The sequence below is a fragment of the Streptomyces sp. NPDC002773 genome, from assembly GCF_040295605.1.
Lineage (GTDB): Bacteria > Actinomycetota > Actinomycetes > Streptomycetales > Streptomycetaceae > Streptomyces.
The window spans coordinates 1-56779 of the sequence record NZ_JBEOVO010000038.1 but is presented as its reverse complement, the minus strand read 5'-3'; the positions used below and the strand labels follow the sequence as shown (position 1 = coordinate 56779).

Sequence of the window (56779 nt, the reverse complement as noted above, 5' to 3'; positions counted from 1 at the left end):
GAGCAACGCCTCACCGGCGCCCGGGTACTGCACCTTCACGGCGACCTCGCGCCCGTCGTGCCACACGGCCCGGTGCACCTGTCCGATCGAGGCCGCCGCCGCGGGCTTGTCCTCGAACTCGAGGAACAGCTCCCGCCATTCCTCGCCCAGCCGTTCGGCGAGGACGGCGTGCACCGTCCGCGTCGGCATCGGCGGCGCCGCGTCCTGGAGTTTCGTGAGCGCCGCCCGGTACGGGCCGGCCACGTCCTCCGGGAGCGCGGACTCGAAGACGGACAGGGCCTGCCCGAGCTTCATGGCCCCGCCCTTGAGCTCGCCGAGCACCTTGAACAACTGCTCGGCCGTGCGCTGCTGGAGCTCGCGGGCGACGATCTCCGCCGATCTGCCGCCGATCCGTTTGCCCAGGCCCCAGGTGGCCCGGCCCGCGAAGCCCAGTGGCAACGCGGCCAACTTGGCGGTCCGGGTGACCGCCTTCCGGGGAAGATCAGACATGCGCCCCTCCAAATCCCAGACTGCCGTGCCGCGCAGGGCGGTTACCCCGCCATTGTGTCCTGTGCTCCTCCGGCCGCGGAGGCGCGTACCCCCACTCGTCCGCGCGCTGCCCCGCAGGGACAGTCCGGGTGCGGTTCCAGACGCTCCGCCCGCCACTCGAGCAACGGCAGCGTCGCCTCCCATCGGGTGCCCGTGCTCGCCGGGAGACCGCCGTCCAGAAAGGCCAGCGCGTGGGCGGCGGCGAGGCCCGCCACCGCCGTCGCGAGGCCCAGGTCGCAGGCGGGCAGCGGATGCGGGGCGCCGGAGCGCCACTGGGCGAGCAGCCGGGGCCAGACCGGTTCCCGGTCGGTGCGCGCCTCCTGGAGACACCGCGTGCAGGCGGTGCCGCCCGGGAGCACGAGCGGCCCGACCGTTCCCGTCGCCTCCAGGACCCCGGCGTACAGGTGGGGGGTGCCGGTGGCGACCCACCGCTCGGCGGGGACGGGATCGGGGACGTACGCGCCGAGCCCGTCCCGAGGCGTCACCACGACGAGTGACACCCCGACCCCTCCGCTCGACGAGCCCGGTCCGCCGCGGCCGGGCCGCCAGCGGCCGACCAGGCGGCGGGCCGCCGTCGCCCGGCGCTCGCCGACGGACTCGGCCGGAAGTCCGCCCGGGGCGGTCTCCCAGGGCTCGACCCGGCCCGAGTCCACCACCTCGACCACGCCGACCCCCGCCGCCGAGAGGAGCGCCGCCACCGTCGCCCCCACCCGCCCGGCCCCCCGGACCTGGACGCGCAGGGCCCGCCGGGCCGCCAGGGTCCGTACCGCCCGCTCCGGCTCGGGGTGGACCACGGAGAGGGAGGCCAGATCGGCGCGGAGCGGATCGAGGGCCGGGTCGACCGGGCCGGCCGCCGGACCGGTCCTTCCGGGCCGTCCGGCCGCGGCGTCGGCGAGCAGCCCGGCCGACGCGAGGCGGCGGACGAGCGCGTCCAGGCGTCCGTCCGGCAGGCCGCGCGCCCGCGCCTCGGCCCGCAGCAGTTCGGTCCCGCGGGTGCCGTCGAGCAGTCCGAGCAGCGCTTCCGTGTCCTGGTCGACGGGGTCGAGCACCACCGCGTGCGCGGGGGTGACCCCGAACTGGACGCGGCGCAGACTCCGCCAGGCGCGCCGCAGCGCCGGTTTCACCATCGGATGCATTTCCCCGCCCCCGCCCTCGTCGTGATCCGCATTCCTGACCGACGACGTCGTGATCGACAACTCCAAGATCGACAACGGCTCTTTCGCCGTCCGAGGTGAGAATGCCCCGCCGTCGACACGGCCGCCGAAAGTTGTCCACAGGCGAGCGGATTAGTCATTCGAATGGTGCGGAGCAGGGCCGGATCGTTCCCGAAACCACTCCGTGGACGGGACTTCCCCCGCCGCCAGCGGGTAACGTCGGGGCCGTGCCCGCCGATCCACAGCGCAGCGTGACCGACTCCCCGCACCGCGGTGCGGGGACGAGTGCGGTCGAGGTCCGCAGAAGCCCACGGCGGAGGAGAACCGTCTCGGCCTACCGCGAGGGCGACCGGACGATCGTGCTCATCCCGGCCCGGATGTCCGAGGCGGAGGAGCGCCGCTGGGTCGGCGTCATGCTGGACAAGCTCGCCGCGCAGGAGAGCCGCAGCGTCCTCGGGGACCGTGAGCTGACCGAGCGGGCGACGCGCCTGTCCGAGCAGTACTTCGGCGGCCGGGCCCGCCCCCGCTCCGTGCGCTGGGTCACCAACCAGAACACCCGCTGGGGCTCCTGCACCCCCTCCGAGGGCAGCATCCGGCTCTCCCACCGGCTCCAGGGCATGCCCGAGTACGTCGTGGACTACGTCCTCCTGCACGAGCTGGCCCATCTGCTCGTCCCCGGCCACGGCCCCCGGTTCTGGCGGCTCCTGGAGGCGTACCCCCGCACCGAGCGGGCGCGCGGCTATCTCGAGGGCGTGGTCGCCGCCGAGCGGCTGCCGCACCTCCCCGGCGCCCGCGAGGAGTGACAGCGCCGGTACGCGCGCGGGAGCGGGTTTCCCGATTCCGTACCGAAAACGACCTGCCCTGTCTCAATGTCGTACTCAGCGGCTAGCCTGGCGCGAGCAATCGCCATTCGGGATGGGGGACGGTCGTTACGCATGGCCAGGGAATTCCAACGCGGCCACAAGGCCAAGATCAGTGATCTCACCGCGGGAACCGATCTGTACGTGGGCGTGCAGATCGCGGCACCCGGGTTGACCTTCGACATCAGCTGTTTCGGGCTCGACGCGGAGGAGCGGCTCTCCGACGACCGCTACTTCGTCTTCTTCAACCAGCCGAAGACTCCCGAGGAGTCCGTCCAGCTGCTCGGCACGCAGTCCGGCGACACCGAGTCGTTCCGCGTCACCCTCGACCGCATCCCCGCCTCCATCCACAAGTTGTCGTTCACCGCGACGATCGACGGCGCCGGCCAGATGTCGCAGATCGGCCCCGGGCACCTGCGGATCGTGGCGGGCGGCGAGGAGGTCGCCCGGTACTCCTTCACGGGCGCGGAGTTCAGCACCGAACGCGCGGTGATGCTCGGCGACTTCTACCTGAAGGACGTGTGGCGGTTCGCCGCCGTCGGCCAGGGCTTCGACGGCGGCCTCGACGCGCTCCTGCGGAACTTCGGCGGCGAGGTCGCCGAGGAGGAGCCGACCGCGCAGCAGCAGGCCGCGGCGCCCGGCTTCGCCCCGCCGCCGCAGGCGGCGACGCCCCCGGCGTTCGGCGCACCCCCGGCCCCGGCCCCCGCGCCGGCGGCTCCGGCTGCCGCCCCGGCCGCCGCTCCGGCCCCGGCCGCCCAGGCCCCGGCGCCCGCCCCGGCTCCGGTCACCCCGGCTCCGGCCGAGGACGGCGCCTACGTCACCCCGCTCGTCCGCAAGCTCGCCACCGAGAACGGTGTCGACCTGGCGGCCGTCAAGGGTTCGGGCGTCGGCGGCCGTATCCGCAAGCAGGACGTCCTCGCGGCCGCCGAGGCCAAGAAGGCCGCCCCGGCCGCCGCCGCCGCTCCGGCAGCCGCGAAGGCCCCGGCCCTCGAGGCGTCGCCGCTGCGCGGTCAGACCGTCAAGATGACCCGCATGCGCAAGGTCATCGGCGACAACATGATGAAGGCGCTGCACGGCCAGGCCCAGCTGACCTCGGTCGTCGAGGTCGACATCACCAAGCTGATGAAGCTGCGCACCCGCGCCAAGGACGCCTTCGCCGCCCGTGAGGGCGTCAAGCTGTCCCCGATGCCGTTCTTCGTGAAGGCCGCGGCCCAGGCGCTGAAGGCCCACCCGGTCATCAACGCCCGGATCAACGAGGACGAGGGCACGATCACCTACTTCGACTCCGAGAACATCGGTATCGCGGTGGACTCCGAGAAGGGTCTGATGACCCCGGTCATCAAGGGTGCGGGCGACCTCAACATCGCCGGCATCTCGAAGAAGACCGCGGAGCTGGCCGGCGCCGTGCGCGCCAGCAAGATCACGCCGGACGACCTGGCCGGCGCGACCTTCACCATCTCCAACACCGGTTCGCGCGGCGCGCTGTTCGACACGATCATCGTGCCCCCGAACCAGGTCGCCATCCTGGGCATCGGCGCCACCGTGCGCCGTCCGGTCGTCATCAACCACCCGGACCTGGGTGAGACGATCGCGATCCGCGACATGACGTACGTCGCGCTGTCCTACGACCACCGTCTGGTGGACGGCGCCGACGCCGCCCGCTACCTGACGTCGGTCAAGGCGATCCTGGAGGCCGGCGAGTTCGAGGTCGACCTCGGCCTGTAGGACGTACGCCGAAAGGCAACGTAACGAGCCTCACCTGCGGCGCCCCCGTCCGGAAGTGTTTCCGGGCGGGGGCGCCGCCGTATTGTCTAAGGGTCAACACTCCCCGAGGAGCCTTCATGACCGTCCCCGTCGTCCACTCGCTGCGCGAACAGATCCGCGAGCACATCGTGGAGGGGATCGTCAGCGGCCGCTGGAAGCCGGGCGAGCGGATCGTGGAGCGCCGGATCGCGACCGAGCTGGAGGTCTCCCAGACCCCCGTCCGCGAGGCGCTGCGCGAGCTGGAGTCGCTGCGCCTGATCGAGTCGGCGCCGAACAAGGGCGTCCGGGTCCGCAACCTGACCGCGGCCGACCTGGAGGAGAGCTACCCCGTGCGCGCGGGTCTGGAGCAGATCGCGGCCGAACTGGCGGCCCGCCGCCTGGCGGCGGACTGCTCGACCCTCGAGCCGCACGTGGCGGCGCTGTACGAGGCGGACGCGACCTCCGACGGGACGGCGCAGGTACGGCACACGGTGGCGTTCCACCGGGAGTTGGTGAAGGCCGCGGGGAACGGCGTACTCCTGCACACCTGGGAGACGCTGGGCATCGAGGTCTTCACGGCCCTGTCGATCCGCTGGCTCGGCACGGTCCAGAAGTCGTACGCGGAGGAGCACCAGGAGCTGGTGGAGGCCTTCCGCCGGGGTGATCCGAACATCGGGGCGCTGGTGAAGGCGCACGTGCTGGGCTGCGCGCCGAGAGCCTGACCCGGATCTCCACACACAGATCCCTCAGCCCAGATCTTTAAGCACAGATGTACGCACAGTGAGCGGGTCCGCCGTCCGGCGGGCCCGCTCATTCGTGCGGGCACCTACTCAGAAAACGGCTCCCACCTGCGAAAACAAGCCCAAAAGTAGGCACCGGGTGCCCTGTTTCGCGGCACCCTGTGCCGACTTTCTCGATCTGAAGAGGTTTTCTCCTTCAACCCTTTGATCGATCATCGATCGGCGGCTTACAGTCTTCGGCGGGCCGCTACCCGGCCCTTCGCCCTGTCCTGCCAGACAAGGCACCCCTTCTTCACCCCCACCTGTCCGGAAGGCGGCGATCATGACCGATCCCGTAGGCAAGATTCCGAGCGAGCTCGACCAGCTCCCGGACCGTGACACCGAGGAGACCGCCGAGTGGGCGGCCTCCCTGGACGCCGTCACCAAGGCCGCCGGCCCCCACCGGGCCGCCTACCTGATGCGCCGCACGCTCCAGCACGCCGAGGGCGCGGGCCTCGCCCTGCCCAAGCTCCTGGAGACGGACTACGTCAACACGATCCCGACCTCCGCCGAGCCGACGGGCGCCGCGTTCGACGGCGACGAGGACATGGAGCGCCGGATCACCGCCTGGAACCGCTGGAACGCGGCGGCGATGGTCTCCCGCGGCTCCAAGTACGGCGTCGGCGGCCACATCGCCACCTTCGCGTCGGCCGCCTGGCTGTACGAGACCGGCTTCAACCACTTCTTCAAGGGCAAGGACTCCGGAGACGCGGCCGGTTCCGGCGACCAGCTCTACATCCAGGGTCACGCCGCCCCCGGCATCTACGCCCGCGCGTTCCTGGACGGCCGTCTGAACGAGGCCCACCTCGACAACTTCCGGCAGGAGTCCGGCGGCAACGGCCTGCCCTCCTACCCGCACCCGCGCCGCCTCCCCTGGCTGTGGGAGTTCCCCACCGTCTCCATGGGTCTCGGCCCGCTCTCCGCGATCTACCAGGCGCGCTTCAACCGCTACCTGACGAACCGCGCCATCAAGGACGTCTCCGCCTCGCACGTGTGGGCGTTCCTCGGTGACGGCGAGATGGACGAGCCCGAGTCGACCGCGGCCCTCGCGCTGGCCGCCCGCGAGGGTCTGGACAACCTGACCTTCGTCATCAACTGCAACCTGCAGCGCCTCGACGGCCCGGTCCGCGCCAACTTCAAGATCGTGCAGGAGCTGGAGGCCCAGTTCCGCGGCGCCGGCTGGAACGTCGTGAAGTCGCTGTGGGGCAACGCCTGGGACGAGCTGTTCGCGCTCGACACCACCGGCGCCCTCGTCCGCCGCCTCCGCGAGGTGCCGGACGCGCAGGTCCAGACGTACCAGACCCGCGACGCCGCCTACATCCGCCAGGACTTCTTCGGCAAGGACCCGGCGCTCGTCGCGATGGCGCAGCTGCTGAGCGACGACAAGATCCTGGAGTGCTTCCACCTCTCGCGCGGTGGCCACGAGCCGCGCAAGGTGTACGCCGCGTACAAGGCCGCCGTGGAGTTCAAGGGCGCGCCGACGGTCATCCTCGCGCAGACCGTCAAGGGCTTCACCCTCGGTGAGGGCTTCGCGTCGAAGAACGCGAACCACCAGATGAAGAAGCTCTCGAACGACGAGTTCAAGAACATGCGGGACCTGCTCGACCTGCCCATCTCGGACGCGCAGTTCGCCGACGGCCAGGTGCCCTACGGCCACCCCGGCGCCGACTCCCCCGAGGTCCGCTACCTCCAGGAGCGCCGCGCGGCCCTCGGCGGCCCGGCCCCGGCCCGCCGCACCCAGCCGCTGGCCCCGCTGCCGGCCCCGGCCGAGAAGGCCTTCACCGCCTTCGACAAGGGCTCCGGCACGCAGTCGATGGCCACGACGATGGCGTTCGTGCGCCTCGTCAAGGACCTGATCCGCGACAAGGAGACCGGCAAGCGCTGGGTCCCGATCGTCCCGGACGAGGCCCGCACCTTCGGTATGGAGAGCCTCTTCCCCTCCCTCGGCATCTACTCGCCGAAGGGGCAGACGTACGAGCCGGTCGACCGCGACCAGCTGATGTACTACAAGGAGGCCGTCAACGGCCAGATCCTCAACGAGGGGATCACCGAGGCCGGTTCGATGGCCGACTTCATCGCCGCTTCCACCGCGTACTCCACGCACGGCGAGGCGATGATCCCGTTCTACATCTTCTACTCGATGTTCGGCTGGCAGCGGACCGCCGACCAGATGTGGCAGCTCGGCGACCAGCTCGGCCGCGGCTTCCTCGTCGGCGCCACCGCGGGCCGTACGACCCTGACCGGTGAGGGCCTCCAGCACGCCGACGGCCACTCGCCGGTGATCGCGGCGACGAACCCGGCGGCGCTCACGTACGACCCGGCGTTCGCCTACGAGGTCGCGGCGATCGTCAAGGAGGGTCTGCGCCGGATGTACGGCGAGGCCGCCGAGGGCGAGGACCAGAACGTCTTCTACTACCTCACCGTCTACAACGAGCCGATGCCGCAGCCGGCCAAGCCGGCCGGGATCGACGAGGGCATCGTCAAGGGCCTCTACCGCTTCAACACGGCGGAGTCGGCCGGTCTCGACCTCCCGGCGAACGCCGCGCGCATCCAGCTCCTCTCCTCCGGTACGGCCATCCACTGGGCCCTGGAGGCGCAGAAGCTGCTCGCCGCCGAGTGGGGCGTGGGCGCCGACGTGTGGTCCGCGACCTCCTGGACGGAGCTGCGGCGCGACGCCCTGGAGGCCGACGCGGCGCTGCTGCGCGGCGAGGAGCAGGTGCCGTACATCCGCAAGGCCCTTGAGGGCGTGGACTCCCCGGTCCTCGCCGTCTCCGACTACATGCGCCAGGTCCCCGACCAGATCGCGCAGTGGGTCGAGCAGGACTGGTCCTCGCTGGGCGCCGACGGCTTCGGCCTCTCGGACACCCGTGACGCGGCCCGCCGCCACTTCGGCGTCGACGCCCAGTCGATCGTCGTCGCGGCGCTCGCGCAGCTGGCGCGGCGCGGCGAGGTCCAGGCGACGGCCGTGAAGGAGGCGCGCGAGCGCTACGGGCTGTAGGGAGGGCCAGGGCTTTCCTGAGCCGAGGGGCCGTGTCCGTACCCGGTGGGTACGGAGGCGGCCCCTCGGTCGTTCCGGGGCCGGCCCGTCAGGCGGGGCCGTCAGGCGGGGCCGTCAGGCGGGGCCGGAAGCCGGTTCCCGCATGCCCGACAACGTGCGGTGGATTGCTTCGAGCTCGCGGAGGGCGGCTGCCCGTTGTTCGGCGAGGGTGCCGAGCGGCTGGTACTTGCTGTCCGCCAGGATCACGCCGATCGCGGTACGAAGGTCCGCCAGTCCGGCCAGCCGCCCCTCCACGTCGACCCGGGCCGCCGCGACGAGGGCGTCCGCCTCGGCCCGAGTCGTCGCGAGGAGGTCGTCCGCCTCGGCCCGCGTCGCCTCAAGCAGGGCGTCCGTCTCGGCGCGCGCGTCTGCCAGCACGGCTCGGGCCCGGCCCTCCGCGTCCGTACGCAGCTTCACCGCCTCCAGACGGAGCTGCTCCGCGCGGTGCTCGATCTCCCCGAGCCGCTCCTCGGCCTTGGCCTGGCGGGCGGCCAGGTCCTGCTCCGACTGCCGGCGGCGCTGCGCCAGGTGCGTCTCGAAATCCGCGGCCGCCTGCGCCGCCTTGGCCCGCCTCTCCTCGAACAGGGCGTCCGCCGCCCGGCGTTGGGCCTGCGCGTGCCGTCGGGCCTCGTCGAGGATCCGGTCCCGCTCGGTGGCCACGTCGCCCGTACCGGAGGGGGCCGGAGCGACGGCGACGGGCCCGGACAGTGCGCGGAGCCGGGCCAGGACCGCCGCCGCGGAGGTCGGCCGGTCGGCGGGTTCGCGGGCGAGCAGGGCCATGACGAGCGCGCTCAGCTCGGCCGGGATGAGGGGGTCGTGGTGGTGCGGCGGGACCTCCGTGCCGTGCAGCTTCTGGTTGATCAGGCCGAGCATGTTGTCGGCGGCGAAGGGCGCGCGGCCGGTGAGGGTGAAGTAGAGCACGCAGCCCAGGGAGTACAGGTCGGTGCGGTGGTCGACGGTCCGCTCTCCGAGTGCCTGCTCGGGCGACATGTAGAGCAGTGTGCCGATGGCGACGCCGGTGCCGGTGAGGCCGCCGGTCCTGAGGGTGTCCCCGAGGAACTTGGCGACGCCGAAGTCGAGGATCCTGAGGTCGCCGTCCTCGGCGAACATCACGTTGTCCGGCTTGATGTCCCGGTGGACGATCCGACGTGAGTGGGCCGCTTCGAGGGCGCTGGCGAGCTGCCGCGCCCAGGCGACGGCGACGTGCCAGTGCGGACGCTGCTCCTGGACGGCCCGGGTGAGGGTCTGGCCGGTCAGCCGCTCCATGACCAGGTACAGCGCGCGTTCGCCGTCGATCTCGGTCGAGCCGCAGTCGTGTGCCGTGACCGTGTACCGGCCGGGCAGGCTCGCCGCCGAGCGGATCTCGCGGCGGAAGCGCAGGAAGGTCTCCTCCTCGCCCATGTCCGGCAGCGCGGTGACGAGTTTGACCGCCACGTCCCGCTGCATGCGCCGGTCGAGGGCGCTCCACACCTGCCCCATCCCGCCGCGCCCGAGCCGGGTCTCCAACTCGTACCGCCCGTCAAGCACCGTCCCCCGCATCGTGCCCCTCCCCGATGGTCCCTCAGGCTCCATGCCCCCTGGCGCCCAGTATGGGTGGCAGGGTGGGGGGTATGCGTGCCGCCCGGCTGATCAAGATGGTCCTTCTGCTCCAGTCCCGTCCGTCGATGACGGCGGCCGAACTGGCCGAGGAGTTGGAGGTGTCCGAACGGACCGTCACCCGTGACGCCCTCGCCCTCTCGGAGGCGGGGGTTCCGGTGTACGCGGACCGGGGCAGGGCCGGCGGGTACCGGCTCGTCGGCGGGTACCGTACGCGCCTCACGGGCCTGGCGCGCGGGGAGGCCGAGGCGCTGTTCCTGTCCGGACTGCCGGGTGCGCTGCGGGACATGGGCCTGGAGGACGCGGCGTCGGCGGCCCGGCTGAAGGTGTCGGCGGCGCTGCTGCCCTCGCTGCGCGACGCCCCGGACTCGGTGGCGCAGCGCTTTCTGCTTGACGCGCCGGGCTGGTACCAGGAGCCGGAGACACCGGAGCTGCTGGCCCCGGTCGCGGAGGCGGTCTGGGACGACCGGACGATCGCCGCCCGCTACCGGCGGGGCGACCGTGAGGTGGAGCGGGAACTGGCCCCGTACGGCCTCGTCCTGAAGGCGGGCGTCTGGTACCTGTGCGCGCGGTCCGGTACGGCGTTCCGCACCTACCGGGTGGACCGCTTCGCGGCGGTGGCCGTGGGCGAGGAGCGGTTCGTACGGGACGAGGGTTTCGACCTGGCGGCCTTCTGGGCCGAGCGGTCGGCGGAGTTCGCCCGTTCGCTGCTGCGGGCGGAGGTGGTGGTGCGCCTGTCCGAGGCGGGGGCGCGGCGGCTGCCGTACGTGACGGACCGGCTGGCGGCCGAGGAGGCGCTGGCGGACGGGGAGCCGGCCGGGGCGGGCGGGGTGACCGTGACGCTCCGGGTCGAGAACGAGGAGGTGGCCTTCGGGCAGCTGCTCGTCCTCGGCCCGGAGGCGGAGGTGCTGGCCCCGGACTCGCTCCGCGCGCGGTTCGCGGAGGCGGCCCGGGGCCTGGCGGAGCTCTACCGGTAGTCGTCCGGGCGGAGCTCTACCGGTAGTCGCCCGCGGAGCTCTACCGGTAGTCGTCCGCGGACGCGTTCTCGTCCGTCTCCTTGGCGATGATGAAGCCCCAGCCGTCCGGCCGCGATCCGTCGGCGTCCGTGAAGCCGTACTCCTTCGCCAGTTGCCCGCTGGAGAGCGACTGCCCGTTCCAGCGCGCCCGGTCGGGGTCGGCGGCGAGGGCGGCGACGGCCCGGCCGACGTAGACCGGGGACTCGGCGACGGCGAAGTCGGGCACCTTCTCGGTCGCGTCCCGCCAGTTCTCCTCGGTCACACCGAAGTGGTCGAGCATCTGCTCCGAGCGGAGCCAGCCCGGCGTGATGGACACCGCGGTGCCGCCCACCTGCTTCAGGTCGTGGGAGAGCGCGAACGCCATCCGGATCGGGGCGTTCTTCGCGAGGTCGTAGTAGATGTTCTCCCGGTACCGGGTGCCGTTGTACTCGGCCGTCCCGTCGGTGACCTCCACGACGAGCCCGCCCGGATTCCGGATCAGCAGCGGCACCGCGGCCGCGCTGGTGACGAGGTGGGTCTTCACGCCGAGCTCCAGCATCCGCAGCCCGTCGGCGAACTCCACCTCCCAGATCTTCTTGCCGAACCCGGCGATGACCAGGTGCTCACCGCCCCAGACGTCGTTGACCAGGACGTCCAGGCGGCCCTGCTCGCGGTCGATCCGGTCGACGAGCGCCTTGACCTGGTCGACCTCCAGGTGGTCGGTGGGTACGGCGATGCCCTCGCCGCCGGCCGCCGTCACCAGTTCGGCGGTCTCCTCGATGGTCTCGGTCGCCCGGCCGACCTCGCTGAGCTTCTCGCGGGTGGTGCGGCCGGTGACGTACACGGTCGCGCCGACGGCTCCGAGCTGGACGGCGATGGCCCGTCCGGCTCCTCGGGTGGCGCCCGCGACCAGGCAGATCCGTCCGTGCAGCGGCTTCTTCTCAGTCGTCATGGGAACCAGCGTGGCAGGAAAGTACGACACCCTCTGTCCGGATTGATTTCGGGGTTTCCGGGTGCGTCGCCTCCTCCGAGCCACGATGCTGGTCCCGTGATGGACGAGACCGAGTTCTGGCAGATCATCGACGCCACCCGCGAGGAAGCCGAGGGCGACCCCGAGGAGCAGGCGGATCTGCTCGTGGAACGGCTGACCCGGCTGGACCCCGACTCCGTGCTCGACTACGCACGCCATTTCGAGGCCCGCTACAACCGCGCGTACCTCTGGGATCTGTGGGGCGCGACGGCCGTGCTGTTCGACGGGGCGGGGGACGAGACCTTCGACTCGTTCCGCTGCTGGCTCATCGGCCAGGGCCGGGAGGTGTACGAGGGCGCGGTGCACGATCCGGACGCGCTGGCGGAGCTGCTCGGCGACTTCGACGTGGAGATCGACGGGGACGGTGAGGAGATCGGCTTCGCGGCGGACGAGGCGTACGAGCGGCTGACCGGCGCCGAGACCCCCGACCTGGGCATCCCCATGCCGGGCGGGGAGCCGCTCGGCACCCCCTTCGACCTGGCGGACGACGACACCCTCGCGAGCCGCTTCCCCCGGCTGTGGGAGCGGTTCGGAGCGGGGTAGGGCGGGGGGCGGCCGGCCGGTGAGCGTGCTCGCCGGCCGATGGACGTGGGGCGGTGCGTCCGTCAGAAGTGCGTTCCGCCGTCGACGCGGATCTCGGTGCCGGTGATGAACCTCCCGTCCTCGCTCGCCAGCATGGCGACGACACCCGCGACGGTCTCCGGTCCCGCGAAGCCCTGGCCGAGGGCGGGGGCGAGCTTCGCGAAGAGGGTCCAGTCGGTGTCCTCGGGCAGGCCGGGGCCGACGCTCTGACGGCTGGCGCCCGAGCCGTCGGTCATGCCGGAGGAGATGGAGCCGGGCTGGACGGCGGTGAAGCGGATGCCCTGCTTGGCGTACTCGGCGGCGAGCGCGTGGGTCATGGACTGGATGCCGCCCTTACTGGCCGCGTAGGCCGCCATGTAGGGGTGGGCGAACATCGCGGAGGTGGAGGAGAAGTTCACGACGGCCGAGCCGTTGCCCTCCAGGAGAGCCGGGATCGCCTCGCGGATCACGAGGAAGGTGCCGGTGAGGTTGATCCGTATCACCTGCTCGAAGGAGTCGAGGCTCGTCTCACGGGTGTGCGAGGAGCGCAGCACCCCGGCCGCGTTGACCAGGACGTCCAGGCCGCCGAGCGCCTCGACGGCGGCGGTGACACCGGCGCGTACCGAGGCCTCGTCGGCGACGTCCACGACGACGGTGGTGAGGCGCCCGGCCGCGTCGCCCGCCTTGGCGACGGTGTCCTTGAGGCCGTCCTCGCTGATGTCGGCGGCGACGACCCGGCCGCCCTCGGCGAGCACGCGGAGCACGGTGGCCTGGCCGATGCCGGAGCCACCGCCGGTGATGAGGGCGCGGCGTCCTTCGTAACGGGTCAGCTGGTTCATGGCGTCAACCTTTCGTTGTCAAGCGGTGCGGAACGCTGCCACCGTACGCCCAGGTGGCACGTTTTGCCATAGTTGCACGTCGTGCACTTCTGGCGGGCGCGGGCGTACGCTTCGTACGGTGAGCACCAAGCCCGAGGGCGCCACGCCCCCCACCCGGACGCTGACGGAACGCCGCAAGGCCGCCACCCAGCTGGACATCGCGCGCGCCGCCGCCGAGCTCTTCACGGAGCGCGGCCCCGACGGCACCACGGCAGAGGACATCGCCCTGCGGGCCGGGGTCGCGCTGCGCACCTTCTACCGGTACTTCCGCTCCAAGCAGGACGCCGTGGCCCCGCTGCTCGCGGGCGGCGCCGACCGCTGGCGGGAGATCCTCGCCGCGTCGGAGCCGGGCGCGGGCCTGCCCGAGGCCCTGGAGCGCTCGATCGCCGCGTCGCTGACCCCGGCGGACGCGGCGGGCGAGGAGGGCCTGCGCTGGACGCGCGGTCTGCTGCGGGCGGCCGCCGAGGACCCCGCGCTGCGGGCCGTCTGGTACCGGGTCAACCAGGAGTCCGAGGAGCGGCTGCGCGAGGTCGTCGCCGGGCTCGCCGGGCCGGACGCCGACCCGCTGGAGGTACGGCTCGCGGCGGCGGCGGCCACCGACGCCATCCGGATCGCCCTGGAGGCCTGGGCGGAGACGGACGCTCCGGCGCGCGGCGAGGGAGCACCGGCGGAGCTGGCGGTCCGCTGCCTGCGCGAACTGATGGGCGGGATGAGGCTGTTGCACCCGCGGACGAGCTGATCAGGCGGTCAGGTGGACAGGCGGGGTGGTCAGGCGGTCAGTGACCGGCCCATGAGGACGTCGTCCACGGACACCCCGTCGAACAGGAACTCGCCCGGCAGCACGCCCTCGACCACGAAGCCCTCGGAGGCGTAGAGCGCCCGGGCCGGGGCGTTGTGGCCCAGGACCCGGAGGGTGATCCGGGCGGCGCCGTCCGCGCGTGCCTTGTCCATCGCGGCCCGCAGCAGCGCCCGCGCCACGCCCCGGCCCCGGGCCGTCCCGGCCACGACGAGGCCCTGGATCTGGCGTACGTGGGCGTTGGACGCGAGCGGGGTCGGCGGCACCACTCGGACGTAGCCGACGACGGTTCCGCCGTGCACCGCGACGAGGTAGTCCTCGGGCCGGTGGCGCTCGTCGAAGAAGGGCTCGTACGGCGGGACGGGCGCGGGCAGCACCGCGTGGAGGGGCGACCAGGTGTCCCGGTCGAGCGCGCCGAGGGCGTCCTCGTCGCCGCCCGCGGCCCGGCGTATCAGCGTCTCCGACACCTTCATGCCAGCCACTGTGCCATGGGTACGACCGGGGAGGGCAGGATGGCCCCATGCAGCGTTCCGCCACCCGCAAGCGAGTCGCCGTCACCGGGGCCACCGGGCTCATCGGCTCGGCCCTCGTCCGCTCCCTGCGCGCCGACGGCCATGACGTCCTCCGGCTCGTCCGCCGCCCGGCCCGGACGGCCGACGAGGTCGAGTGGGACCCCAAGCGGCTGTACGTCGACGCCGCCGGGCTCGTCGGCGTGGACTCCGTCGTCCACCTGGCGGGCGCCGGGGTCGGCGAGCGCCGGTGGAACGAGGCGTACAAGCAGGAGATCCGCGACAGCCGCGTACTCGGCACGACGGCGATCTCCCAGGCCCTCGCCTCCCTCGCGCAGCCGCCGGAGAGCCTGGTGTGCGGCACGGCGCTCGGGTGGTACGGGGACACCGGCAGCCGCGCGGTCGACGAGAGCGCGCCCTCGGGCACGGGTTTCCTGCCCGAAGTCTGCGTGGAGTGGGAGGCGGCGGCCGCCCCCGCCGAAGAGGCGGGGATCCGGGTCACGTACGCCCGCACCGGCCTGGTGGTGGCGCGCGAGGGCGGGGCCTGGGGGCGGCTCTTCCCGGTCTTCCGCGCCGGGCTCGGCGGGCGGATGGGCGACGGCCGCCAATACTGGTCGTTCATCTCCCTCCACGACGAGGTGGCGGCGCTGCGCCACCTCGTCGACACCCCGTCGCTCTCGGGCCCGGTGAACCTGACGGCCCCCGACCCGGTCACCAACCGCGAGGTGACGGCGGCGATGGGCCGGGTCCTGCGCCGCCCGACCCTGTTCACGGTGCCCGCGCCGGCCCTGAGGGTGGTGCTCGGGGACTTCGCCCAGGACGTGCTGGGTAGTCAGCGGGTGCTGCCGGGGCGGCTGTTGGAGACCGGTTTCGACTTCGCGTTCCCGACGATCGAGGACTCGATCAGGGCGGCGGCGGGCTGAACGCGGCGCCTGCCACTCCCCTTTGGCCCGTCGGCCTCCGCGCCCCTGCGCTCCCCCGTGCCGCACGCACCCCCGGTGCGCGCGGCTGGCACCCGCGGGGCCGCTGCCTAGGCTCGACCCGAACCGCGAACTCGGGCATTCCGGGGGCTCGTTGGGGGCATAGGCCTCCCACCGGCCGCGCCGACCTGGGGAGGGGCACGTGCTCAGCAGCGCAGACAGCGCAAGGAACGCACAGCGTACGGACGTCGTGGAGGCCGCGGAGGCCGTCGACGTCGTCATCGTGGGAGCCGGGGTCGCGGGGCTCGCGGCCGCCCACCGGCTGACCCGCGCGGGGCTCTCCGTCGCCGTCCTGGAGGCGGAGCCCCGGATCGGGGGCCGGCTGGCGACCGAGGCCGTCGACGGGTTCCTGCTCGACCGGGTCGGGCCCGTGCTCACCCTGTCGCAGGAGGAACTGCGGGCGACTCCGGGGCTCGACGGCCTCGTGCTGCGCCCCTTCGCCCCGGGGGCGGTCGTGCACAGCGACGGCCGGTACGCGCGGTGGGGCGCCCCGCATCCGCGGCGGGCCGTCGGAACGGCCAGGGGCGGGGGGCCCCGGAGCGTGGGGGGAGCGTTCAGCGTGGCGCGCGCCCTCGCGAGCGCCCCCCGTCATCCGGCGGCCTCGCTCGACCAGGCGCGGCTCGGCGCCTCCCTGGTCCGGCTCGCCGCGACGCCGACGCAGCGTCTTCTGGCCCGGCCCGAGCGGACGGCGCGCGAGGCGCTCACGGCCCGGCTGCCCGCCAGGACCGTACAGGGGGTGCTGCGGCCGCTGCTCGCGGCGCTGCTCGGCGACCCGGACCTCGGGGTGTCGAGCCGGCACGCGGACCTGGCGCTCCGTGCCTTCGCCCGGGGCTGGGCGGCCGTCCCCGAGGGCGGCTCGGGTTCGCTTCCGGAGCGGCTCGCCGCCGCGCTGCCGCCGGGGACGGTCCGTAATGGTGTACGGGTCACGGAGGCGTCCATCGCGCGGGTGACGACGGCGGAGCACGGGGTGTTCCGGTGCCGTTCGGTGGTGCTCGCGACGGGGGCGCGGACGGCGGCCGCGCTGCTTCCGGGCCTGCGGACGCCCGCCTTCCACGCCGTGACGGTGCTGCACCACACGGCGCCCGTGGCGCCCACGGGGGAGCCGACGCTGCTCCTTGAGGCCGACCCGGGCGGGCCGGTGGCGCACACCGCCGTGATGAGCGCGGTCGATCCGCGCCGGGCGCCGGAGGGCCGGGCGCTGATCACGTCGACGGTACTGGGAACGCCGCCGGACGACACCGAGCGGCGGGTCCGCAAGCACCTCGCGACGCTGTACGGGACGTCGACGGACGAGTGGGAGCTGCTCGGACTGCACCACACGCGGGACGCGTTCCCTGCGATGACGCCACCGCACGACGCGGACCGCTCGGTCCGGCTGCTCTCGGGCCTCTACGTGTGCGGCGACCACCGCGCGACGAGCACGCTCCAGGGCACCCTCACGTCGGGCACGCGCGCCGCCCAGGCCCTCCTGAGGGACCTGGGCGTCCGCGCCCGCCCGGAGGAGAGGGCATACGGGGAGGCGGCCTGACCCCACTGCCGGGCCACCGAGGCCCGCCGGCCGGGCCGGGGGCGGGGGCGGCCCCGGGCCGTCACGGGCGGGGCCCCTACCCTCACCCTGCCCTGGGGCAGGGTGGTGAGAGGCTCCGCCCTGCCCCGGGGGCCTGGCGATGGGGCCCCCGCCCCGCCCCGGGGCCGCACATACGGGCCCCCTCAGCCGATGGCTGCCACGCGATCCCGGTACGTGCGGGCCGCCGCCGCGTCGCGGTACGGCTCCAGGCGGCGTTCGAAGTCGCGTACGTACTCCACCGCCCGCGCCGACCGCATCTCCGACGCCTGCTGCGCCGCCTCCGCCCCCAGCGCGCACGCCTGGTCGAGTTCGCCGAGGGCGAGCCGGGACGTGGCCAGGACGACCCGGCAGAAGAGCCGGCTGCGGGCGAAGCCGGGCGCGCGGAGCTGGAGGGCGCGTTCGGCGTGCTGGGCGGCGGGGCGGTACTGCTGGAGGTCCCGGTGGCAGTGCCCGAGCTCGTCGGCGAGCTGGGCCTCGTCGAACATCCGGGCCCAGTACGGCACCTCGTCCCCCGGCCGCGCCGCTTCGAGCGCCCGCTCGGCCCGTACGAGCGAGGCACTGCACACCCGCGCCTCACCGAGGACCGCGTGCCCCCGCGCCTCGATCGCGTGCAGCATCGCCTGGACGACGGGCGGCGCCGCGGGCCCGACACCCTGCTGGGCGACCCGCGCGAGCTGCACGGCCTCCCTGCCGTGGCCCAGGTAGACGGCCTGGCAGCTCATGGTGAGGAGCACGTACGAGCCGTAGGCCCGGTCCCCGGCGGCCTGGGCCAGGCGCAGCGCCTGGACGAAGTAGCGCTGGGCGAGGCCGTGGGCGGCGATGTCGTACGAGGTCCAGCCCGCGAGCCGGGTGAGGTCGGCGGCGGCGGCGAAGAGGCGCCGTCCGACGGCCTCCCCGTACGTGCCGCGCAGCATCGGCTCGGTCTCGTGCTCCAGGTACCGTACGAGGGCCTGGCGGGCGTGGCCGCCGCCGTAGGCGTGGTCGAGGGTGCGGAAGAGTTCGGCGACCGAGCGGAGGGCCGCGATGTCCCCGCTGGAGACCCGCTGACCGGGCCCCCGGTCCGTACCCCGCTGCCGGGGCACGGAGAAACGGCCCTGCGCCGGGACCCGGGGGTCGTGGAGGGCACGGGGGTCGTGAGGGGCCCGGGGGTCCTGCGGCACGCGCGTGTCGTGCGAGACGCGGCCGTCCTGCGAGACCCGACCGTCGTGCGGGGCCCGAGGGGCGTGCGGGGCGCGCGTGTCGTGCGCCAGCAGGGAGGCGGCCGCCGGCCGCCCCTCCGTCGTCGCACTCGGCGTCGCCGACCCCGTCGACGACCGCGGGCCCGGCGGCACGTCCCCCCGTGCCACCCGGTCGTCGGCCCGGCCGATCAGCCAGTCGCGGCTGGGGACGACCAGGCCCGCAGGCGTGAAGGCGATCTTGCGGAGTTCGGCATGGCTGCCGGAGTCCTTGCGCCACAGGCCGCTGACGATGTCGACCGCTTCCTCGGGGGTCGCGGCGAACTCCAGACCCGCGTACACCGGCGCGCAGGCGTCCAGGCCGAGGTCCTGGGCGGAGAGGCGCCGGCCGAGACGCCGGGTGAAGACCTCGGCGATGAGCGCGGGCGTGGTGCCGCGCGGCTGCTGCCCGCGGAGCCAGCGGGTCACGGAGGTCTTGTCGTACCGCAGGTCGAGACCGTGTTCAAGGCCGAGCTGGTCCACCCGTCTCGCGAGCCCCGCATGGGAGAACCCGGCTTCGGCGATGAGCGCGGCGAGCTGGCGGTTCGGGATGCGCTGCGGTGGTCGTTCCGTCATCAGCTGTGCGGTCTCCTGCCTTCCGGGTCCGGGCGGCAGCCCCGTCGGACCCTCATGGAACGGCGTGAATTTAGCGGTCCTCACGGCCCGTACCGCCAGCTTCGCCCCACATTCATCCGATCGTGTGAGGATTGACGGCACCGCTGACGTAGGTGCCCCCGTCCACCTGCCGGAGGGGTGTCCCCGGCGCCGCCGTACAGTGGCAGGGGCGCGAATGACGCATCGGTGCCGATCCGGCCCGGGATGATCCCCGGTTCCCGCCCCGGCGCCCAGGAGGAGGCATGGCCGTGAGTGAGTTGCGATTCGTCCGCCTTGGGTTCGGCGGGGAAGCCGTCGACTACCAGGTGGCCTGGGACAAGCAGCGCGAGGTGCACGCCGCGCGGTTCGCGGACGAGATCGACGACACCTGTCTGCTGCTCGAGCATCCGCCGGTCTACACGGCCGGCCGGCGTACGGCGGAGAGCGAGCGCCCGCTCGACGGGACGCCGGTGGTGGACGTCGACCGCGGCGGCAAGATCACCTGGCACGGCCCCGGCCAGCTCGTCGGCTACCCGATCATGAAGCTGCCCCGCCCGGTGGACGTCGTCGCGCACGTCCGCCGCCTCGAGGACGCGCTGATCCTCACGGCCGCCGAGTTCGGCCTCGACACGACCCGGATCGAGGGGCGCAGCGGCGTCTGGGTCCTCGGTGACCCGGTGGAGCAGCGGCCGGCCCTCGGCGGTCTGTCGCTCGACTTCGACCCGCGTCTGAACGACGAGGAGTTCGACCCGCGCCTGAACGGCCCCGAGTACGCTCCGTCCAACGCCGGCCAGCGCCGCGAGGACCGCAAGCTCGCCGCCATCGGCATCCGGGTCGCCAAGGGCGTCACGATGCACGGCTTCTCGTTCAACGTGAACCCGGACAACGCCTGGTTCGACCGGATCATCCCCTGCGGCATCCGCGACGCGGGCGTGACCTCCCTCGCCAACGAGCTGGGCCGGGACGTCTCGATCGCGGAGGTGCTCCCGGTGGTGGAGCGCCATCTGCGGACGGTCCTCGAAGGCGCGGAGCTGAAGCCGCGCGAGATCGAGCGTCCGGGGGAGATGGTCGCGGCTCCGGCCACGGCCACCGCCTCGGCCTGAAGGCCCCCCGGGGAGCCTTGAGGAATGCGGGGCGCTGGCCAGAGGTTGGCCAGACGTAGTAAGGCATGGGAAGCAACGGCGTACCCTGGTGTGCGCCGAAGAATCGAAGCTACAGGAGCCGATGTGTCCGCAGTCGCACCCGACGGACGCAAGATGCTGCGCCTGGAGGTCCGGAACGCCCAGACCCCCATCGAGCGCAAGCCCGAGTGGATCAAGACCCGGGCGAAGATGGGGCCCGAGTACACGAAGATGCAGGGTCTCGTGAAGAGCGAGGGCCTGCACACGGTCTGCCAGGAGGCGGGCTGTCCCAACATCTTCGAGTGCTGGGAGGACCGCGAGGCGACCTTCCTCATCGGTGGTGACCAGTGCACCCGGCGCTGTGACTTCTGCCAGATCGACACGGGCAAGCCCGAGGCCCTCGACCGTGACGAGCCGCGCCGCGTGGGCGAGTCGGTCGTCACGATGGACCTGAACTACGCCACGATCACGGGCGTCGCGCGCGACGACCTGGAGGACGGCGGCGCCTGGCTGTACGCGGAGACCGTGCGCCAGATCCACCAGCAGACGGCGGACCGCGCCGAGGGCCGCACCAAGGTCGAGCTGCTCGCGCCCGACTTCAACGCGGTGCCGGAGCTCCTGGCGGAGGTCTTCGCCTCCCGCCCCGAGGTCTTCGCGCACAACGTGGAGACGGTGCCGCGGATCTTCAAGCGGATCCGTCCCGGTTTCCGTTACGAGCGTTCGCTCGACGTCATCACCCAGGCGCGTGACTACGGTCTGATCACGAAGTCGAACCTGATCCTCGGCATGGGCGAGACCCGCGAGGAGGTCAGCGAGGCGCTCCAGCAGCTGCACGACGCGGGCTGCGAGCTGATCACGATCACCCAGTACCTGCGCCCCTCGGTCCGGCACCACCCGGTGGAGCGCTGGGTGAAGCCGCAGGAGTTCGTGGAGCTGAAGGAGGAGGCCGACGAGATCGGCTTCTCCGGCGTGATGTCGGGCCCGCTCGTCCGATCGTCGTACCGCGCCGGGCGCCTTTACAAACAGGCCATCGAGAAGCGCGGCGCCGTCGACAACGCCTCTCAGGCTGTGTGAATCCGAGCACAAGTAGTTACCGGTCGGTAGTGGCCGGATCCGGCGCGGCCCGTACGCTCCCGCAGTTCAGCGGGTACGTACGGGCCGCGTCGGCGTCCGGGGTACGGCCGCTCGGCCGCATCAACCTTTCATCAGTGTTTGACCACCGGGTCACGCCCTGGTAACACCAATCTGTGAGCCTGGTTTCACTCACCGCCACCGCTGCTCACACCCCCGCCTCGTCTCACCCGCAATCGAGGGAGGACCCCGCCCATGCCGGCCGCATCGACGCACGTCCGCGTCACCGCGATCCCGTCCGTCACCGACGCCCTGAAGGCCGTGGAGGCACTGCTCCTCGGCGCCGGGCAGCGCACCGCACGGCGCAACGCCTGGAATTCCGTCCTGGAGGACCGGCGCCGCGCCAAGGACCGGGTCGAGGCCCAGCACGTGATGGAGGTCGCGTCGGGCCGGACTTCCCGGGCCACGTAAACTTCAGGACATGGCGAGGAAGGCAAACACGGGCAGCGCTGACGCTGCGAACCAGGGGCGGCTCAAGCAGATCGCCCTCACGTACAAGATGACCCGAAAGGCCGACCCTAAGGTCGGACTTGTCGTCGCAGGCGTGGGCATCGTCGTACTCGGTGCCCTCCTCGCGATCGGCTTCCTGATCGGGCACCCGGTCTACCTGGGCATCCTGGGCTTCGTCCTGGCGCTCCTGGCGGCGGCCATCGTGTTCGGGCGGCGCGCCGAGCGCGCGGCCTTCGGGCAGATGGAGGGCCAGCCGGGCGCGGCGGCGGCGGTCCTGCAGAACGTCGGGCGCGGCTGGACGACGACCCCCGCGGTCGCGATGAACCGCAGCCAGGACGTCGTCCACCGGGCGGTCGGCCGGGCCGGCATCGTCCTGGTGGCCGAGGGCAATCCGAATCGGATCAAGCCGCTGCTCGCGGCCGAGAAGAAGCGGATGAGCCGCGTCGTGGTGGACGTGCCGGTGCACGACATCATCGTCGGCGACGGCGAGGGCCAGGTGCCGCTGAAGAAGGTCCGTACGACCATGCTCAAGCTGCCTCGGGTGCTCACCGGCCCGCAGGTGACGGCGGCCAACGACCGGCTTCGGGCGATGGGCGACCTGATGAGCAACATGCCGCTCCCGAAGGGTCCGATGCCGAAGGGCATGCGGATGCCGCGGGGCGGAAAGATGCGCTGACGCGCCCGACCGACTACATGGGAAGGGCCCCGGACCACACGGTCCGGGGCCCTTCTCGCGTACGGGGTGCTCAGATGCGGACCTGGACGGCGCCGGAGAGGCGGTCGTGGAGGCCGCGGCCGTCGCGGTCCCAGATGAGGGCCGGGATCGCCAGGCAGACGAGCAGGGAGCGGAGCGCCACGCGCGGAAGGCCGAGGCGGCCGCCGCGGACCGAGACGACGCCGAGGCCGAAGAGGCGCTTGCCGGGCGTCGAGCCGATGGTGCCGACCGTCAGCACGCTCAAGACGAGGAGGATGCCGAGGGCCCAGTTGCCCGTCGCCTGGTTGTAGCCGTCGGTGATCAGGCCGTATGCGATCAAGAGGCACAGACCCCAGTCGACGGCGAGGGCGCCGAGCCGGCGGCCCGGGCGGGCGATCGAGCCGGGCCCCTCCTCGGGCAGCCCCAGCTGCTGACCGCGGTAGCCGAAGTCGACGCCTGCGTCCTCGGCCGCCGCGCGGGGGCCGGAGAGCCAAGATCCGAGTGCTTGCCTGTTGTCCACCCGACCACGGTACTGCGCCCGTTTTTGATCACTTCGGCCCGGGTCGGCGAACACGGGCCGAATCGGGCGCCGAGCGGGCCCGGGCAGCGGAACGGCACCCACCCCGGTTAACTTCGACGAAACAAATGGGTCATGCTTGAGAAATCCCGTCTGCCTATGGTCGGGTCCAGCGTGTGCCACCGCACTGGCCGCATGACCGAGCTGCAAGCCCGCCCCTCCCCGGGCCGGGAGTAGGAGGAGTTGGATGTCCGAGAAGCACGGGTTCCAGAACGCCGACGAGGTCCAGAAGTTCATCAAGGACAACGACGTCAAGATGGTCGACGTCCGCTTCTGCGACCTTCCGGGCGTGATGCAGCACTTCACGATCCCCGCGACGGCGTTCGACCCGTCCGAGGAGCTCGCCTTCGACGGCTCGTCGATCCGCGGCTTCCAGGCCATCCACGAGTCCGACATGGCGCTCCGCGCCGACCTGTCGACGGCCCGCGTGGACCCCTTCCGCCGCGACAAGACGCTGAACATCAACTTCTTCATCCACGACCCGATCACGGGCGAGCAGTACAGCCGTGACCCGCGGAACATCGCGAAGAAGGCGGAGGCGTACCTCGCCTCCACCGGCATCGCCGACACCGCGTACTTCGGCCCGGAGGCGGAGTTCTACGTCTTCGACTCGGTCCGCTTCGAGACCTCCGCGAACCAGGGCTTCTACCACATCGACTCCGAGGCCGGCGCCTGGAACACCGGTGCGGAGGAGAACAACCGCGGTTACAAGGTCCGCTACAAGGGCGGCTACTTCCCGGCCCCGCCGGTCGACCACTTCGCCGACCTGCGCTCCGAGATCTCCCTGGAGCTGGAGAACGTCGGCCTCCAGGTCGAGCGCCAGCACCACGAGGTCGGCACCGCCGGCCAGGCCGAGATCAACTACAAGTTCAACACGCTGCTCGCCGCGGCCGACGACCTGATGCTCTTCAAGTACATCGTGAAGAACGTCGCCTGGCGCAACGGCAAGACCGCGACCTTCATGCCGAAGCCGATCTTCGGCGACAACGGCTCGGGCATGCACGTCCACCAGTCGCTGTGGGCGAACGGCGACCCGCTGTTCTACGACGAGACGGGCTACGCGGGCCTCTCGGACACCGCCCGCTACTACATCGGCGGCATCCTCAAGCACGCCCCGTCGCTGCTCGCCTTCACCAACCCGACGGTGAACTCGTACCACCGCCTGGTCCCGGGCTTCGAGGCGCCGGTCAACATGGTGTACTCGCAGCGCAACCGCTCCGCGGCCATGCGCATCCCGATCACGGGCTCGAACCCGAAGGCCAAGCGCGTCGAGTTCCGCGCGCCGGACCCGTCCTCGAACCCGTACCTCGCCTTCTCGGCGCTGCTCCTCGCGGGCCTCGACGGCGTCAAGAACAAGATCGAGCCGATGGAGCCGATCGACAAGGACCTGTACGAGCTGGCTCCCGAGGAGCACGCCAACGTCCCGCAGGTCCCGACCAACCTGGAGGCCGTCCTCTCCGCCCTGGAGGCGGACAACGAGTACCTCCAGGCCGGCGGTGTCTTCACCTCCGACCTGATCGAGACGTGGATCGACTACAAGCGCACGAACGAGATCGCCCCGATCCAGCTGCGCCCGCACCCGCACGAGTTCGAGCTGTACTTCGACCTCTAAACCGCGGACGGCCACGTGACGAAGGCCGCCGCCCCGGAAACCCGGGGCGGCGGCCTTCGCCGTTCGGCGACCGCGCCGCTCAGGCCGCTCGTCGCGAGAACGGTTCACGAGGTCGCCGAACCACGCCCTGGACGTCGTTGTGCGGACTGCACGCGCCGCAGCGTCTCGTCGGCCTGGGGTACGCCCATTCCGCTGAGGAGTTCGGCCATCTTGACCCCGATGAAGCCACGGTCCTCCGGGGTCAATCCCCGCAACAGCGCCACGAGCGACCGTTCCCATTCAGCCTGGTCGCTGAGAATGCTCCGGTTCTGCACAGTCCAGTCGAGAACCTCCCGTGCCTGGTCCGGATGGTGCAGCAACCAGAGCCCGGCAAGGCTGTACGGGCCCTGGGCCACCGCCTCGCGGTAGAAGCGATAGGCCTCCCGTCGCTCTTCGCCCCAGCCGGACGGCGTGTCGGGGGTCTGCGAGAGTTGGGGGGCAGCCACCGGCACCGATCGCCCGAACCGGTACGAGATGCCCACCTCCGGAATCTCGAACTCCCCGTGGTCCGTGCCGGCCCGCAGGTTCTGCCTGGCGGCATCGTGGGCGATCCACGGCGGTACTTCCCGCGCCGACAGACGCTCCCTGGTGACGACGACGGGGTCCACAACCCTCCAGGTGACGGAGGCTCGCGTCGACCCTCCGGCCCACGTGTCCGACCGACGGTCCTGGAGGTCCACCACGGCATCGCGCTCCACCAGGGACACCCAGTAGGCTTGATCGAAGCCTCTGCGCCCCACCGAGGTCAGGCGTGGGGCCCGGTAGGGGCACGTCTCATCGCGCTTCGGACGGGCTACGCGCGGTTCCTCCCCAGCCGCGAGAAACACCAGCGCGCGGTCGACCCGGGTGCCGAGCCGGAGACGGAGCAGACTGCGCAGCGGGGAGGCGGTCAGCGGTTCCACGAGAGTGTCGATCATCGCGCCAACTGCCGTGCCCGAACAGAGGAGTCACGCAGGCGGGCGAGGAAGAGCCGGCGCAGGCCGCGGCTTCCGCCGGATGCCTCTGCCAGTGCTCCGATGAAACTTTCCATCCGCGTATCGCCGTCGGGTCCCAGAGAGCGTTCCAATGTCGCAAGCGCCGCCTTCATCGGTTCGTGCAGCTGCTCGTCGTCCAGCGCCCCCAAGACCAGGGGCACGAGGGACTCCCACGTGTCGGCGAACAACTCCGCCAGTGTCACCTTTCGGATACCAGCCCTGATGATCGAGGGGAACCCTCCGGAGCAGAGACTGTGAACCGCTCGGACCGCGTAGGCGTGGCGGGCGGTGCCACGCGGCTCAGCCAGCCAGGCGGTGAGGCGGACGAAGATGCGTCTCCTGTTCGCCTCCTCGGTAAGCATCACGCCGAGCGCGCCGGAGACTGCTTTGTAGATGTCGTCGTCGAGCGAGTCGCCCTTGTCGTCCAAGATCGTGTGGAGCCGGCGAAGAGCGAAGTCAGGCATGGCCAGCCCCAGACTGCCGGCGCAGGACTCCGCCACCGTGCACCGCACCTGTGTCCCCTTGGCGCGGCTCCACTGACTCAGCTGGGCCCGGACAGCGGCGGAGAGCACCACATTCTGGACGAGTTCACCCAGCGCATGGGCAGCGAGTCGCCGGTGCCACCCGACAGAGGAGTGGGCGAACCCGGCGAGCTGCTGCAGGACATGGGAACCTGATGCCTGACAGAGCACCTGCCCGATACGCTGACCCGCGACCCTGTCCACTCCAGGCTCGTACGGCAACTCTCGCACCCACGTCATCAAGACGTCCGAGAAGCCCTCGTAGTCGAGCCACAGCCGCCGGAGGACCTCCTCACCCAGGTGCCTGCCCCGAAAGGCCACCGGCTCGATCCAGTACCGGCGGCCGCGCACCACCCCGGCGGTCCGGGGTAGCAGCCGGGCCTGCACCTTCGCTAGACGCGCGTCGATGTCACGGCCCAGCAGGTCATCACTCACCGCCACGGGTAGCGTCCGCGTGACGCGTGCCTCGAGCAGCGGTCTCAGGAGGGTGGCGGACCGCTCCACGACCGAGCGGTCCTGTTCCTCGAGCAGAGCGATGGCCGCGGTCAACGCCAGGTCGCCCACGCTGTGCCGCACACCCGCCAGCAGTTCCCCTGCCGCCTCGGCCGTACCGACGCGGAGATTGACAGCCGCAGCCTCGGGCGTCCGGCCGTTTGCCGCGTACTCCCGCAGCTCCTCGGCCACCTCGACGCCGGCGATCGGACGCCTCCCCGCCTCCAGATAGTCCTTGAACGGAAAGAGCTCCAGGGCTCCGACCGCTTTCCTCAGCTCTTCCGCGCTGAGCGCTCCCTCGTCTGCCAGGGCCTTCAGGCGCGCCCGCGCCACGTCGCGGGGCGATGGTGCGTAGTGATCTCGGCACCAGGGAGCGGCCGCTCGCGGCAGTGCGGTCATCCGGTTCACGACAACGATCAGATACGCGTCCTTGACACGGAGATGATCGGTGAGCTGGTTGAAAGCCACTTCGTCGAGGCGTCCCCCTGCTTCCGGCGCGATGCCCTGGACCACGTACCCGCCCGACGTCGATGGTGACCAACTGGTCAGGTCGGTGGACGAGTCGAGACCGATGACCCGGCCCTTCCCGGTGACATCTTGGACCAGAGCAAACGCGGCCGTACTGGTGCCGCTGCCGGACTCGCCACGCAGCAGCAGCACTCGACGGCCGAGGAGGGCTTCCTTGCAAGGGGCATAGGACTGCGTCTCGACAAAGCCACGCAGACGGTCGCCGACCTCCTCTGCCGGATAGGGGCCCTCGCGGAAGCGTGGCTTGGTGATCTTTCCGTCTGCTTCGTCGTCGACGACCGCGTAGTAGTTGTTGGTGTGGTTGACGGAGCCGTGGACAACTCCCATGACCCCGACCCCGTTTCCCACCCGCTGCCGGTTGTCGTCATACGTTGTCTGTCCGCCCGGCGCGGGTTCCGCAGCCCGCTCCGAGGCTTCGACCGCCTGTGGGCGGGCCACTTCGGCTGCTTCGTCAGGAGCCCACCCCGATCCGGCGGTCACCGCTGGTCCCCGGACGCGCCGGTGTTCTTGGTGCCCGAGACGTTGTCCCCGCCGCCCCAGTGCTGGTTGGTGGCGTTGTTGTGCGTGGCACCGCCCTGATAGCTGACACCGCCGCCCACGTCGCCCATGACGGCCATGCCCTCGCGGACCTCCTGCGTGTTGCCGTGATAGCTCCTCCCCACTTGCTCGCCGGAACTGGCGGACGACCCGGTCGTCTCGTCGGACTCGCGCGGCGGGTCGGAGTCCAGCACGCCCGCTCGGAAGAGGCTGGCGGAGGGGGAGGGGATGAACAGCCAGGCCCGCTGTGCGAACGGCTTCCCTTCGACCGTGGCGGGCACCTCGATGCACCGGTCCGGGTGCAGGCCCGCGTAGCCACCCAGCACCGCGTCCTCGTACACCCGGTCCGAGAGGATCGCCGCCAGATGAGTGGTCTGCTCGCTGGACGAGGCCAACACCGCCTTGACCGGCCGGGAGTCCAGCAGCCGGTGGGTGTCGTTGCGGGGCGTTCCGTTGCCGTCACTCGGTCGGCCCTCGTCCGGCAGCGGGCCGACGTGCACGCTGGCCCGCAGACGGATGCGGGGGCCGACCGACAGCGCGTTGTACTGAGCCAGCACCTCATCCAGTACGTTCAGGAACGGCCAGATGACGAAGGGCAGGTGCGTCGGATCGAACCCGAAGACGATGCCGTCCCCCGTGCTGGCGGGAAACCTCTTGTCGTGCTGCACATCAGTCAGCCCAGCCTTGACCAGGGCCTGGTCGACGAGCTCGGGAATCATCTGGCTGACGGGAGCGTGCAGAACCGCCGGGAGGCCGGTGAAGTCCTTGGCATCGACGGCCAGCACAGCCTTGTAGGGCGGCAGGGGACGACTCTCGGTCCATGGTGCAGGTAGCTGCTGGGACATGGGCGACCTCCAAGGAAGCAGGGACCGCAGGTCCGCGGCCTGCCGCAAGCCTCGCCGGAGACGCGCTCACCGAATGCCCAGCGCTGTGCGCCTGGGAGGTGGTGACCATCACAACTTCTTGGTCCCGGCCGCCCAGCTACGGAGCGTGTCCATGTCGCGGATCGTGATCACCCGCCGTGCCGTGTCCACCGCTCCGGCCTGACGCAGTTCGTGGAGACTGCCGACAATGGCATTCCGGGTGACACCGATGGCCTGGGCAAGCTCTTCCTGGGTCAGCCCTGTCAGCCGCAACGGCCCGTCGTCACTGACCGGTACGGGTCCCATGAGGTCTGCCAGACGCACGAGCGACCGGGCCAGACGTGTAGGGATGGAAAGCCGCTGCAGTTCGGCATGTCTCAGGTCGGACTCACGGAGGCGGGCAAGGGTCTGCTGCATCAGCTCCATGACCAGGCCCCGGCGCTCCACGAAGGCGCGGAACCTCTCGGCTTCCAGCGTCACAGCCTTGCAGGGCCGCAGTGCGATGACATCGGCGATCCGTACCTGGTGATCGAAGACGGCCACCTCACCCAGCAAGTCACCGGGGCCACGGAAGGCGAGCAATGTGGATTCCCCGCTCTCCTCGCGTCTTACGACCTTGACCAGCCCATCGGTGAGCGCCAGCAGGTGGGTTCCTAGTGCGCCCTGACGCAATATGGTGCTGCCGGCCCGGAACCGTCGTTCCACGCCGAGGCCGCACAGCTCCTGCCACACGTCCGGGGACAGGCGCTGGCCACAACCTGGAACTTTTCGGGAGTCCACCGTCATAACGCGGTTCTATCTCTGGGGGACTGCCTCCCTCCGGTGGTTCGCTCTCGATGGCTTGATACGTGTGGTTGCATCGACAATAAGGCGGAGGAGCCACTGGCCCGGGCTCCCAGGACGGCGGCCCCTCCGCGACTTCTGGTCCCCTCAGCGTCCGTAGCGGATGAACGTGCGGACCATGCGGCAGGTCGTGTCCGAGGGCGGGTGGATGCCGAGTTGGGTGGCCGTGGTGCGTATCGTCGTGTTCGTGGCCTTCGACGGGACGTAGACGCCGGCGTCGAGGAGGGCGATCGCGAGGCGCATGGCCTTCAGGCGCCGGTTGTGCGTGACGTACCACTCGCGGGGGCGGCCCGCGGGAAGGGGCTTCCTCTGGAGGGGCTTCCAGGGTTCGATGGACGGCGTCCGGATCACGGCGAGAGCCATGGGCTACCTCCTGGCGAACGGTGGTGGGGGCCCTCCCCGGGACCCTCACCTTCACCCCCCATTCTAGTGGCCCCCACTGACAATCGCCCCTGGCCAGACAGGGTTTGAGGGGTCGCGGAGGAAGGTTTGGCGGGTACCGTGGTGCGCATGGAGATCTGGATCAATCCCGCCTGTTCCAAGTGCCGCAGCGCCCTCACCCTTCTCGACGCCGAGGGCGCCGACTACACCGTGCGGCGCTATCTGGAGGACGTGCCCTCGCCGGAGGAGATCTCGCGCGTGCTCGAGCGGCTCGGGCTCGAACCGTGGGACATCACCCGGACCCAGGAGGCCGTCGCCAAGGAGCTCGGGGTGAAGGAGTGGCCCCGGGACGCAGACAACCGCGACCGGTGGATCGAGGCGCTCTCCGCGCACCCCAAGCTGATCCAGCGGCCCATCATCACCGCCGAGGACGGTACCGCCGTCGTCGGCCGGTCCGAGGAGGCCGTGCGGGACGCGCTGTCCCGCTGACACGGAGCGACGACATGGTGCTCGGCAACGATCTGCATCTGGAACTCGGCGCCGGCGGCGGGCGGCGGGCCGCGCTCATCGGGGCCCTGCGCGACGCCGTGCGCGGCGGGCGGCTCGCCCCCGGGACCCGGCTGCCGCCCTACCGGGCGCTCGCCGCCGACCTCGGAGTCGCCCGGAACACCGTCGCCGACGCGTACGCCGAGCTGGTCGCCGAAGGCTGGCTCACCTCCCGGCAGGGCTCCGGGACCCGCGTCGCCGACCGGGTCGCCGCGCCCGCCCCCGGGCCCGTGCGGCCCGCCTCGCCGCCGCCGCTCCCGTACGACCTCGTCCAGGGCAAGCCCGACCCCGGCGCCTTCCCCCGCGCGGCCTGGCTCGCGGCGGCCCGGCGGGCCCTGACGGACGCACCGCACGAGGCCTTCGGGATCGGCGACCCGCAGGGCCGGATCGAACTGCGCCGGGCCCTCGTCGAATACCTCGCGCGGGTGCGGGGCGTGCGGACCTCCCCGGACCGGATCGTGATCTGCTCGGGCGCCGCGCACGCCCTGCGGCTGCTCGCGCCCCTGCTCGGTACGGCTGCCCCCTGGGCGGTCGAGGCCTACGGGCTGCCCTTCCACCGCGGGCTCCTTGCCGGGGCCGGCGTCTCCACGGTGCCGGTGGCCGTCGACGAGGACGGGGCGCGGGTCGGGGAGATCCCCCGCCACGCGGGCGCGGTGCTGCTCACCCCCGCCCACCAGTTCCCCACAGGGGGGCCGCTGCACCCCGAGCGCAGGACCGGCGTCCTGGAGTGGGCGCGGGCCTCCGGTGGCCTGGTCGTCGAGGACGACTACGACGGGGAGTTCCGCTACGACCGGCGGCCGGTCGGCGCCGTCCAGGGCCTCGACCCCGAACGGACCGTCTTCATCGGCTCCGTCAGCAAGAGCCTCTCCCCCGCCCTCCGGATCGGCTGGATGTGCCTGCCCTCGGCGCTCGTCGACGGGGTCGTCGCGGCCAAGGGCGAGCGCGAGCCGTACGCCTCCGCGACGGACCAGCTCACCCTCGCGGACTTCCTCGCCTGCGGCGCGTACGACCGGCACGTCCGGCGGATGCGGCAGCGGCACCGGGGGCGGCGCGACCGGCTGACGGCGGCGCTCGCGGAGCGGGTGCCGGGGGTACGGGTGACGGGGATCGCCGCCGGATTGCACGCCGTCCTCAAGCTGCCCCCCGGCACGGAGGCAGCCGCGCTCGACGCGGCGGCCCGGCACGGGGTCGCCGTCGAGGGCCTCGCCTCCTACCGCCACCCCGAGGCCCCTGCCCCGACCCACCCGGACGGCCTCGTCGTCGGCTACGCCACCCCGCCGGAACGGCTGTACGGGGCGGCCCTCGACGCCTTGTGCGACGCGCTGCGGGATGGGCTGCGGGACGGGACCTAGCGCGCGGTCGCGCCTCCCGCCGCCGCCCTCTCCGCCTCCGTCAGGATCTCCGTCAGGCGCAGGCCGAAGCGGGCGTCGCACGCGTGGGGTCGTCCTGTGCGGGCCGCCGTGACGAGGGCGTCCACGGCCGCGCCGAAGGCGTCCACCGCGCCGTCCCAGCGGGGCAGTTCGGCTCTGCCCCCGCTGCCGTACAGCGTGAGGGCCGCCTCCGCCGCCTCCGGTGGGGCGCTGAGGGTGAGCGTGGCGGTGCTGCTCGCGCCGGAGGTGTGCCGCAGGACCAGGTGGTGGGTGTCGTCAGGGCCTGGCACCGCGGTGATCGCCGTGACGTCGCCGAGGACCGGCAGGTAGACCGAGAGGACGTGCGGGCCCACGTCCCACAAGCCGCCCTTCTCCCGCCGCCACGGGGAGTCCGCGTACGCGCTCGCGGAGCCCCGCCCGTAGAGCGAGCCAAGCCAGTGTGCCTCGCCGAGGAACCAGCCGCCGGCCGCCGCCTGTTCCTCGATCCAGCGGGCCGTCGGCTCCGCGAACCGCAGCGTGCAGAAGACCACCGAGGCGACCCCCGCCGCCCCGACCGCCTCGGCCACCTCGCGCGCCCCGGCGACCGTCGTCGCGACCGGCTTGTCGAGGAGGACGTGGCACCCGGCCTCCGCGGCCCGTACCGCCAGCGGGGCCTGTACGTCCGGCGGGAGCGCGAGGGCGACGGCGTCGCTGGCCGCGAAGAGTGCGTCCACGTCGTCGTACGCGCGCGTGCCGGACGCGGCGGCGAGCGCGGCCGCCGCCTCGGGGCGTCTGCCCCACACCCCGCTGAACTCGATCCCCGGATGCCGGGCGAGCGCGGGCGCGTGCGTGCGGCCGGCCCAGGGGCCGGTGCCGAGAAGTCCGATACGGGGCTTCGCGCCCAGGTGCTTCGCCATGCCCCCAGTCTGCCGGGTGGCAGTGACAACCCGGTCCCCGCCTGCCGTTTCCCGCCTGTCGTTGCCGCCTGACTCGCGCCGCCTGCCCTCCCTTCCCCGCCGAAACCCGCTGGCGGCCCACCCCCCGTCCGGTGTTAGCGTTTCCGGGCCGGCCGCGGGACTCCGGTGCGACTTCCGGAACCTGCCTCTGAAGCAACGTCTTCGCTGTTCGTGCCCTCATTCCCCGGCCGGCACCCACAAGAAGGGGAGAGCCTTGTCCGAGCTCGTCGCCGCCGAGGACGTGCTCCTCTTCGTGAACGCCGCCGTGACCGCCACCGGTCAGCGCGAGTTCCGTTCCACCGCCGCCGCGCAGCACTTCTCGCTCCGCTTCGTCCACGAGTACGTACGGGTCAACTACCGGCCCGTGTACGCCGCCGCCCTCGCGCTCGACATCAACCACCACAACGCCGCTCTCATCGTCGAGCAGCTGCTGCGCACCGCCGACGAGGCGGGCGGGGCCGAGGAGAAGCGGGCCGAGGGGCGGCTGATCGGCGCGCGGCTCGCGCTGCTCCCGCCGCAGCGGGTCTACCGGCTGTTCCGCACGCTGCGCTCGGCCGGGGTCAACAACCGGCGCACGCGCGCGATCACGCGCGCGTGGCTCGCGGCCCGCCCCGATCCGGCCCTGGACGCGGTGAAGTACCGGAGCGGTCTGAAGGCCGCCCTGCGGCACGTCCACGGGCGGCTGCCCGACCCCGAGACGGGTGACTTCCTCTTCGCGCCGGGCCGCCGGGTCCGGTACGAGAACCAGACGCTCGACGCGTTCCGCCGGGCCCGTTACGAGCAGGGCGCGCTGTACGAGCTGCCGTTCACGGTCGCGGAGGGGTTCGCCGCGAAGCACGGCGTGCCGCGCGCGGTGTTCCTTGAGCGGATCGCGCCCCGCATGACCCGCCTCGAACAGCTCCGGACGGAGCGGGCCGCCGACCTGTCCGTCATGCCGCTGACCCGTCTCGCCCTGTACGTCCTCTCGTTGCCGTTCGGCGATCGGGTGGAGCGGCGGGCCGAGCTGACGGGTGCGCTGCGCGCGGCGGCCCGGCGCGCGGCGGGCCCGTACGCCGGGAGCTGGGGGCGGGTCGCGGCCGTCCTCGACGACAGCTTCTCCTCCTCGGGTTCGGCGGTGAAGCGGCGCCGTCCGCTGGCCGTGGCGCTCGGCTGCCACTACCTCCTGGAGGCCCTCGCGGCGCCGGGGGCGTACACCCCGCTGTGGACCTCGGGCGGCAGCGATCCGCTGCTCGTGCGGCCGTACGGGCCGACTCCTCTGGGCCTGCGGATCCTCGACGCCCTCGACAGCGGCCCCGACCGGCTGGTGATCGTCTCGGACGGCTGGGACAACGCCCCGCCGGGGCTCGCGGGCGAGGTGCTGCGGGTGTGGCGGACACGGCTCGATCCGGAGCGGCGGACGAGCGTGACGCACCTGAACCCCGTATACGACGCGGAGGGTTTCGACGTACGGCGGCTCGCCCCGAGCGTGCCCGCCGCCGGGATCCGGGACGCGGAGGATCTGGCGGCGCTCGTGGAGATCGCGCAGTTCGCCGAGGGACGGACGGGGTTCGCGGAGCTGCGGGCCTATCTGGACCGGCGGGTGGAGCTGTTCTTGGGGGCGGCGGCGGGAGAGGGTGCCGGGACATCGGCGGGAGAGGGGGCCGGGGGATGACCCGGATCGATCTGACCGGGCTTGACGCGCGGCCGGCGCAGGTGTGGGGCGGGGTGCGGCTCGTGCCGCTGGTGCGGGACGAGCCGGTGCCGGGGCTGCGGCTGAGCCGCGAGGTCTACGAGGGGTTCGGGGCCGTGGATCTGCCCGACCGGACCACCTACACCTCGTACATCCCGCACGGTTTCGTCGCCGACTGGACGGGGACCGGGGCGGGGGCGGGCGCGGCTGCGGGCGGGGAGGCCGCCGCGTACGGGACCCGGCTGGGCGGGGACGGGGCGCCGCCCTCCTGTGTGCCCGTGCGGCGGATCCAGCGGATGGCCAAGCGCCGCCAGGGGGAACGGAGGCTGCGATTCCTGCCGTTGCACCTCGCTCTCGAGGGCTATCTCGCGCTGCACTTCGGCGGTCCTTCCGTGGTCTGGGACGACTGGTCGCGCGAGGCGCTGCGGCACGGGCTCTCGCCGCGTGCCGAGGCGGCGTACGCGGGGTGGACGGTGCCGGGGCTCGCGGAGGCGCTGCGGGTCTTCGAGCTCCACCCGGGGCAGTGCGGGATGCTCCTGTACGTGGCCGACGCGCTGGCCGCCGCCTTCGTGGCGCCGCACCCGGACGACTACCGCCTGCTGCATCCGACGCTCGTGGAGGACCTGTACGGGGAGCTGGTGCACCAGTACGCGTACTACGGCGGGCCCGTGCCCGAGTTCACGGCGCGGATCCGGGACGGGGCCGGCGGCATCCGTACCCTCGCCGACCTGCGGGCGGCGGCCCGGGAGCAGGAGCGGGCCTGGGCAGTGGCGCACGACGGGCTGATGGCGCGGGACCTCCTGGAGACCTCGTACGCCTTCGAGCGGGTGTACCGGGCGGGTCCTTTCGACCTGTACCGGTTCCTGCCGCCGTTCCAGCGCGGCGGGCGGGAGCAGCACATCGGGGAGCTGATCACCGACCGCAAGGGCCGGGCGGCCTATCTGAAGACGTTCCGGCTCTCCGAGAACCAGATCCGGAAGGGCCATCTGCTCCAGCGGCTCGCCTCCTGCGACTGGCATCTGGAGCGGACCGCGGAGGCGCTCGGGACCTCGTACGCCGAGGTGGTGCGGCGGGTGAGGGGCGCGGGGCTCGACGCGCTCCTGGACGCGCACACCGTCGCACAGCGGCTGCGGGAAAAACAGGAAAGCTGAGTAACACGGGGTTCACATTCGGGCAACCGACGGGAAATCCCGTGTTGCGAAGCTGCGACCGGACACAGACACACCGCAGCTTCTCGCAGCGCCGCGAGCCGTTGCGATTCCCGCAGCAGCACGCCCAAAGGATGAGGCCCGTGACCTTCAAGGCTGAGTACATCTGGATCGACGGCACCGAGCCGACCGCGAAGCTTCGTTCGAAGACGAAGATCATCGTGGGCGGCGGCGCCGCGCTCGACGAGCTGCCGATCTGGGGCTTCGACGGTTCCAGCACGAACCAGGCCAAGGGCCACGCCTCGGACCGCGTCCTCAAGCCGGTCTTCGTCTGCCCGGACCCGATCCGCGGCGGCGACGACATCCTGGTGCTGTGCGAGGTCCTCAACACGGACATGACGCCGCACGAGTCCAACACGCGTGCCGCGCTCGCCGAGGTGGCCGCGAAGTACGCCGCGCAGGAGCCGATCTTCGGCATCGAGCAGGAGTACACCTTCTTCGAGGGCGACCGCCCGCTCGGCTTCCCCGTCGGCGGCTTCCCCGCCGCGCAGGGCGGCTACTACTGCGGCGTCGGCTCGGACGAGATCTTCGGCCGTGACGTCGTCGAGGCGCACCTGGAGAACTGCCTCACCGCGGGTCTGGGCATCTCCGGCATCAACGCCGAGGTCATGCCGGGCCAGTGGGAGTTCCAGGTCGGTCCGCTGGCTCCCCTCACGGTCTCGGACCAGCTGTGGGTGGCCCGCTGGCTGCTGTACCGCACGGCCGAGGACTTCAAGATCTCCGCGACCCTGGACCCGAAGCCGGTGAAGGGCGACTGGAACGGCGCGGGAGCGCACACCAACTTCTCCACGAAGGCGATGCGCGAGGGCTACGACGCGATCATCACCGCCGCCGAGTCCCTGGGCGAGGGCTCGAAGCCGCTCGACCACGTCAAGAACTACGGCGCCGGCATCGACGACCGCCTCACCGGCCTGCACGAGACCGCCCCGTGGGACCAGTACTCCTACGGCGTCTCGGACCGCGGCGCCTCGGTCCGCATCCCGTGGCAGGTCGAGCAGGACCAGAAGGGCTACATCGAGGACCGCCGCCCGAACGCGAACGTGGACCCGTACGTGGTGACCCGCCTCCTGGTGGACACCTGCTGCGAGGCCCTGGAGAAGGCCGGCCAGGTCTGATCCCGCGGTTCTTCCTTCCGGAAGGGGCGCCCACCGTTTCACACGGTGGGCGCCCCTTCCGTCATGTGGTCAGGACGACACGGGTTCCGCCCGGTTGAGGGATGCTCACCGGCATTCCCTTCTGGTTGAATAGGGATATGGCCATCTCACGGAACGACAGCGCGACGGGTCGTCACGACCTCGAGCCGTTCTGGCCTTCCCGGCAGCATCACGACTTCGACCGGGTGTGTTGCCGCGCGAGGAACGCGTCGGCCCTCTAAAGCCCCGATCGGTACGGTCCGATCCACGGCCTTCGGCCGACGCGCACGACGTACGACTCCTGTCCGTCCGTTTCTCCGCGCGAAAGAGCTGATCTCCCATGGCACCCACCGCTCACACGACCGCTCACACCGCCGCTCACACCCAGAGTGCTTCCCTCACGGCCGTCCGTCCGGGGCGGCACCGGCTGCGCGCCGTCGACCCCGACGAGGACGTCGACTTCGCCCGGGTCGCCGACTTCCTGCCGCCCGGCGCCACGTGGCTGCCCGCTCCCCCGCACACCCTGCCGACGCTGCCGGGGCGGCCGCCGATGGTCGGGTACCTGGTTCTCGTACCGGCCGATCAGCAGCCGCCGGAGCCCGCCGCCGCCCCGGTGGAGGCCCAGGGGCCCGTCGCCGTCGACGGCGTCCGGCGGATCGCCGTCGTGGACGGGCGGGCGCTCGACCTCACCTATCTGGAGTTCGAGCTGCTCGCCCATCTCGTGGCGCACCCCCACCGGGTGCACACCCGCGACCAGTTGGTCACCACCGTGTGGGGGTACGGGCACGTCGGCGACGGGCGCACGGTCGACGTGCACGTGGCCCGGCTGCGTCGCAAGCTGGGCGCCGAGCACCGCCACACGATCCAGACCGTGCGGCGGGTCGGCTACAAGTACACGCCCTGATCAGCTCGTCCGAGACCTCGCCCGAAGCCTGGACGCCACGCCCAGGGCGAGGTCCGCCACCAGGAACAGCAGCAGGCTGAGGCCGAGCAGCGGGACGAACCAGGCCACGAGCGCCGCGCCCGCCGCGAGGGGCAGCAGCAGGGTCACCGGGACCCGTCGCCACGCCCCGCGTGCCGCCGGGCGGCCCGGGCGGCGTAGCCACCACATGCGGTAGCCCCAGAGGATCAGCAGGATCAGGGCGAGCGCCAGGGCCGCGAGCGCCAACTGGTTGAACAGGCCGAGGAAGACGCCGGTGTGGGCGTCGATGCCTATGCGGGTGAGCTTCGCGAGCAGCGGGTAGTCGGCGAAGGCGAGCCGGTCGAGTACGGCGCCGTCGGCCGGGTTCACGGCGACGGAGTCCAGCTGGAGCGGGAACTGCGTGTCGGTCTCCTTGACCACGTACCCCTTGCCGTCGGCGGGCAGGACCACCGAGATCCTCGGGCTGTCGATGCCGGCCTCGCGGGCTGCCGCAAGCGCCCGGTCGAGGCCTATGTCCGGGCCCTGGGCGGTGGCGCCGCTGCCGGTGTGGGATCCGCCGTGGCCCTCGTGCTCCGAGGAGCCGCCGGCCGCTCCGCCGACGGTCGCGGTGAGCGTGGGGGTGGCGCCGCCGAGACCGTCCTGGACCGCGCCGATGTTCTCGCCCGCGTACCGCGACCAGGTCAGGCCCGTCGCGGAGAGCAGGACGAGCCCGGTGACCGCCCACAGGCCGACCGAGCCGTGCCAGGACAGGGTGCGGCGGCGGGAGGCCGGGCCGCCCTCCGGGACGAACAGGGCGCGGCGGTTCGCACGGCGCCGGCCGAGCCAGAGCAGCAGGCCGCCGAGCGCGATGACCCAGAGCCAGCTCGCGGCGAGTTCGCTGTAGTTGCGGCCGAGGTCGCCGAGGTGCAGATCGCGGTGCAGGCCGTCGATCCAGGTGCGCAGCGGGAGTGCGCCGGAGCCGCCGTAGCTGGGCAGCTGCCCGCGTACGTCTCCGGTGTACGGGTTCACGAAGACGGCCAGCGAGGTTTCCTCGGGGACGTCGGGGTCGGCCATCAGGACCCGGGTGGTCGCCCCGGGTTCGGCGCCGGGCCAGACGGCGGTGACGGTGCCGTTCGGGTTGACCTTGCGGGCGATGTTCACCTGCTGGGACAGCGGCAGGGTCGTCTCGCCGACGGGGACCTCCAGCTCGTGCGCGTACACCACCTTCTCGGCCGGGAAGGAGAGCGCGTAGAGCAGGCCGCTGGCGGCGGCCACGAGGAGGAACGGGGCGACGAGGACGCCCGCGTAGAAGTGGAGGCGGAGAACGAGGGGGCGCAGGGCGCTCCAGGTTCCGGGCCTCTGGGGAGTGGCTGCGGCGGTGGGGGCGGCTTCCGACGGTGGCGCCTCGGGGGTTTCCGGGCGTGCGGGATCGTCGATGGTCATGACTGTCCTAGGACTCGGTGCAGACAGGGGGAAGGACCCCCGGGTCAGACGTGTGCTCCGAGGGCCGTGGCGCGGGGTCGGGACAGCCGGGGCGGGCCGCGCCGGGACAGGGCGTGCGCGAGGACGACGGTGTGCGGCCGGTCGGGGGTCCGCCGGGACCGGCGGACCGGGCGGCGCGGGGCCTCGGGCACGCGCACGCGTGCGGACAGCAGGCGCAGGGGGGTGAAGGCGTACGCGAGGGCGGCTCGGGCCAGGGTGAAGAACGCGGCCTCGCCGTGGGCCAGCCAGAGTCCGCAGAGGATTGCGGCGATGAGGTGCACGGCGAGCATGCCGGTGCCGGTGCCGGGGGCCAGGGCGGGGTCGAGGGTGGTCGGGTCGAGGGTGGCCGGGTCGAGGGTGGCCGGGTCGAGGACCGGTGGGTCCGTCATGGCGTGGGGGCCGCTGCCGTGCGTGGCGTGGGGGCCGCCGTACGTGGCGTGGGTGCCGCCGTACGTCGCCTGGGTGCCGGCGTGCGTCGCCTGGGTGCCGGCGTGCGTCGCCTGGGTGGCGTGTGTCGCCGGGTCGTGCGCGTGGGTCGTCGGTCCGTGGCGGCCCGTGTCCCCGACGTGGGAACCCGCCGCCGAGAAGATCAGGTGCAGGGCGCCCTGGAGGGCGAACAGCGCGCCCGCGATCGTCGGCGCGCCCCGGCGGCGGCCCGCCGCGGCCCAGGCGGCGGCCGCCGTCACCACGAAGGCGCCGAGCAGCGCGGGCGCCGGAAGCTGGTGGTCAGACATGGACGAATGACCCACCGCTGCCAATGCCACGCACACCACCGCGAACAGGGCGGCTCGCAACGCGCGCAGAGGCGACCGGGCATCCGTCATCGCCCGTCATGGTGTCACCCCTTCGTGCGCCCGGCGAGACCCCCTCCCCGTCCGGTTGCCTTCCTCGCCGGGCCGCCGGCGTTCCTCCCGTGGCGGAATCCTCCGGGAGCGGAAAGCCCTGTTCCCGTGCGGGGCCGCCGGAGAGGATTCGGATCATGAAGCTACTGATGCTCGGAGGCACGGAGTTCGTGGGGCGCGCGGTCGTCGAGGCGGCGCTCGCACGGGGCTGGGAGGTGACCGTCTTCCACCGGGGCCGGCACGCGCCGCCGGCGGGGGTCACCTCGCTGCTCGGTGACCGCACCACCGGTCCGGACGGTCTCGCCGCCCTCGCCGAGGGTTCCTGGGACGCCGTCGTGGACACCTGGTCGGCCGCCCCCTCGGCCGTACGGGACGCGGCCCGGCTGCTCGCGGGGCGGGTCGGGCGGTACGCGTACGTGTCGAGCCGTTCCGTGTACGCCTGGCCGCCCGCCGCCGGACTCGCGGAGGACGGGCCGCTGGTGGAGGGTTCGCCGGACGCCGGGGACGTGCCGTACGCCGAGGCGAAGATGGGCGGCGAACTCGCCGTCACGGACGCGTTCGGCGCGGACCGGGCGCTGTTCGTCCGCGCGGGCCTGATCATCGGACCGTACGAGAACGTGGGCCGGCTCCCCTGGTGGCTCGGCCGGATCGCGCGCGGCGGCCCGGTCCTCGCCCCCGGGCCCGTCGACCTTCCGCTCCAGTACATCGACGCCCGCGACCTGGCCGAGTGGACGCTCGACGCGGTGGCCGCTGGGCTCTCGGGTCCGTACAACCTCGTCTCGCCGCCCGGGCACACGACCATGGGCGAGCTGCTCGACGCCTGCGTACGGGCGACCGGCGCGGACGCCGAGCTCCGCTGGACCGACCCCGAGGCGCTGCTCGCGGCGGGGGCGGAGCCGTGGTCGGAGCTGCCGGTGTGGCTGCCGCCGGGCGAGATGTACGACGCGATGCACACCGCCGACGTCTCGCGGGCGCTCGCGGCCGGGCTGCGCTGCCGGCCCGCGGAGGAGACGGTCGCCGACACGTGGGCGTGGCTGGAATCGCTGGGCGGGGTCGCGCCACGCCGGCCGGACCGACCGGAGGTCGGGCTCTCCGCGGAGCGGGAGGCGGAGCTCGTGGCGAAGATCGCGGCGGGGGCGTAGGCGGGGGGGCGGCGGGCGGCTCGGCGGGGCGCGTCGGCGGACGGCTCGGCGGGGCGCGGCGGCGGGCGGCTCGGCCGACACGTCGGCGGCGTCGGCGGCGGGCGGCTCGGCGGTGCTCTCGGCGGAGTGAGGGATCGCCCGGACCTGCCCGAACCGGGGTGATCCCTTACCGTCGAGAACGGACGCGCCGCCGAGGAGCGTGCGTACGAACCGGAGGAGTCGCCGCATGCCCGCCATCCCCGCCGCCTCCGTGGCCAACCTCCGCGATCTCGGCGGTCTGCCGCTCGGCGGCGGGCGTTCCGTCCGTCCCGGCCTGGTCCTGCGCTCCGCGCAGCTCGACCGGCTCGACCCGGCCGAGCCGGTCGTGGCCGGCCTGGGCATCCGTACGGTCGTCGACCTCCGTACGGAGACCGAGCGCGCCGACCGGCCCGACCGGCTGCCCGCCGGTGTCCGGCACCTCGTCGCGGACGTGCTCGCCGACCACCTGGCCACCAGCGGGCTGCCGCCCGCCGCCCGGCTCAAGGAACTGCTCACCGACCCGGCGCTCGCCGAGGAGTACCTCGGCGGGGGCCAGGTCAGGGCGGCCTTCGCCCAGACCTACCGGACCTTCGTCTCCAGCGACTCCGGGCGTGCCTCGTACCGTGCCCTCCTCACCGAGCTGGGCGCTCCGGACGCCGGGCCGCTGCTCTTCCACTGCTCGGCCGGCAAGGACCGGACGGGCTGGGCGGCGACGGTCGTCCTGTGCCTGCTCGGCGCGGACGAGGAGACCGTGCGGAGCGAGTACCTGTCGGTCAACACGGCGGTGCGGCAGGCGTTCGCGCCGATGATCGAGGGCTTCACCGCCCAGGGCGGCGACCCCGACCTCGCGCTCGACCTGATCGGGGTCCTGCCGGAGTACCTGGAGGCCGCGCTCGACGAAGTCGCGGTCCGGCACGGGTCGATGGAGAAGTACGTACGGGAGGGCCTCGGCGTCCCGGACGAGGTCACGCGGGTGATGCGGGAGCGGCTGACGGGCGGGTGAGGGTCTGCGGGGCTCGGGCCCGGGGCGGCGGGCCTGGGTGACGGGCCGGGGCAGCGGGCCGGGGTGACCATCGGAAGAATCGCTCGTTCTGCTGAACGTGAGCACCCAGGATCTCGTCCCCTCGCCCGTGGGTCCCGTCGACGTCGAGCAGGCCGAGGCCGCGCTCGTCGAGCGGTACCCGCGTCTCGTCCGCATCGCGTACCTCGTACTGCCGCCTTCGCTCGGCCGGAACCGCCGGGTCCTGACCGCGCACGCGCTCGTCCAGCGTGCGCTGCCGCGCCGGCGGGTGCCGGGCCCGGCCGTACCGGAGCCGCGGCTCGCGGAGGACGCGGTCGATCCCGGTTACGCGTACGTACGGGCCGAGGTGCTGCGGCAGGCGCTGGTCGCCGGGCTGCCGCTGCGGCGCCTCGCGCTGCCGCGCCGGGCGCAGTTCCCGCCGCTGCTCCCGCACGTGTGGGGGCTTCGGTTGTTCCCCCGGGTGGGGGGCGCCGACGAACTCGCCCTGGACCAGCGGCTGTCCCGGCTCTCGGGCCCGGGCCGCGCGGCCTACGTCCTGCGCGGCCTGGAACGCCAGGGCGACCCGGAGGTGCTGCGGGTTCTGGCGACGGCCGGCGTCGAGGACCCGAGGGCGGCGCTGGCGGAGGCGGACGCCCTGGACGAACTGGCTGCTGACCTGGTCGAACTGGACGAGCGGGAGACGAAGACCCTGACCGGGCCCGCCGCGCCCTCCGGACCCGCCGGACCCACCGGAACCGCCGGAACCGCCAGACCCACCGGTGAGGCCGGAGAGGCCAGTGAGGCCGGTGAGGCCGGTGAGGCCGGAGAGGCCACGACCAGGGTCGGCGAACAGGCCGGCCCCGCTCGGGGCGGCGGTCGGCGCGGTCAGGGCGCGGGCGCGGGTGTCCCGGGCAGGGGTGACGGCCGGTACGGGGCCGGTGCCTCGGGCTCAGCCGGCCGTCCGACCCTGAACGGCACCACCCCGCCGGGCCCCTACAGCGCCGGCGGGCCCGTCGGTGGTGCCGTGCACCGGGGTCTGTCCGGGGCTGCCGGGCGTACCGGGGGCGAAGGCGGCGAAGGCGGCGTAGGGCCCGCCGCCTTCCCCCCGCACCCCCTCCGTCCCCGCCGTCTCAGTGGGGCCGCCCTGCTCGAGTCCGACGAGTTCGATCCCTGTGCGCTGCAGGCGCGGCCCACCGACCTTCTGCGGCGGCGGCAGCACGCCCGGGCCGCGGCGGTCGCCGTCGCCGCGCTCGTCGTGTGCGGGACGCTGCTCGGGCTGCCCGGGGACGGCTGGGGCAGAAACGGTGCGGCAGCGCCCTCGTACGCGCGTAACCCCGCCGCCGAGGCCGCCCTCGACCCCGGCGCGCTCAAGCGGGTCGCCCCGGCGGCCTGGCCCGGTTCGACCCGGCGGGACTTCTCCGTATGGCCCGCGCGCGGCGGTCTCACCGGCGACAGCGCCCTGCTGCGGCGGGCGCTCGCCGTCTGGGCCAGGCCCGGCCTCTCCGTGCGGTCATCGGCGACGCCGGGGACCCCGGTGGGTCCGCCGATGGGCCCCCCGCAGCTCCTGTTCGCCGGTGTGGTCGACGGAGCCCGGGTGGTGCTCCTCCACGACGGGCTGCGGGCGGTGCGGTACGCGGAGCCGGTCGAGGGCACCGCGGGCGCGGCGCTCGACTTCGCGCGGACGGACGGCGCCGACACGGTCGGCTCGGCCGCGCTCGTCCTCTCCCGCGCGGCGGGCAACGTCCGCTATCTGACCGCCCCTTGGGTGAAGGAGACGGTGGTACGGAATCTCCTCGCGCCCGCCAAGGCCCCCTGGCCCCTGGTGCGGGACGCGCACGGGATGACCGAACCCGTACCGAGTCCCGCCCTGGCGAAGGGCTGCACCCGCTGGAACGCCCTTCAGGTGCACGACGGTTCGGGTCCGCGGCTGCTCGCCGACCTGGGCGAGCTGGCCCCCGCCCGGCTCCTGTGGGGTCCGCCGGACGCGCCGGTGGACGCGACGGGCCCGGAGGCGCGGGAGGCGTGGGCCAGGACGGTCTGCCAGCTCACGGCGGTACGCGCGCACGGCGTGCGGTCGGTGCACGCCTGGCGGTTCGCCCGGCAGCCGCTCCCCGAGGGCGCCGGGCGCGGCACCTGGCTGTGCACGCGCGCGGAGACCTGGCGGGGCACGGGCAGCAGGGTCCTCGCCCAGTTCCTGGCCCCGTCGCCCGCCGTCCCGGCCGCGCTCGCGGCCCGCTCCGAGGGTTCACCGGCCTGCGGGGTACGGGATCCCCGGGTCCTGGCGGGCGTCCTGTGGCAGGCGCCGAGCGGCGGGTGGTACGTCCTGGCGGCGGGCAGTCCCGACTTCACCGCTCTGGAGACCTCGGGCGGCGTGAAGGGCCGGTCGGACGGTCCGGTGCTCGCCGTGAAGGCGGCCGCGGGGGCCCGCGCGGATCTGGACGGGACGCTCCGGGACGGCACACGGGTGGGCGCCCTGAGGTGACCCCGCGGGCGGCCGCCCGGAGGTGGGCGCCCCTACGTGACCCCGCGGGCCCGCCGCGCCCCGAAAAAGCCCCCGCAGACACCTGTCGCCCCCGCCTACCCCTCAGTACATTGACGGCATGTCTAATACGCAGCCCGCACCGGTGGCGTCGGAGCACGTCGAGCTCAAAGCCCGCAAGGTCTCCTTCGACTGGGAGGAGACCCCGCTCCACTGGGTACCCGGCGATCCCTTCACCACGCACACCATCAACGTGCTGCACCTGCTGCTCCCGGCCGGCGAACGCTGGTTCGTACACGTGTACAAGCAGGCGCTGCCGTACATCACCGACGACCGGCTGCGCGCGGACGTCATCGGCTTCATCGGCCAGGAGGCCGTCCACTCCCAGGCCCACGACGACGTCCTCCCCCACCTCCGCGAGCAGGGCCTCGACCCCACCCCGTACACCGCCCAGGTCGACTGGTTCTTCGAGAAGCTCCTCGGGGACCGGACCCTGCCGCCCGGCCGGCCCAGCCGCTGGTGGCTGATGGAGCGGGTCGCGATGATCGCCGCCATCGAGCACTACACCGCGTTCCTCGGCAACTGGGTCCTCAACGCCGACGCGCTCGACCGGGCCGGCGCCGACCCGACGATGCTGGACCTGCTGCGCTGGCACGGCGCGGAGGAGGTCGAGCACCGCTCCGTCGCCTTCGAGCTCTTCATGCACCTCGACGGCGGCTACCGGCGCCGCGCCCGCACCTGGGCGCTCGCCTTCTCCACGCTCGTCTTCCTCTGGCAGCGGGGCGTCCGCTTCTTCATGGAGAACGACCCGAACCTCCGCGACGGCGACGGCAAGGCCTCCTTCGGCCAGTTCGTCCGCAAGGGCAGGCAGGGCGTGCTGCCCTCCACCCCCGACATGCTGCGCTCCATACCCCGCTACCTCAGCCGCGCCTACCACCCCTCCCAGGAGGGTGACACCGCGCAGGCCATGGCCTACCTGGCCTCCTCCCCCGGCGCCAACGGAGGTCGCTGATGCCCCGGTTCACCACCGTCGCCCTCGTCGCCGGCGCCGCCCTGCTCGCCCGCCGCGCCGTCCGCAGCCGCATGTCGACCGCCCCCCTGTGGCCGATGCCCGCCCTCGACGAACCCGTGTCCGGGTACGGCCGCGGCAGCACCGTCCCCCGCAAGGTCCGGGTGACCGGCCGCGCCACGCCCGCCGAAGGCGTCGTCGAACTGCGCCTGGAAGGACGCGGGTTGCCCGCCTGGCAGCCGGGCGCCCATGTCGACCTCGTCCTGCCCTCCGGCCTCGTACGGCAGTACTCGCTCTGCGGCGATCCGGCCGACCCCACCGCCTACACCGTGGCGACCCGGCTCATCGACGAGCGGCAGGGCGGGCTCGGCGGGTCGCGCGAGGTCCACGAGCAGCTGCACGTCGGCGTGCAGATCGAGATCCGGGGACCCCGCAACCGCTTCCCGCTGATCGCGGCCCCCGCGTACGTCTTCGTCGCCGGCGGCATCGGCATCACCCCGGTCCTGCCGATGCTGCGCGCCGCCGAGGCGGCCGGGGCGGACTGGCGGCTCGTGTACTGCGGGCGGAGCCGGGCCACCCTGCCGTACCTCGCGGAGATCGAGGCGCTGGGCGGCGGCGACCGGGTGACCGTCGTCCCCGAGGACGAGTCGGGCTACCCCGACCTCGGCTTCCTCGCGCACACCCCCGCCGAGACCCTCGTGTACTGCTGCGGGCCCGACGGTCTGATGGACGCGGTGGCGGCGGCGATGCCGGAGGGCCGCGCGCCGCTCCTCGAGCGCTTCTCGGCTGCGGCGACGACCGGCGGCACCGCCTTCGAACTCGAACTGCGCCGCTCCGGCCGTACGGTGAAGGTGGCGGCCGACCAGTCGGTGCTCGCGGCGGTACGCGCGGAGGTCCCGGGCCTCATGTACTCCTGCCGGCAGGGTTTCTGCGGCACCTGCCGACAGCGGGTCCTGGAGGGCGAGGTCGACCACCGGGACGAACTGCTCACTGACGCCGAGCGGGACGACTCGATGCTGATCTGCGTCTCGCGCTGCGCGGGGAAGCGGCTCGTGCTGGACCTCTAGGGATCAGGGCAGGATCAGCCAGTCGAAGGCAAGCGCGGCGGCCAGGCCTCCCACCAGGAGCCAGGTGGCGAGCCGCGTACGGCCGTTGCGGGACAGCTCGATCACGACCCCGCACAGGATCATGGCGAGCCCGTACACACCGACGACCAGGACCGACGTGCGGCTCGCGAGGCGGACGACGAGGACCACGGCCATCGCCACGAGGAGCACGGACGCCACGGCGACCCGCAGCCGCCGGGCCTGCTTCGGCGTGAGTCCGTCCACGGAGGCGTTCTCTTCGGACTCCTCCGGCTCCTCGGGCTCCTCCGGTGTGGAAGCCTCGTCGGAGGCCTCGGCGGCCGTGGTGTCCTGGTCGGAGGAAGCGCTCATGGAGCAGCAGCGTAACGGACGCCGTTAGGCTGTTCGTATGACGACCGGGGTGCGCCGCAGGATGGGCGTCGAGGAGCGCAAGCAGCAGTTGATCGGGGTCGCCCTCGAACTCTTCAGCCATCGCTCTCCCGACGAGGTGTCCATCGACGAGATCGCCGCGGCCGCCGGGATCTCGCGGCCGCTGGTCTACCACTACTTCCCCGGCAAGCAGAGCCTCTACGAGGCGGCGCTGCGGCGGGCGGCCGACGAGCTGGCGGCGCGGTTCGTGGAGCCGCCGCAGGGGCCCCTCGGGGCGCGGCTCCTGCGGGTGATGGGCCGGTTCTTCGACTTCGTCGACGAGCACGGGCCCGGGTTCTCGGCGCTGATGCGGGGCGGGCCCGCGGTGGGTTCCTCCACGGCGAACGCGATGATCGACGAGGTGCGGCAGGCCGCGTACGAGCAGATCCTGGCGCATCTGGAGGTCGGGAAGCCCTCCGCGCGGCTCGAACTGGTCGTACGTTCCTGGGTGTCGCTCGCCGAGTCGACGGCGTTGCTCTGGCTGGACGGCCGCCGGATTCCGCGCGGGGAGCTGGAGTTGCAGCTGGTGCACGACTTCGCGGCGCTGGCCGCGGTGAGTGCCGCGTACGACGAGGAGATGGCGGAGACCCTGGTCCGGATCCTGGCGGACGAGCCGGCGGACGGCCCGTTCGGGGAGCTGGTGGCCCGGCTCTCCGCGTTCGTGCTCCCGGTGCCGGATCAGCGCTTGCGGTAGGACGGTTCGAGGTCGCGGACCTCGACGGAGAGGCGTACGCCGTCGGTCGTCTTGAGGTGGTCGGGCAGCAGGCCGAGCACGCCTTCCGAGAGCCGGGCCTTGAGCTCGTCGGTGCGGCCGGGCAGCAGGGCGATTTCGACGTGCACGATGACGTCGTGGTCCGTGCCGTCGCCGGCGACGAGTTCCTCGACCTCGCGGAAGCGGGTCTTGCAGGAGTCGAGCGTCGTGTCGACGGTCTCCACGACGAACGGGTGCAGGGCGAGCGCGAAACCGCGCCGGTCGAGCGGCGCGGAGTAGTCGACGGTGATCTGCGGCATGAGGGTCACTCCCGGCCAGAGGGATACGGCTGTCGGATGTCCGGCCACACCTTTACGGTGATCGCCATGACAGCACAAGTGACCTTTCGACAGGCGGACGCGGGCGATCTGGACCTGCTGGTGGGAATGTACGACGGGGCGGCGCTCTGGATGGCGCGGAACGGGATCGACCAGTGGAAGCCCGGTGGGAAGAGCGCGGAGCACTTCGGGGCGCGGATCGCCGCGGGGGAGGTCTGGCTCGCGGCGGGCGGGGACGGCGTGGCCGTCGGCGCGTACGAGCTGTGGTGGGAGGACGAGCAGGCCTGGGGGCCGCGGCCGCCGGTCGCCGGGTACGTGCACCGGCTGATGACCGCCCGGGAGGCGGCGCCCGCCGGGACCGGGCGGGCGCTGCTCGCGCACGCGGAGCGGCGGATCGCGGCCGCCGGGCGGACCTTGGCCCGGCTGGACTGTCTGACGAACAACCCGCGGCTCCGTACGTACTACGAGGCCGCGGGCTACCGTGCCGTCGGCGAGGAGCCGGGAAAGCTCGCCGCCGACGGCACGCGCTACGGGGTCACCCTGATGGAACGGTCACTCCCGCGACGGTGACGCTCACCCGGCCTTGAAGACCGCCACCGTCCGCGCCGGGACCGTGAAGGTGCCCGAAGCGGCCTCGTAGGAGGCGGACTTGACGACGGTGTCGGAGCCGGCCGCCTGGACCGGGTGGAGGGCGTAGGCCCTGCCCGCCAGGTCGGTGATCTTCTGGGACGTGCTCGCCGGAGTCGCGTTGAGGACGACGACCAGGTCACCGAGGCGCATCGTGATCACGCCCGGCGTCTCGTCGCGGCCGGAGAGCGGGAAGGACAGCGCGGACTGCACCTGCCCGGTGGTGGCGAGCGAGAAGGCCGGCTCGGTGGTACGGATCTTCTGGAGGTCGCGGTAGGCGGCGGAGGTGCCGTCGATCTCCGCGCAGCCGACCGTCAGGGCCGGGTTGACGAGCAGCGGTTTGCCGTAGCCCCACTTGGCCTTGTTGTCGGCGGCCGGCGGAAGGCCGATGCCGAAGCCGTTGCCCTCGCGGCAGTCCCAGTGGATCGCGTTGAACCAGTCGCCGCTGTCGTACGAGTTGCGGTCGAGGGACTTGGAGCGCAGCAGGTCGGAGCCCGCCTGGGAGAGTGCCGGGCCCTGCGAGAGGGTCGCGGTCGCCATGGCGAGGAGCTGCATCCGCGCACGGTCCGCCGGGGACACGGACGCCGGGAGCTTGAAGGCGAGCGCGTCGTACAGGGTCTCGTTGTCGTGGGCGTCGGCGTAGGCCAGGGCGTCGCCGGGGGCGGCGGCGTACCCGGCGGGGGCGCCGTTGTAGTCGACCTCGGAGCCCTTGACCGTACGCCCGGAGGTGTCGGTGAAGGTGTAGCCGGCGAGGTTGCCGGTGAGGCCGACCTTGATCAGGTCCTGGTAGTGGAGCAGTCGGGCCTTCTGCTCGGCCGGAGTGCCGTTGGCCGCCGAGGCGTTGGGGTCGGTGTAGAGGCCGGAGGCGAAGCCCTGGACGCCGGGGTCCTCGTCGAAGGGGCCGCCGCCGCGGACGGCGTCGCGGGCCCGGTCGGAGAAGGTCGCGATGCCGGTGCCGGCCATGTTCTTCTGGGTGGCCTGGACGAAGCGGGAGTCGTCGGCGATCTCGCCGAAGTTCCAGCCTTCGCCGTACAGGATGATCGCCTTGCCGTCGACGCCGTCGCGGGCGACGGTCAGCTCGTCCAGGGCCTTGCGGACGGCGAGGATGTTCTCCTTCGGGTGGTGGCCCATGAGGTCGAAGCGGAAGCCGTCGACCTTGTACTCCTTCGCCCAGGTGACGATCGAGTCGACGACGAGCTTGCCCATCATGGCGTTCTCGGGCGCGGTGTTGGCGCAGCAGGTGGAGGTGGCGACGGAGCCGTCGGCCTGGAGGCGCTGGTAGTAGCCGGGCACGATCCGGTCGAGGACGGACTTGTCGGACTGTCCGGCGGCGACGGTGTGGTTGTAGACGACGTCCATGACCGTGCGCAGGCCCTGGCCGTTGAGGGCCTGGACCATCTGCCGGAACTCGACCGTGCGGCGGGTGCCGTTCGGGTCGGTGGCGTAGGAGCCCTCGGGGACGGTGTAGTGCAGCGGGTCGTAGCCCCAGTTGTAGGCGTCCTTCGCCGCGGCGGCGGCGACGCAGGCCTGCTGCTCCTCGGAGTCGGGGGCGTACACCTTGAGGTCGCAGGCGGGGGTGGTCTGCTCGGACTTCTTCTCGGGGATGGTGCCGATGTCGAAGGCCGGGAGGAGGTGGACGTAGGAGGTGCCGGAGTCGGCGAGCGCCTTGAGGTGCTTCGAGCCCTTGCTGTCCTTGTCGGTGAAGGCGAGGAAGGTGCCCTTGTGGCCGGCCTTCGCCGTCGGGTCGGCGATCGAGAAGTCGCGGACGTGCAGCTCCTGGATCTGTGCGTCGCGCAGCGGCACGGCGGCCGGCTTCTTCAGGGACGTCCAGCCCTTGGGGGCGAGCCGGCTGTCGGTGAGGTCGACGGCGAGGCTGCGGGCCGAGTCGGTGGTGAGGGCGGTGGAGTAGGGGTCGGTGACCTTGTTGACCACGACCTTCTGGACGGTGGGCGCCCAGACCTTCACCACGTACCGGTAGGGCTTGCCCGTCCAGGACTTCGGGCCGGTGGCGGACCAGACGCCGGAGCTGTCGTCGCGCCGCATGGGAACGGTCTTGCCGTCGAGTTCGAGGGAGACCGACTGGGCGGTGGGGGCCCACAGGGAGAGGCCGACCTTGCCGCCGCGGAAGACGGGGCCGAGAGCTGCGCCGGTGGCCTTCTTCGCGTACAGGTCGTCGAGGATCCCCGCGGTCTGCACACCGGTGGCGGCGAGCAGGGCGCCGTTGGCGGCCCGCTGGGTGGCGACGATCTGGCCGCGCAGGGAGTCGCGGACGCGGTCGGCGTCGCGCGGGTCGACGGTGAAGGCCGGGTACTCCTTCAGGTGCGGGAACTTCGCCTTCTGGGCGTCGGTGAGGGCGGCCTGGTTGAGCCGGAGCCACTGGCCCTCGGTGTTCAGGGCGCCGTCGGTGGCGGTGATCCCGCCGTCCTTCGCGTACACCAGCTGCTGGCTGGTGGCGTCGGTGGCCTTGACCTTCCAGACGACGGTGTTCCGGTCGATCCACTGGGCCTCGGCCTTGGTGAGGTCGAGGTTCGGGGCCGCGCCGACGGTCGGGAGCAGGTACTTCTGCTGTCCGGAGAGCGTCCAGATCTCGTGGCCGTAGGTGGCGAGGTCGAGGGACTGGTCGGTGGGCAGGTCCTTCTCGTCGCCCTTGTGGAGGATGTACGAGAGGGAGCTCGCGCCCGCGGTGAGCGGCACCTCGTAGACGGCGCCGTACGCGTCGGTGCGGACCGGCATCAGCGGCTTGGACCAGTCGGTGGGTTGGGCGGCGCCGGTCCAGGTGTGGAGGCCCCAGCCGTCGTAGTCGCCGTCCGGGCGCTGGTAGTGGATGACGGCCTTGGACTTGTCCGGGGTGACCGGGGCCGGGTTCGTGTCGGACTGGCCGTCCTGGCCCTGCGTGATCCAGACCTCGCCGGTGCGGCCGAGGTTGATGCTGCGCTGCGGTCCTTCGGCGGCGCCGTCCTTCTCGACGGTGTACGTGACGGTGGAGGCGCCTTCGGGGACCTTGACCCAGGCGAAGGCGCCGTGGGCGTCGCGGCCGGTGAACGCGGCTTCCTGGCCCGCGGCCTTCAGGGTCCAGCCGTCGTAGTTCCCGTCCTCGCGCTTGTAGTGGACGATCGCGTGGGTGCGTTCGACGGCGACGGGCTTCTCGGGCGCGGGGGCCTGTCCCGCGGTGCTCGCGGCGGTGGCGCTCGCGGTGCGGCCCGCGCTGTCGACGACGACGGCCTTGTAGCGCAGGGCGGTCCCGGCGGGGGCGGTGACGTGCTGGGTGACCTTGTAGGGGGCGTGGTCGGCGGTGCCGAGGGTCTGCCAGCGGCCGTTGCCGGTCTGGGCGGCGAAGACGACCCGGTTGAGGCCGCCGCCGGTTACGTCGGCGGTGAGTTCGACGGTGCCGGTGGCGCCGGCGGCCGGGGCCTTCAGGGACACGGCGGGCTTGACGGCCGGGGCCGCGAGGGGCTTCTCGGCCCTGAGGACGAGGGAGGAGAGCGCCGGGACGGTGACGGTGGCCTTGCCGCCCGATGCGGCGGCGGCGCCCTGACCCCCGTACAGGACACGGAAGTTCGCCGAGTCGACGGGGACGGTCACGGTCTTCGCCGTGGTGGCGCTGTTGGTGGCGACGAGGTACTCGGTCCGTGCCGTGGCGTCCGTACGGGAGAAGGCGTAGACGGAGCCCTCGGCGTACCGTTCCTGCTGGACGCCGTCGCGGAGGGCCGGGTGCGTCTTCGTGAGCCGGGACAGCTCGGCGACGGACGTGTACACCGGGTGGGTGGTGTCGTACGCGTCGGTGGCGTGGGTGCGGTCGGTACCGAGCTGGTCGTCGTCGAGGTAGTCGGCGGCCTCGGCGGCGAAGAGGGGCTGGCGGGCGTCCTTGTCGCCGCCGGCGCCGGTGAAGCCCTGCTCGTCGCCGGAGTAGATCACCGGGTTGCCCCGCGACAGGAACATCAGCTCGTTGGCGAGGCGGGCCCGCCGGACGAGTTCGGTGTCGGAGGCGTTCGGGTTGTCCTGCTTGAGGAAGGTCCCGATGCGGCCCATGTCGTGGTTGCCGAGGAAGGTGACCTGCTCGTAGGCGTTGGCCTTGTCGGTGGTGTACCGGTAGTCCTCGGCGAAGACCTTGGCGAGTCGGTCGGCTCCGGCGCCCTGGGAGGCGAAGGCGCGGGCGGCGTCCTGGAAGGGGAAGTCGAGGGTGGAGTCGAGCCGGCCCCGGGTGACGTAGGGGGCGGTGACGGTGGGGTCGGCGGAGTACACCTCGCCGAACATGAAGAAGTCCTCGCGGCCCCGCTTCTTCGCGTAGGCGTCGAGGGCGGTGGCCCACTCGGTCCAGAAGTCCAGGTCGACGTGTTTGACGGTGTCGATGCGGAAGCCGTCGATCTTGAAGTCGCGGACCCACTTCTCGTAGATCCTCTTCATGCCCTCGACGACCTCGGGGCGCTCGGTCCACAGGTCGTCGAGGCCGACGAAGTCGCCGTACTCGGCGGACTCGCCGGCCCAGGTGGAGTCGCCCCGGTTGTGGTACATCGTGGGGTCGTTGAGCCAGGCCGGGGCCTTGGCGTCCGCGTCCCCGGCCTTCTGGACGGGCGTGTACGGGAAGGAGTCCGCGTCCACCTTCCCGATCTCCGCCCGGTCGTCGAAGGGGCGGCCGGTGCTGTCGAGGTAGGGGTGGGAGCCCTTGGGGCGGTAGCCGTACTTCTGCTCGGCGTAGTCGACGGTGTCGGCGGTGTGGTTGGTGATGACGTCGAAGAAGACCTTCATGCCCTTGGCGTGGGCGGCGGCGATCAGCTTCTCCAGGTCCTCGTTGGTCCCGAAGTGCGGGTCGACCTGGGTGAAGTCGGTGATCCAGTAGCCGTGGTAGCCGGCCGAGGCGTCCTTGCCGGTGCCCTGCACGGGCCGGTTCTTGAAGATCGGCGCCATCCAGATGGCGGTGGTGCCGAGGCCCTTGATGTAGTCGAGCCGCTGGGTCAGGCCCTTGAGGTCGCCGCCCTGGTAGAAGCCCTTGTCGGTGGGGTCGAAGCCGGTCTGCGTACGGCTTCCGGTGAGGCCGCCCCGGTCGTTGGCGGTGTCGCCGTTGGCGAAGCGGTCGGGCAGGACGAAGTAGAACTGCTCGCGCGTGAGGTCCTGGCGGGCGGGCTCGGCCGCGAGGGCGCGGTCGGACGGCGGGGCGGGGGGCCGGGGCGCGGCGGCCGCGGGGACGGTGGGCGCGAGGGCGGCGCACAGGGCGGCGGCGAGCGCGACCGCCGTTCTCTTGCGTGTCACGGGGGTGCTCCCTGAAGGTACGGGAAGGGGGGCCGCCCCGGCGGGGCGGCCCTGAGGGGGAGACGGACTCAGCTGCGGAAGGTGTCGTTCAGGACGATCTGTCCGGAGGCGGGGACGGTCGCGGTGCGGTTGGCGCCGGACTCCCAGGTGACGTTCCCCGCGGCGTCCTTGCGGACGTACTTGTACTCGAAGGCCGTGTCGGCGGGGAGGCCGAGGGTGAGCTTCCAGACGGGGTACGTGGCCGGGTCGAGCTTCAGGGCGGCGGCCGGGGACCAGTTGCCGAGCTCGGCGCGGTTGCCGGTGACGTAGATGTTCTGGCCGACCGCGGTGGTGGCGGTGACGTTGAACGAGGCTCCCGCAGTGGCGGGCGGGGTCGTCGGCGGGGTGGTCGGGGTGGTGCCGCCTCCGCAGCTCGTGGCGTTGACGTGCAGGGCCAGGGCGGTGTTGGCGCCGAGGGTGGCCGTGAACTGGCCGGACGGGTTCACCGTCACGGGCGTGTTCGACTGGACGTCGCAGTAGGTGCCGCCGGGCAGGGAGGTCTGGTAGGTGCGGGTGAGCGCCGAGGACTCGTGGTTGATCGCCACGTACGCCTTGGAGCCGCGGCCGAACGCGATGGCGTTGTTGCCGTTGTCCCACCAGTGGGTGACGGCGGTGCCGCGGGCGGTGTTGCGGAAGGCCACCATGGAGGAGATCTCGCGCCAGGCGTGCTGGCACTTCCAGCCGTCGGTGTAGCAGGCGTTGACCTGACCGCCGCCCGGCGGTCCGGCGTCCTTGTCGGTCCACTCGTAGCCGGAGTGGACGTCCGGGGAGCCGTAGGGCCAGGCGAGGGCGAAGACGGAGGCGAGGGTGTAGTTCGCGCCGTCCTTGTAGGAGAGGGTGTCCCCGCCGCGCTCGGTGTCGTGGTTGTCGACGAAGACACCGGACTGGCCGGAGGGCATGTAGCCCCAGGCCTCGCCGAAGTTCTTCAGGTAGGCGAGCTTCTCGCTCTGGAGGATCCGCTTGAGGTCGCGGGCGTAGCGGAACTCCTGGACGTCTCCGCTGCCGAGGTACTCGCTCGGGGAGACGGCCTCGCCGGCGCCGTGGATGGCCTCCAGCTTCCAGTACGCGTTCGGGTTCGTCAGCCGCGACTTGATGTCGGCGAGGTCGGCGGCCGGCATGTGCTTGGCGGCGTCGACGCGGAAGCCGTCGACGCCGAGCGACAGGAGGTCGTTGAGGTAGCCGGCTATCTTGCCGCGGACGTACTCCTCGCCGGTGTCGAGGTCGGGGAGCTGGACCAGTTCGCAGTTCTGGACGTTCCCGCGGTCGCCGTAATTCGTGATCGAGGAGCGGCAGTCGTCCATGTCGGAGCCGGAGTACAGGCCCGGGTAGTCGTACTTGGAGAACGGGGTCCCGCCCGTTCCCGTGCCGGAGCCGTTCGCCATGTGGTTGATGACGGAGTCGGCCACGACCTTGACCCCGGCCGCGTGGCAGGTGTCGATCATGTTCTTGAAGGCGGTGCGGTCGCCGAGGCGTCCGGCGATCTTGTAGCTGACCGGCTGGTACGAGGTCCACCACTGGCCGCCCTGGAGGTGTTCCTGGGGCGGGGAGACCTGGACGTATCCGTATCCGGCGGGGCCGAGGCGGGTGGTGCACTCGCGGGCGATGGAGGCGAAGTTCCATTCGAACATCACGGCGGTGACGTCCTTCTCGCCGGGCGGGGCGGCCTGCGCCGGGGTGTTTCCCGTGACGGCCACAGCGGCGGCTCCCGCCACGAGGGCGAGTGCAGCGGCCACGGTTTTTCTGGCCATGCTTCCTCCTGTACGACGTCGGTGTCGCAGTCGGGTGTCGCAAGAAGTTGCCGAAAAGTTCAGCAACTGTTTTCAGCCGTGACCGTACGAGTGCCCCGACGCCCGGTCAACCCTCCGGACCCCGCAACGCAAGTTGTTACGAAAGGACTTGCGGATCGCGGTGAGCGGGCGCGGGAGGCTGCGCCGTGGAGCCGCGTACCACCAGCTCCGGCTGGAAGACGAACTCCGTGCGCTGCACGGGATTGCCCTCGATCTCCTCCAGGAGCGCGCCGACGGCCGCCGTCGCCATGGCCTGGACGGGCTGGCGCACCGTGGACAGCGGAGGGCTGGTGAAGGCGATGAGGGGCGAGTCGTCGAAGCCGACGACGGAGACGTCCCCGGGCACGTCGAGGCCGCGGGCGCGGACGGCGCGGATGACGCCGAGCGCCATCAGGTCGGAGCCGCAGACGATGCCCGTACAGCCCTCGCGGAGCAGGATGTCGGCGGCGGCGTGCCCGCCCTCGACGCCGAAGAGCGTGGGTCTGATGAACCGTTCCGCGTCGGCCCGTTCGACGCCGAGGAGCTCGTACAGCTCGGCGGTGAAGCCCTCGGCCTTGCGGCGCGAGGGTACGTAGCGGGTGGGGCCGATGGCGAGGCCGATCCGCTCGTGGCCCAGCTCGACCAGGTGCCGTACGGCCATCCGGGCGGCGGCCCGGTCGTCCGGGGAGACGAAGTTGGCGTCGATGTGCTCGTTGTAGCCGTTGATGAGGACGTACGGCACGCCACGGGCGGTCAGGCGGGCGTAGCGGGCCGGGTCGGCGGAGGCGTCGGCGTGGAGGCCGGAGAGGAAGACGATGCCGGCCACCCCGCGCTCCACCAGCTGCTCGACGAGCTCGTCCTCGGTGGCGCCGCCGGGCATCTGGGTGCAGAGCACCGGGGTGTAGCCGTGCCCGGCGAGGACCTGCTCGACGACCTGCGCGAACGCCGGGAAGATCGGGTTGGTCAGCTCGGGCACGACGAGCCCGACGAGGCCCGCGCTACGGCGTTTGAGCCGTACGGGACGCTCGTACCCGAGGACGTCGAGCGCCGCGAGCACCTTGTGCCGGGTCGCGCCGGCCACCCCCGCCTTGCCGTTGAGGACCCGGCTGACGGTGGCCTCGCTGACGCCGGACTGGGCCGCGATGTCCGCGAGCCGCGGGGGGGGGGGGGCGGGGGCCCCCGCCCCGGGGGGGGGCAAACCCCCCCCCCCCCCCGGGGGGGGGGGGGCCCCCCGGCCCCGGCGCGGAGCGAACGAAAGGC

General features: G+C 72.5%; 48 protein-coding genes (1 of these 48 cut by a window edge). 27 read left to right on the top strand and 21 right to left on the bottom strand.

Annotated features, from left to right (window positions below):
- Nucleotides 1–489, bottom strand: partial view of an ABC1 kinase family protein gene (locus ABT034_RS30695; RefSeq protein WP_351220342.1) — the beginning only. 858 nt of this gene lie to the left of the window's left edge; only the first 489 of its 1347 coding nucleotides appear in the window; it begins with the start codon at nt 487–489; the stop codon falls past the left edge of the window.
- A gap of 41 nt (nt 490–530) precedes the next feature.
- The gene (locus ABT034_RS30690) at nt 531–1664 is read right to left on the bottom strand and encodes a ThiF family adenylyltransferase (protein ID WP_351220341.1); all 1134 of its coding nucleotides are present in this window, start codon (nt 1662–1664) and stop codon (nt 531–533) included.
- Between the two features lie 245 nt (nt 1665–1909).
- On the opposite strand from ABT034_RS30690, the gene ABT034_RS30685 reads away from it, so the two are divergent.
- The 4 genes from ABT034_RS30685 to aceE all read left to right on the top strand — a co-directional run bounded on the left by ABT034_RS30685 (nt 1910) and on the right by aceE (nt 8062).
- Entirely contained in the window at nt 1910–2485 is a 576-nt protein-coding gene (locus tag ABT034_RS30685) for a M48 metallopeptidase family protein (protein ID WP_351220340.1), read from the top strand.
- Nucleotides 2486–2617: 132 nt separating this feature from the next.
- The gene (sucB, locus tag ABT034_RS30680) at nt 2618–4267 is read left to right on the top strand and encodes a 2-oxoglutarate dehydrogenase, E2 component, dihydrolipoamide succinyltransferase (protein WP_351220339.1); all 1650 of its coding nucleotides are present in this window, start codon (nt 2618–2620) and stop codon (nt 4265–4267) included.
- A 116-nt stretch (nt 4268–4383) separates the two neighbouring features.
- Nucleotides 4384–5007 (top strand): GntR family transcriptional regulator, encoded by a 624-nt coding sequence (locus ABT034_RS30675; RefSeq protein WP_351220338.1) that lies wholly within the window; start codon nt 4384–4386, stop codon nt 5005–5007.
- Nucleotides 5008–5347: 340 nt separating this feature from the next.
- Nucleotides 5348–8062, top strand: a complete 2715-nt coding sequence (gene aceE / locus ABT034_RS30670) for a pyruvate dehydrogenase (acetyl-transferring), homodimeric type (protein ID WP_351220337.1) — start codon at nt 5348–5350, stop codon at nt 8060–8062.
- Between the two features lie 114 nt (nt 8063–8176).
- On the opposite strand, the gene ABT034_RS30665 is transcribed toward aceE, so the two are convergent.
- On the bottom strand, nt 8177–9640 hold the full coding sequence (locus ABT034_RS30665) for a serine/threonine-protein kinase (RefSeq protein WP_351220336.1): 1464 nt from the start codon (nt 9638–9640) through the stop codon (nt 8177–8179).
- Between the two features lie 71 nt (nt 9641–9711).
- Here ABT034_RS30665 and ABT034_RS30660 point away from each other — a divergent pair, with 71 nt between their 5' ends.
- The gene (locus tag ABT034_RS30660; protein WP_351220335.1) at nt 9712–10674 is read left to right on the top strand and encodes a helix-turn-helix transcriptional regulator; all 963 of its coding nucleotides are present in this window, start codon (nt 9712–9714) and stop codon (nt 10672–10674) included.
- A 40-nt stretch (nt 10675–10714) separates the two neighbouring features.
- Here the strand turns inward: ABT034_RS30660 and ABT034_RS30655 are convergent, their stop codons facing one another.
- Nucleotides 10715–11644 (bottom strand): SDR family oxidoreductase, encoded by a 930-nt coding sequence (locus ABT034_RS30655; protein ID WP_351220334.1) that lies wholly within the window; start codon nt 11642–11644, stop codon nt 10715–10717.
- Between the two features lie 99 nt (nt 11645–11743).
- Here ABT034_RS30655 and ABT034_RS30650 point away from each other — a divergent pair, with 99 nt between their 5' ends.
- Nucleotides 11744–12265: a DUF4240 domain-containing protein gene (locus ABT034_RS30650; protein ID WP_351220344.1), complete on the top strand. Its 522-nt coding sequence runs from the start codon at nt 11744–11746 to the stop codon at nt 12263–12265.
- Nucleotides 12266–12327: 62 nt separating this feature from the next.
- On the opposite strand, the gene ABT034_RS30645 is transcribed toward ABT034_RS30650, so the two are convergent.
- Nucleotides 12328–13122, bottom strand: a complete 795-nt coding sequence (locus tag ABT034_RS30645) for an SDR family NAD(P)-dependent oxidoreductase (RefSeq protein ID WP_351220333.1) — start codon at nt 13120–13122, stop codon at nt 12328–12330.
- A 118-nt stretch (nt 13123–13240) separates the two neighbouring features.
- Here ABT034_RS30645 and ABT034_RS30640 point away from each other — a divergent pair, with 118 nt between their 5' ends.
- Complete coding sequence (locus ABT034_RS30640; RefSeq protein ID WP_351220332.1) at nt 13241–13900, top strand: TetR/AcrR family transcriptional regulator; 660 nt, start codon at nt 13241–13243, stop codon at nt 13898–13900.
- A gap of 29 nt (nt 13901–13929) precedes the next feature.
- Here ABT034_RS30640 and ABT034_RS30635 read toward each other — a convergent pair whose 3' ends face one another.
- Complete coding sequence (locus tag ABT034_RS30635) at nt 13930–14430, bottom strand: GNAT family N-acetyltransferase (RefSeq protein ID WP_351220331.1); 501 nt, start codon at nt 14428–14430, stop codon at nt 13930–13932.
- 47 nt (nt 14431–14477) lie between these two features.
- Between ABT034_RS30635 and ABT034_RS30630 the strand changes: the two genes are divergently transcribed.
- Both ABT034_RS30630 and ABT034_RS30625 read left to right on the top strand, forming a co-directional pair.
- Nucleotides 14478–15389, top strand: coding sequence for a TIGR01777 family oxidoreductase (locus ABT034_RS30630; RefSeq protein ID WP_351220330.1), 912 nt, complete (start codon nt 14478–14480; stop codon nt 15387–15389).
- 199 nt (nt 15390–15588) lie between these two features.
- Nucleotides 15589–16974 (top strand): NAD(P)/FAD-dependent oxidoreductase, encoded by a 1386-nt coding sequence (locus ABT034_RS30625; protein WP_351220329.1) that lies wholly within the window; start codon nt 15589–15591, stop codon nt 16972–16974.
- A 182-nt stretch (nt 16975–17156) separates the two neighbouring features.
- Here ABT034_RS30625 and ABT034_RS30620 read toward each other — a convergent pair whose 3' ends face one another.
- A complete protein-coding gene (locus ABT034_RS30620) occupies nt 17157–18803 on the bottom strand; it encodes an NsdA family TPR-like regulatory protein (protein WP_351220328.1) in 1647 nt (548 codons plus the stop codon).
- Nucleotides 18804–19090: 287 nt separating this feature from the next.
- Here ABT034_RS30620 and lipB point away from each other — a divergent pair, with 287 nt between their 5' ends.
- From lipB to ABT034_RS30600, 4 genes are all read left to right on the top strand, one after another.
- Nucleotides 19091–19924 (top strand): lipoyl(octanoyl) transferase LipB, encoded by an 834-nt coding sequence (gene lipB, locus ABT034_RS30615; RefSeq protein WP_351220327.1) that lies wholly within the window; start codon nt 19091–19093, stop codon nt 19922–19924.
- Between the two features lie 123 nt (nt 19925–20047).
- Complete coding sequence (gene lipA / locus ABT034_RS30610; RefSeq protein ID WP_351220326.1) at nt 20048–21016, top strand: lipoyl synthase; 969 nt, start codon at nt 20048–20050, stop codon at nt 21014–21016.
- 252 nt (nt 21017–21268) lie between these two features.
- Complete coding sequence (locus ABT034_RS30605; RefSeq protein ID WP_030208220.1) at nt 21269–21484, top strand: SCO2195 family GlnR-regulated protein; 216 nt, start codon at nt 21269–21271, stop codon at nt 21482–21484.
- Nucleotides 21485–21494: 10 nt separating this feature from the next.
- The gene (locus ABT034_RS30600) at nt 21495–22199 is read left to right on the top strand and encodes a DUF4191 domain-containing protein (RefSeq protein WP_351220325.1); all 705 of its coding nucleotides are present in this window, start codon (nt 21495–21497) and stop codon (nt 22197–22199) included.
- Between the two features lie 70 nt (nt 22200–22269).
- On the opposite strand, the gene ABT034_RS30595 is transcribed toward ABT034_RS30600, so the two are convergent.
- Nucleotides 22270–22737: an RDD family protein gene (locus ABT034_RS30595; protein WP_351220324.1), complete on the bottom strand. Its 468-nt coding sequence runs from the start codon at nt 22735–22737 to the stop codon at nt 22270–22272.
- Nucleotides 22738–22981: 244 nt separating this feature from the next.
- Here ABT034_RS30595 and glnA point away from each other — a divergent pair, with 244 nt between their 5' ends.
- Entirely contained in the window at nt 22982–24406 is a 1425-nt protein-coding gene (gene glnA, locus ABT034_RS30590) for a type I glutamate--ammonia ligase (protein WP_351220323.1), read from the top strand.
- Between the two features lie 104 nt (nt 24407–24510).
- Here the strand turns inward: glnA and ABT034_RS30585 are convergent, their stop codons facing one another.
- From ABT034_RS30585 to ABT034_RS30565, 5 genes are all read right to left on the bottom strand, one after another.
- Nucleotides 24511–25362, bottom strand: a complete 852-nt coding sequence (locus tag ABT034_RS30585; RefSeq protein WP_351220322.1) for a hypothetical protein — start codon at nt 25360–25362, stop codon at nt 24511–24513.
- Nucleotides 25359–27440, bottom strand: a complete 2082-nt coding sequence (locus ABT034_RS30580; RefSeq protein ID WP_351220321.1) for a hypothetical protein — start codon at nt 27438–27440, stop codon at nt 25359–25361. Before ABT034_RS30580 ends, ABT034_RS30585 begins: the two co-directional genes overlap by 4 nt.
- Nucleotides 27437–28342 carry a hypothetical protein gene (locus ABT034_RS30575; RefSeq protein WP_351220320.1) on the bottom strand — a complete coding sequence of 302 codons (906 nt, stop codon included), beginning with the start codon at nt 28340–28342 and terminating at the stop codon, nt 27437–27439. The genes ABT034_RS30580 and ABT034_RS30575 overlap by 4 nt, the downstream gene beginning before the upstream one ends.
- A 108-nt stretch (nt 28343–28450) precedes the next feature.
- On the bottom strand, nt 28451–29146 hold the full coding sequence (locus tag ABT034_RS30570; RefSeq protein ID WP_351220319.1) for a Crp/Fnr family transcriptional regulator: 696 nt from the start codon (nt 29144–29146) through the stop codon (nt 28451–28453).
- A 144-nt stretch (nt 29147–29290) separates the two neighbouring features.
- Nucleotides 29291–29566 carry a hypothetical protein gene (locus tag ABT034_RS30565; RefSeq protein WP_351220318.1) on the bottom strand — a complete coding sequence of 92 codons (276 nt, stop codon included), beginning with the start codon at nt 29564–29566 and terminating at the stop codon, nt 29291–29293.
- 147 nt (nt 29567–29713) lie between these two features.
- Between ABT034_RS30565 and ABT034_RS30560 the strand changes: the two genes are divergently transcribed.
- Together ABT034_RS30560 and pdxR are read left to right on the top strand one after the other, a co-directional pair.
- The gene (locus tag ABT034_RS30560) at nt 29714–30073 is read left to right on the top strand and encodes an arsenate reductase family protein (protein ID WP_351220317.1); all 360 of its coding nucleotides are present in this window, start codon (nt 29714–29716) and stop codon (nt 30071–30073) included.
- Nucleotides 30074–30087: 14 nt separating this feature from the next.
- Entirely contained in the window at nt 30088–31482 is a 1395-nt protein-coding gene (gene pdxR, locus ABT034_RS30555; protein ID WP_351220316.1) for a MocR-like pyridoxine biosynthesis transcription factor PdxR, read from the top strand.
- Here pdxR and ABT034_RS30550 read toward each other — a convergent pair.
- Nucleotides 31479–32396 (bottom strand): Gfo/Idh/MocA family protein, encoded by a 918-nt coding sequence (locus ABT034_RS30550; protein ID WP_351220315.1) that lies wholly within the window; start codon nt 32394–32396, stop codon nt 31479–31481. The genes pdxR and ABT034_RS30550 overlap by 4 nt on opposite strands.
- 253 nt (nt 32397–32649) lie before the next feature.
- On the opposite strand from ABT034_RS30550, the gene ABT034_RS30545 reads away from it, so the two are divergent.
- The 4 genes from ABT034_RS30545 (at nt 32650) to ABT034_RS30530 (ending at nt 37349) form a co-directional block, all read left to right on the top strand.
- Entirely contained in the window at nt 32650–34086 is a 1437-nt protein-coding gene (locus tag ABT034_RS30545; RefSeq protein ID WP_351220314.1) for a hypothetical protein, read from the top strand.
- Complete coding sequence (locus tag ABT034_RS30540; RefSeq protein WP_351220313.1) at nt 34083–35255, top strand: ARPP-2 domain-containing protein; 1173 nt, start codon at nt 34083–34085, stop codon at nt 35253–35255. Before ABT034_RS30545 ends, ABT034_RS30540 begins: the two co-directional genes overlap by 4 nt.
- A gap of 140 nt (nt 35256–35395) precedes the next feature.
- Nucleotides 35396–36427, top strand: a complete 1032-nt coding sequence (gene glnII, locus ABT034_RS30535) for a glutamine synthetase (RefSeq protein WP_351220312.1) — start codon at nt 35396–35398, stop codon at nt 36425–36427.
- A 358-nt stretch (nt 36428–36785) separates the two neighbouring features.
- Nucleotides 36786–37349 (top strand): winged helix-turn-helix domain-containing protein, encoded by a 564-nt coding sequence (locus ABT034_RS30530; protein WP_351220311.1) that lies wholly within the window; start codon nt 36786–36788, stop codon nt 37347–37349.
- Here the strand turns inward: ABT034_RS30530 and ABT034_RS30525 are convergent, their stop codons facing one another.
- Both ABT034_RS30525 and ABT034_RS30520 read right to left on the bottom strand, forming a co-directional pair.
- A complete protein-coding gene (locus ABT034_RS30525; protein ID WP_351220310.1) occupies nt 37350–38789 on the bottom strand; it encodes a PepSY-associated TM helix domain-containing protein in 1440 nt (479 codons plus the stop codon).
- 44 nt (nt 38790–38833) lie between these two features.
- A complete protein-coding gene (locus ABT034_RS30520) occupies nt 38834–39562 on the bottom strand; it encodes a hypothetical protein (RefSeq protein ID WP_351220309.1) in 729 nt (242 codons plus the stop codon).
- Between the two features lie 245 nt (nt 39563–39807).
- On the opposite strand from ABT034_RS30520, the gene ABT034_RS30515 reads away from it, so the two are divergent.
- From ABT034_RS30515 to ABT034_RS30495, 5 genes are all read left to right on the top strand, one after another.
- The gene (locus ABT034_RS30515; RefSeq protein WP_351220308.1) at nt 39808–40812 is read left to right on the top strand and encodes an NAD-dependent epimerase/dehydratase family protein; all 1005 of its coding nucleotides are present in this window, start codon (nt 39808–39810) and stop codon (nt 40810–40812) included.
- 226 nt (nt 40813–41038) lie between these two features.
- Entirely contained in the window at nt 41039–41833 is a 795-nt protein-coding gene (locus ABT034_RS30510) for a tyrosine-protein phosphatase (RefSeq protein ID WP_351220307.1), read from the top strand.
- 97 nt (nt 41834–41930) lie between these two features.
- Nucleotides 41931–44312 carry a hypothetical protein gene (locus tag ABT034_RS30505; RefSeq protein ID WP_351220306.1) on the top strand — a complete coding sequence of 794 codons (2382 nt, stop codon included), beginning with the start codon at nt 41931–41933 and terminating at the stop codon, nt 44310–44312.
- Nucleotides 44313–44430: 118 nt separating this feature from the next.
- Entirely contained in the window at nt 44431–45321 is an 891-nt protein-coding gene (locus tag ABT034_RS30500; protein ID WP_351220305.1) for a metal-dependent hydrolase, read from the top strand.
- Nucleotides 45321–46385 carry a PDR/VanB family oxidoreductase gene (locus ABT034_RS30495; RefSeq protein WP_351220304.1) on the top strand — a complete coding sequence of 355 codons (1065 nt, stop codon included), beginning with the start codon at nt 45321–45323 and terminating at the stop codon, nt 46383–46385. The genes ABT034_RS30500 and ABT034_RS30495 overlap by 1 nt, the downstream gene beginning before the upstream one ends.
- 3 nt (nt 46386–46388) lie before the next feature.
- On the opposite strand, the gene ABT034_RS30490 is transcribed toward ABT034_RS30495, so the two are convergent.
- Nucleotides 46389–46754 (bottom strand): hypothetical protein, encoded by a 366-nt coding sequence (locus tag ABT034_RS30490; protein ID WP_351220303.1) that lies wholly within the window; start codon nt 46752–46754, stop codon nt 46389–46391.
- Nucleotides 46755–46791: 37 nt separating this feature from the next.
- On the opposite strand from ABT034_RS30490, the gene ABT034_RS30485 reads away from it, so the two are divergent.
- Nucleotides 46792–47505 carry a TetR/AcrR family transcriptional regulator gene (locus ABT034_RS30485; protein WP_351220302.1) on the top strand — a complete coding sequence of 238 codons (714 nt, stop codon included), beginning with the start codon at nt 46792–46794 and terminating at the stop codon, nt 47503–47505.
- Here ABT034_RS30485 and ABT034_RS30480 read toward each other — a convergent pair.
- Nucleotides 47490–47822: a 5-carboxymethyl-2-hydroxymuconate Delta-isomerase gene (locus ABT034_RS30480; protein WP_351220301.1), complete on the bottom strand. Its 333-nt coding sequence runs from the start codon at nt 47820–47822 to the stop codon at nt 47490–47492. The two genes, ABT034_RS30485 and ABT034_RS30480, sit on opposite strands and share 16 nt — an antisense overlap.
- 66 nt (nt 47823–47888) lie before the next feature.
- Between ABT034_RS30480 and ABT034_RS30475 the strand changes: the two genes are divergently transcribed.
- Nucleotides 47889–48410 (top strand): GNAT family N-acetyltransferase, encoded by a 522-nt coding sequence (locus ABT034_RS30475; protein ID WP_351220300.1) that lies wholly within the window; start codon nt 47889–47891, stop codon nt 48408–48410.
- Nucleotides 48411–48413: 3 nt separating this feature from the next.
- Here the strand turns inward: ABT034_RS30475 and pulA are convergent, their stop codons facing one another.
- From pulA to ABT034_RS30460, 3 genes are all read right to left on the bottom strand, one after another.
- Nucleotides 48414–53714 (bottom strand): pullulanase-type alpha-1,6-glucosidase, encoded by a 5301-nt coding sequence (gene pulA, locus ABT034_RS30470; protein WP_351220299.1) that lies wholly within the window; start codon nt 53712–53714, stop codon nt 48414–48416.
- A 68-nt stretch (nt 53715–53782) separates the two neighbouring features.
- Nucleotides 53783–55501 (bottom strand): carbohydrate-binding module family 20 domain-containing protein, encoded by a 1719-nt coding sequence (locus ABT034_RS30465; RefSeq protein ID WP_351220298.1) that lies wholly within the window; start codon nt 55499–55501, stop codon nt 53783–53785.
- Between the two features lie 136 nt (nt 55502–55637).
- Entirely contained in the window at nt 55638–56717 is a 1080-nt protein-coding gene (locus ABT034_RS30460; protein ID WP_351220297.1) for a LacI family DNA-binding transcriptional regulator, read from the bottom strand.
- Between the last annotated feature and the right edge of the window lie 62 nt (nt 56718–56779).

Excerpts from the sequence above, each read along its gene's own strand:
- ABT034_RS30655 (WP_351220334.1), bottom strand. The coding sequence starts at position 11,644 with ATGACGACTGAGAAGAAGCCGCTGCACGGACGGATCTGCCTGGTCGCG.
- ABT034_RS30630 (WP_351220330.1), top strand. The coding sequence starts at position 14,478 with ATGCAGCGTTCCGCCACCCGCAAGCGAGTCGCCGTCACCGGGGCCACC.
- ABT034_RS30525 (WP_351220310.1), bottom strand. The coding sequence starts at position 38,789 with ATGACCATCGACGATCCCGCACGCCCGGAAACCCCCGAGGCGCCACCG.
- ABT034_RS30475 (WP_351220300.1), top strand. The coding sequence starts at position 47,889 with ATGACAGCACAAGTGACCTTTCGACAGGCGGACGCGGGCGATCTGGAC.
- ABT034_RS30465 (WP_351220298.1), bottom strand. The coding sequence starts at position 55,501 with ATGGCCAGAAAAACCGTGGCCGCTGCACTCGCCCTCGTGGCGGGAGCC.
- ABT034_RS30620 (WP_351220328.1), bottom strand. The coding sequence starts at position 18,803 with ATGACGGAACGACCACCGCAGCGCATCCCGAACCGCCAGCTCGCCGCG.
- glnA (WP_351220323.1), top strand. The coding sequence starts at position 22,982 with ATGTCCGAGAAGCACGGGTTCCAGAACGCCGACGAGGTCCAGAAGTTC.
- ABT034_RS30565 (WP_351220318.1), bottom strand. The coding sequence starts at position 29,566 with ATGGCTCTCGCCGTGATCCGGACGCCGTCCATCGAACCCTGGAAGCCC.
- ABT034_RS30675 (WP_351220338.1), top strand. The coding sequence starts at position 4,384 with ATGACCGTCCCCGTCGTCCACTCGCTGCGCGAACAGATCCGCGAGCAC.
- pdxR (WP_351220316.1), top strand. The coding sequence starts at position 30,088 with ATGGTGCTCGGCAACGATCTGCATCTGGAACTCGGCGCCGGCGGCGGG.
- ABT034_RS30530 (WP_351220311.1), top strand. The coding sequence starts at position 36,786 with ATGGCACCCACCGCTCACACGACCGCTCACACCGCCGCTCACACCCAG.
- sucB (WP_351220339.1), top strand. The coding sequence starts at position 2,618 with ATGGCCAGGGAATTCCAACGCGGCCACAAGGCCAAGATCAGTGATCTC.
- ABT034_RS30510 (WP_351220307.1), top strand. The coding sequence starts at position 41,039 with ATGCCCGCCATCCCCGCCGCCTCCGTGGCCAACCTCCGCGATCTCGGC.
- ABT034_RS30570 (WP_351220319.1), bottom strand. The coding sequence starts at position 29,146 with ATGACGGTGGACTCCCGAAAAGTTCCAGGTTGTGGCCAGCGCCTGTCC.
- ABT034_RS30650 (WP_351220344.1), top strand. The coding sequence starts at position 11,744 with ATGGACGAGACCGAGTTCTGGCAGATCATCGACGCCACCCGCGAGGAA.
- ABT034_RS30645 (WP_351220333.1), bottom strand. The coding sequence starts at position 13,122 with ATGAACCAGCTGACCCGTTACGAAGGACGCCGCGCCCTCATCACCGGC.
- ABT034_RS30490 (WP_351220303.1), bottom strand. The coding sequence starts at position 46,754 with ATGAGCGCTTCCTCCGACCAGGACACCACGGCCGCCGAGGCCTCCGAC.
- ABT034_RS30635 (WP_351220331.1), bottom strand. The coding sequence starts at position 14,430 with ATGAAGGTGTCGGAGACGCTGATACGCCGGGCCGCGGGCGGCGACGAG.
- ABT034_RS30665 (WP_351220336.1), bottom strand. The coding sequence starts at position 9,640 with ATGCGGGGGACGGTGCTTGACGGGCGGTACGAGTTGGAGACCCGGCTC.
- ABT034_RS30500 (WP_351220305.1), top strand. The coding sequence starts at position 44,431 with ATGTCTAATACGCAGCCCGCACCGGTGGCGTCGGAGCACGTCGAGCTC.
- ABT034_RS30605 (WP_030208220.1), top strand. The coding sequence starts at position 21,269 with ATGCCGGCCGCATCGACGCACGTCCGCGTCACCGCGATCCCGTCCGTC.
- ABT034_RS30585 (WP_351220322.1), bottom strand. The coding sequence starts at position 25,362 with ATGATCGACACTCTCGTGGAACCGCTGACCGCCTCCCCGCTGCGCAGT.
- ABT034_RS30550 (WP_351220315.1), bottom strand. The coding sequence starts at position 32,396 with ATGGCGAAGCACCTGGGCGCGAAGCCCCGTATCGGACTTCTCGGCACC.
- ABT034_RS30480 (WP_351220301.1), bottom strand. The coding sequence starts at position 47,822 with ATGCCGCAGATCACCGTCGACTACTCCGCGCCGCTCGACCGGCGCGGT.
- ABT034_RS30495 (WP_351220304.1), top strand. The coding sequence starts at position 45,321 with ATGCCCCGGTTCACCACCGTCGCCCTCGTCGCCGGCGCCGCCCTGCTC.
- ABT034_RS30540 (WP_351220313.1), top strand. The coding sequence starts at position 34,083 with ATGACCCGGATCGATCTGACCGGGCTTGACGCGCGGCCGGCGCAGGTG.
- aceE (WP_351220337.1), top strand. The coding sequence starts at position 5,348 with ATGACCGATCCCGTAGGCAAGATTCCGAGCGAGCTCGACCAGCTCCCG.
- ABT034_RS30520 (WP_351220309.1), bottom strand. The coding sequence starts at position 39,562 with ATGTCTGACCACCAGCTTCCGGCGCCCGCGCTGCTCGGCGCCTTCGTG.
- ABT034_RS30600 (WP_351220325.1), top strand. The coding sequence starts at position 21,495 with ATGGCGAGGAAGGCAAACACGGGCAGCGCTGACGCTGCGAACCAGGGG.
- ABT034_RS30575 (WP_351220320.1), bottom strand. The coding sequence starts at position 28,342 with ATGTCCCAGCAGCTACCTGCACCATGGACCGAGAGTCGTCCCCTGCCG.
- ABT034_RS30660 (WP_351220335.1), top strand. The coding sequence starts at position 9,712 with ATGCGTGCCGCCCGGCTGATCAAGATGGTCCTTCTGCTCCAGTCCCGT.
- ABT034_RS30560 (WP_351220317.1), top strand. The coding sequence starts at position 29,714 with ATGGAGATCTGGATCAATCCCGCCTGTTCCAAGTGCCGCAGCGCCCTC.
- ABT034_RS30485 (WP_351220302.1), top strand. The coding sequence starts at position 46,792 with ATGACGACCGGGGTGCGCCGCAGGATGGGCGTCGAGGAGCGCAAGCAG.
- ABT034_RS30515 (WP_351220308.1), top strand. The coding sequence starts at position 39,808 with ATGAAGCTACTGATGCTCGGAGGCACGGAGTTCGTGGGGCGCGCGGTC.
- ABT034_RS30690 (WP_351220341.1), bottom strand. The coding sequence starts at position 1,664 with ATGCATCCGATGGTGAAACCGGCGCTGCGGCGCGCCTGGCGGAGTCTG.